Below are 55,505 nucleotides of genomic sequence, written 5' to 3'. Positions count from 1 at the left end.
ACGCGCCTCGCCAGCGGGCTTCCCGTTGGCGGCGATCTGGAATACGCCGACGAGGTCACGCTCGGGCGTGCCTTCGAGGGGAGACGACTTCTCGATGTCTGACGCAACGCTCCACTCCGCCACCCAGGATCCCGACGACTTCTCGGTCCAGATCGCCGACTCGATCGAGAGCTTCATCGTGGCCACCACGGAAGTGGCGAAGGGCGACGAGCCCGACAGTGCGGTGCCCTTCCTCCTGCTGGAGGTCTCGCAGCTGCTGCTCGCGGGCGGCCGGCTGGGCGCACACGAGGACATCGTCCCCGAGGAGCGGTTCGAGACGGACACCGGCCCGGATCTCGAAGTGGACGAGCTGCGTGAGCGGTTCGCGAGGCTGCTGGACCCGATCGACGTCTTCTCCGAGGTCTTCGACCCGTACGAGCCGCGCAGGGCGCCGGTCGCGTGCCGGATCTCCGACAACCTCGCGGACATCGTCGCCGACCTCGGCCACGGCCTGGCCCACTACCGCGCGGGCCGCACCACCGAGGCGCTGTGGTGGTGGCAGTTCTCGTACTTCTCCAACTGGGGCCCGACGGCGTCGGCGACACTGCGCGCCCTCCAGTCCCTCGTCGCGCATGTCCGCCTCGACCAGCCGCTGCAGGAGCTGGACGGGCTGGACACGGACGAGGACCTCGCCGAGGACGACCTCGCGGAGGAGGCCGGGCGCGTGATGGTGGAGGAGATCGCGGGGCCGCTGGGGCTGGGGAGGGTCCGCGCACCGCGCTGACCCGTACGGGGGCCCTGCCCAGGGCCCCCGAACGCCGGGCGATCATGTGTCCAGGTGCTGCCCGGGCGGGCCTGAGGCGGCGGGTGCCGCTGCCGCTGTGCGGACCTGCTCCCGCAGCCACTGATGGGCCGGATCCGCGTCGTTGCGCGGATGCCAGGCCATGCCGAGCACGACAGGCGGCAGGTCCAGGGGAATCTCGAAGGCGTGGAGGCCGAGGGCGGAGGGCCAGTCGTCGCCGGGGCCGGGCGGGGCGAGACAGACCAGATCGGTTCCGCGGCAGAGGAAGAGTGCGGCGGCGTACCCAGGTACGACGGTGACGACCCGTCGTTCCAGCCCCAGCTCCGAGAGCCGCTCGTCGACCGGTCCGCGCACCTTTCCCTGCCGGGAGACCCCGATGTGGCCGGCCGCGGCGAAGGCCCGTGCGGAGACGCGGCGTCGGGCGCCGCCCCGGTCACGGACCAGGGGGTGCCCGGGGCGTACGGCTCCGAGCAGCCGCACCTCGCCCAGCCGCTCCACCAGGGTCTCCGGGTCGGTGTGCTCGATGGCCCCGATCTCCAGGTCGAGCCGCCCGTCGCGCATCGCGGCCGTACCTTCCAGACTCTCCGGCAGAAAGCGCAGAGTGACGCCGGGCGCCTCCGCGGCGACGGCCGAGAGCAGCCGCGCCCCGAGGCCCGCGAGCACCACCTCGCTCGCCTGCACCGTGAACTGCCGTGTCAGCGCGGCCGGATCGGCGATCGGTCCGGGTACGAGGAGACCGCGGGCCTGCTCGACCACGGCCCGTACGCGTGGGCGCAGCTCCACGGCGCGGGGCGTGGGCACGAGCACCCGGCCCGCCCGCACGAGGACCGGATCGCCGAGCCGCGCGCGGATACGGCCGAGGGTGCGGCTCATCGCGGGAGCGGACAGATGCAGCCGTGCGGCGGCGCCGGTGACGCTCTCCTCCTCCAGCAGCGCGTCGAGTGCGACGAGCAGGTTCAGGTCGAGCGATTCGATGGTGTGACCCCCGCCACTGAGCGGTCCGCCCGCGGCCGGGGCGACCAGGTGGATTGCCTACGCCGCAAGTATTCATTGCCGATGTTGCACTGGAGTCAACCAGGAGGCCGGGCAAGGCTGTTGCCATGAACGACACACTTGCCGTGGTCAGCCAGAGCGGGCCGACCGTGACCTTCTTCGACGCCGGGACGTACGAGCGGCTCGGCATCCTCGAACTTCCCAGCGAGCCGCACGAGTTGTGCTTCGACGCGGCGCGCCGGCTGCTGTACTGCACGATCACGTACCGATCCGGCTACTACCACGCCAACTCCGGACGCGCCCATGAACTCGCGGTCATCGACCCGGACACCCGGCGCCTGATCGACGTCGTCGACCTCTCCCCGGACCACGCTCCGCACGGCCTGGCCCTCGACGCGGCGCACGACCTCCTCTACGTGAGCGTGGAGGAGCGGGCAGGGGAGGGCGCCGGAGCGGGCGCCGGGGGAAGGGGTCCGCACGTACCGGGCGGAGTCGTGGTTCTCGATCTCGTCACCCGTAAGCCGGTCCGCCGCATTCCGGTACTGGCCCCCGGTCCGCACTGGTTCGCCATCACCCCGGACGGACGGTACGGCTACTCCGCCAACAAGGAAGCGCCGTATGTCACCGTCGTCGACCTGGAATCGGGCGAGATGCTCGAACGGATCGAGGTACCGGGCAGCGAGGGAATCGCCGTCTCACCCGACGGCCGGCAGGTGTACGTGGCCGCCCCGAAGGGCGACTTCGGCGCGGGGCCGGTGAAGGACGCGGGCGTTCGGGTCATCGACACCGAGACCGGCCGGATCATCCGTACGCTGCGCACCGAGGGCGCGGTCTTCCCTGTGCACGCCACAGCCGACGGCTTGGTGCTGGCGGGGGAGCTCCGTATGAGCGCGCCGACCGGATCGGCCCTCGGGACGCAGCTGGGCGGCATGCTCCATGTGTACGTCCCCGGGGGCGACAAGGAGTTGGGCCGCGTGCCTACTGGCGCGTTCCCGCTGACGATCACCTCTTCACCGGACGGGGCCTTCGGATACGTCGCCAACGTCTCGTCGAGCACGGTCACGGTGGTGGACCTGGCGCGGCTGAGGGTGGTCACCACGCTGGAGGTGGCGCGGGCGGGGGAGCCGGGGGCGCACGGGCTGGCGTACATTCCGGCGCGAATCCCGGCGGAGTGATGGAGATCGTTGGTCCGTATCACCCCGAGACGCTGACGTCACAGAGCGTGCTCGCCATGGCCCGTCCGGCCCACCGCGAGCCGGAGCGGGCGCTCGCGCTCCATGAGGGGACCATGGCGGTCTGTGTGCGCGAACTGGGCGAGGACCATCCGAGGACGCGCACGCTCCGCCGGAGCCACGACTTCGTGCGGGCCGTGGTCGCTGCGGCTGTGGGGACCGGCGTGGTCGTGGGGACCGGCGTGGTGGTGGGGCATCAGCGTGAGGGATGACACATCGGGCTTGCGCGGCGCGTCAGGGGGCAGGTGTCCGGCCGAGCGGCCAGGAGCGCCCCGGGTCCGCGGACGCCGCGGGGTTCTGCGACGGCGTTCCGCGGTTGATCACGTCGTGAGCGGGACATCTCATGATGCGATACATAGGGGGCGTTCCCGGCTCGCTCGTTAAACTGACGCCGACCGCAGTAATGACTGCGGCAAAGACTGAGCGAGGAGCGCACGTGGGCCTTGTCGTGCAGAAGTACGGAGGTTCCTCCGTTGCCGATGCCGAAGGCATCAAGCGCGTCGCCAAGCGGATCGTCGATGCCAAGAAGAACGGCCACCAGGTGGTCGTCGTGGTCTCGGCGATGGGCGACACGACGGACGAGTTGATCGATCTCGCCGAACAGGTATCCCCGATCCCTGCCGGGCGAGAGTTCGACATGCTGCTGACCGCCGGAGAGCGGATCTCCATGGCCCTGCTGGCGATGGCGATCAAGAACCTGGGCCACGAGGCGCAGTCGTTCACCGGCAGCCAGGCCGGCGTCATCACCGACTCGGTCCACAACAAAGCGCGCATCATCGATGTCACGCCGGGCCGGATCCGCACGGCACTGGACGAGGGCAACATCGCCATCGTCGCCGGCTTCCAGGGTGTGTCCCAGGACAAGAAGGACATCACCACTCTGGGCCGCGGCGGGTCGGACACGACCGCAGTCGCGCTGGCCGCGGCGCTGGACGCCGAGGTCTGTGAGATCTACACCGATGTGGACGGTGTCTTCACCGCCGACCCGCGGGTCGTGAAGAAGGCCCGCAAGATCGACTGGATCTCGTTCGAGGACATGCTGGAGCTCGCCAGCTCCGGCTCCAAGGTGCTGCTGCACCGCTGCGTCGAGTACGCACGCCGTTACAACATCCCGATCCACGTCCGGTCGTCCTTCTCGGGGCTGCGGGGCACCTGGGTCAGCAACGAACCACACTCCGAACAGGGAGCCCGCAAGGTGGAGCAGGCCATCATCTCCGGTGTCGCCCACGACACCTCCGAGGCGAAGATCACCGTCGTCGGCGTGCCCGACAAGCCGGGTGAGGCCGCCGCGATCTTCCGGACCATCGCGGACAACGAGATCAACATCGACATGGTCGTGCAGAACGTCTCGGCCGCCGCGACCGGTCTCACGGACATCTCCTTCACCCTTCCGAAGACCGAGGGCCGCAAGGCGATCGACGCGCTGGAGAAGACCAAGAGCGCCATCGGCTTCGAGTCGCTGCGCTACGACGACCAGATCGGGAAGATCTCGCTGGTCGGCGCCGGCATGAAGACGAACCCGGGCGTCACCGCCTCGTTCTTCGAGGCGCTGTCCGACGCGGGCGTGAACATCGAGCTGATCTCGACCTCCGAGATCCGTATCTCGGTCGTCACGCGCGCGGACGACGTCAAGGAGGCCGTCCAGGCCGTCCACACCGCCTTCGGCCTGGACAGTGACTCCGACGAGGCTGTCGTCTACGGAGGCACCGGCCGGTGACCGCCGGGCGCCGCACCCCGGCGGTCGCGCGATGAACCGCAAGCCGACGCTCGCGGTCGTCGGCGCGACCGGGGCCGTCGGTGCGGTGATGCTCCAGATCCTGTCCCAGCACGCGGACATCTGGGGCGAGATACGCCTTGTCGCCTCGTCGCGTCCGGCCGGCCGCAAGCTGGCCGTACGCGGCGAGGAGACCGAGGTCGTCGCGCTCTCCGAGGAAGCGCTTACGGGTGTCGACGTCGCGCTGTTCCTGGTGCCCGCCGAGGTGGCCGCCCACTGGGCGCCGATCGCCGCCGCCAAGGGTGCGGTGGTCGTGGACAATTCAGCCGCTTTCCGGCTGGACCCGGACGTTCCCCTCGTCGTGCCCGAGATCAACCCCCATTCCGTACGGGTGCGCCCGCGCGGCATCGTCGCGAGCCCCTGCTGCACCACCCTGGCCATGATCGTCACGGTGGGCGCGCTGCATGCCGAGTTCTGCGTCGACGAGTTGGTGGTCTCCACGTACCAGGCGGCCAGCGGGGCCGGGCACGGCGGCGTCGAGGCGCTGCGGTCCCAGCTCTCCCTGGTCGCGGGCACGGAGCTGGGGACGAACCCCGGTGACGTACGCCGTGCCGTCGGCGACGACACCGGCCCCTTCGCCGCACCCATGGCGCTCAACGTGGTGCCCTGGGCCGGATCGCTCGCGGAGGACGGCTGGTCCTCCGAGGAGCTCGCCATCCGGGCCGAGACCCGCAAGATCCTGGACCTGCCCGAACTGCGGGTCTCCGCGACGTGCGTCCGTGTGCCGGTCGTCACAACGCACTCGGTCTCCGTGCACGCCCGCTTCGAGCACGAGGTCTCCGTCGGACGGGCCCACGAGATCCTGGCGACCTCGCCCGGAGTGGTGCTTTTCGACGACCCCGCGGAGGGCGAATTCCCCACGCCCGCCGACGTGGTGGGCACCGACCCGACGTGGGTGGGACGGGTCCGGCGGTCCATGGACGACAGCCGCGCACTCGAACTCTTCGTGTGCGGCGACAACCTCCGCAAGGGTGCCGCGCTGAACACCGCTCAGATCGCCGAGGCCATCGCCAGGGAATTCTGAGCCGAGTTGTCATAGATCTTTATAGGATCTGTGAACACCCTGTGAGCAAGTCCCTGGTATGGACCACTTGAACTGGGGTGATGGCATGTTCGACGATGATTTCCCGCCATCGTGCAACCGGTTACTGGGCGGGAAGCGTCTTTGCGGTCGCCCCTTCACGGTGCCGCGACAAATGGGGCATTGGGGAAGAGCTGGTGCGCATGAGGGCATACGGTGCATCGTCAAAAGCGGTGGTGTGCGCGTACAACCCTGACGGGGGGAAGCGTGTCCAACAGGCGTGGCAGAGGTACTCGACATCACAGCGGTGGTCCCGGTCCGCGGCACAGCCGTGGTCCCGGTCCGGGGTACGGGCATGCTCCCGACCCGGGGCGCCGGCGTGCTCCCGGTGCGGAGTGCGGGCGTCGTCCCGGTCCGCGGTGCTTCGGTGCGCCCGCTCCGGCCGACCCGCCCTTCCCGTGCCTCCCGGCGTCCCGTCGGCGGGATGCCGGTGATCGCTCCCATGCCCGCAGCGCGCCCAGGCCGCATTCCGTCGCAGCGTGAGGGCGCTGACGACACCATGGCGGCGGGGACCACTGTCGATCACCTCACCGAGACCTATCGCGCCCACTACCGGTCGCTGCTCGGACTCGCGGCGCTGCTGCTCGACGACACCGCCTCCTGCGAGGACGTCGTCCAGGAGGCCTTCATCCGCGTTCACTCGGCGCGCAACCGCGTCCGCGACCCGGAGAAGACCCTCGCCTACCTCCGGCAGACGGTCGTCAATCTGTCGCGGTCCGCGCTGCGCCGCCGGATCCTCGGGCTGAAGCTGCTCTCCAAGCCGATGCCGGACATGGCGAGCGCCGAGGAGGGCGCGTACGACCAGCTGGAGCGGGACGCGCTGATCAAGGCGATGCGCGGGCTCCAGCGGCGCCAGCGAGAGGTGCTCGTGCTCCGCTACTTCGCGGACATGACGGAGGCTCAGGTCGCCGAGACGCTGGGCATATCGCTGGGCTCGGTGAAGGCGTACGGCTCGCGGGGCATCGCGGCGCTGCGTGTCGCCATGGGGGCGACGGCATGAGCAGGCACGAACACGGGCAGGAGCACGGACCGGAGCGCGAGCCGCAGTACGGCCACGGACCGGAGCGCGGGCCGGACGGCCTCGCCTCCGGCGATGCGTACGACGAGAAGCACACCACTGAGCTGTACGGGCCGGACGGGCCGTTGGACGACCGGACTGGAAACGGAATTGTGAACGACGGGCCGCGGAACGGAATGGACGACCACGGGCTCGGAGGTGAGACGCCCCGCACCGCCGGTCCCGGCGGTCCGGACGCCCTCTTCGCGAAGGTGCTGGGGCGGGACTCCCTGGGCCCGGGAGGCCTCGATGGGGGAGACCTCGGTCAGGGGGAACTCGGTCAGGAGGAGCTCGGTCAGGAGGAGCTGGCCCTGCGGCGGATGCTCCACGGCGCCGTCGGGGACCTCGCGCCGACCGAAGGCGCCCTCGATCATCTGCGCCGGGCGGTGCCCGCGCGCCGTGCCCGCAAGCGCCAGGCCCTCGTCGGGCTGGCGGCCTCGGTGGTCCTTCTCGGCACAGCGGTCCCGGCGTTCGTCCACGTCGCGAACTCCGGAGGGCTCTCCGACGACCAGACCATCAACGCCGGCCACGGTGAGCAGGCCCAGGGCGGAACCGGCACCGAGGAGGGCGAGGACGGCGGGGAGCGTATGAACGGCAGCTCCCCGGGGCAGCAGCCCAGCACCCCCGGCGCACCCGACCCGTCGGAGAAGCCGCAGTCGCCGGGCACCGGCACCACGGGCGGCTCGACGGCCGGCACGGCCGACCCGACGGGCAGCGCCGACGCCTCGACGCCCACCTGCGCAGCGACTCAGCTCGCAGGCTCGGCACAGACCGGCGCACCTGATCCGGACGGCAAGGTGTACGGCACGTTCCGCATCGCCAACGTCTCCGGCACCGACTGTGCGGTCAACGGGGCCGGTGCGGTCGCCTTCCAGGCCGTGGGCGCGGCCGACCCGGCCAAGATCAGTGTGGTGACGCACACGACGGGCGACGCCGCGAGCGGACTGCCCGATCCGTCCCAGGAGGCGGCCACGGTGGTCCTCAAGCCGGAGACGGCGTACGAGGTGAAGTTCGCCTTCGTGCCCGCGGAGACCTGCCCCACGAGCGGCGCCTCACCCGACCCCTCGCCCTCGGACGGCGGCTCGTCGGGCACGACCGACGGCACGACAGCGGCCGGCACCGAACCCCAGCTCGTCGCCGACGACGGCGGTACCACGGCGGACGGCAGCATCACGGTGACCCACACCCCCGAGCCGGGCGGCCCGAACGCCGAGACAACGATCCCGAAGGCCTGCGCGGGCACGATCTACCGCACCGGCGCCCTGCCCGCGGCCTAGGCCCTGTCCGGGCGATCTTGTCGGGCCCGCGACGCTCCCCCAGAGCTTCGCCTGGGTGGGGGTGCCCCCGGCGGAGCCAGGGGGAGTACCCCCAGCTACGGCACCTCGCTGCGTTGTCGGAGTCGCCCAAGTACACCCAGTACGAGGGCGATCTCCCCTGGGAGGTGCCCCCACCGTCTTGCGATGCGTCCCCTCGGCCCCAGGGGGTCGCATGCATCCGACGCCGCGGCCTGGTCCTCGAAGATCACCCGGACAGGACCTAGCAGGGGATTGTCATGGGTGCCGGCGTCGGTCGGCCCCACCCGGACCCTGGACCTGGGATTCCGGACCCCGACCCCGGACCTGGGACCCCGGAGCTGGGACCCCGGAACGCCGTGCGTTACGCCGGGTCGAGGCCGAGCGCCGCGTCCTTCGCGGCTTCCGCCTCGCGCCGCACGAAGCGGAACCACATGAACAGCACGAAGCCCGCGAAGGCGAACCACTCCAGCGTGTAGCCGAGGTTCTGGAACGCCTTGAGGTCGAGCCCGCTGCCCTCCGGCGCTGCGGCCGGTACCGGCCGCAGCCCGTCCGACGCGGTGGTGAGCGTGATCCAGGCGTCGTACACGTCGTCCGGCACCAGGTTGACCAGCGACGCCGCGCTGATCATGCCGAGCTGGCCGCTCGGCAGCCCGCCCCCGGCGTGCACACCGTCGGTGCCCTGCGTCTCGGAAGCCTGCAGCGCACCGGTGACGGTGACCTCACCGGCGGGCGCCGCCGGGGCCTTCGCCCCGGCGGGCAGCCAGCCCCGTACGACCGGCAGAGCCTTGCCGCCGTCGGTGCGCAGAAGCGTCAGCACATACGACCCGCGCCTGCCGTCCAGCTCCCGGTCCTGTACGAGGAACTGCTCCCCGTACCGCCCGCTCGCCGTCGCGTGCCGGCCCGAGGTGTTCTTGTCGACGGGCAGCAGCTCGTCGAGCGGTGCGACGGCCTGCTCGCCCGCGGCCGGGCGCCGCTCGGCGGCCTGGTGCGTGTCGACGCGGTCCTCGAACCGGCCGAGCTGCCATGTCCCCATGAAGATGCAGAAGGGGATCGCCAGCACGACGAAGACATTGATCCCCCACCAGCGGGGCGTCAGCAGGAACCGGTACACCCCTCCACGGTACGGAACGCCCCCTTTCCCCCCTCTCCCGGGGCCCGGTCCTGGTCCTGGTTCTGGTACTGGTCCAGGTCCCGTCCCCGTCCCTGTCCAGGGCCTGGTCCCGGTTCCGCCGCTGCTGATGCCCGGCGTGTCGTGCCTACTTCAGATGCCTCTCGGCAAAGGCCAGCTCGAGCCGCACCTGCTTGATCCGCTCCTCCACCACCAGCGAGCCGTGGCCCGCGTCGTACCGGTACACCTCGTGGACGGCGCCACGGGCCTCGAGGCGGTCCACATAGTTCTCGACCTGGCGGATGGGGCAGCGCGGGTCGTTGACGCCGGCCGAGATGTAGACCGGCGCCCGCACCGCGTCCACATACGTCAGCGGCGACGACGCCGCGAACCGCTCCGGGACCTCCTCCGGCGTACCGCCCAGCAGGGTGCGGTCCATCGCCTTCAGGGCCTCCATCTCGTCGTGGTACGCCGTCACGTAGTCCGCGACCGGCACCGCGGCCAGGCCGAGCGCCCACGCCTCGGGCTGTGTACCGAGCCCGAGCAGCGTCAGATAGCCGCCCCACGAGCCGCCCGCCAGGATCAGCTTCGCCGGGTCGGCGAGGCCGGAGGACACGGACCACTCCCGGACCGCCTCGACGTCCTCCAGCTCGATCAGCCCGACGCGGTGCTTGAGCGCGTCCGTCCACTCCCGCCCGTATCCGGTCGATCCCCGGTAGTTGACCCGCACCACCGCATAGCCGTGGTCCACCCAGGCCGCCGGCCCGGCCGCGAACGCATCGCTGTCGTGCCAGGTCGGGCCGCCGTGGATCTCGAAGACCGTCGGGAACGGCCCCTCTCCCTCCGGCCGCTGCACCAGTGCGTGGATACGGCCCCCGGGCCCGTCCACCCACACGTCCTCGACCCCGACCGATCCGGGCGCCGTCAGCCCCGGCGGGTCCAGCACCTCGCGGCCCGCCGTGGAGCGGACCTTCGGCGGGTGCGCGGCGGACGACCACAGGTACTCCACCGTGCCGTCCGGCCGGGCTGTGGCGCCCGAGACCGTACCCGCGGGGGTCTCCACCCGGGACAGCTCGCGTGTCGCCGGGTCGAAGCGCCACAGCTCGCTGCGTGCCTCGAAGCTGTGCGCGATCAGCAGGGCCGAGCCGTCCGGATACCACTCGGCACTCACATCGCCCGGAAGCTCGATCGCCAGGTCGGTCTCCTCGCCGGACGCCACGTCCCACAGCATCGGCTCCCAGCGGCCCCGCCGCTGGTGGCCCACCAGCAGCCGGGTGTCCCCGTCCACCGGCGCGAAGCCGAGCACCTCCAGGCCCAGCTCCACCGAGCCGCCCTTGGTGTCGTCCAGCTCGGACACCTTCGCGCCGTCCAGCCGTACGACACGCAGCGCCGAGTGCATCGCGTCGCCGTGCTCGGTGTGCTCGATCGCGATCAGCGTCCCGTCGTGCGAGAGATCGCCGACGCCGGCCGACTCCCGGTGCCGGTAGATCTCGACCGGGTCCGCCCCGGGCCGTACGACATGGATCGTCGTACCTTCCTCGTCCGTGGAGCGGCCCACCACCGCCGTGCCGTCCCGCCCGAGGGCCAGCCCCGCCCCGTACGAGGCGTCGAGGCCGGGCGCCGCGGGCTCGTCCGCCCCGCCGCCGAAGGGCTGTCGCATCCAGACCCCGAACTCGTCCCCGTCCTTGTCCGAGAACCACCAGATCCACTCGCCGTCGGGCGTCAGTATCCCGTCCGTCGTCCCGTTCGGCCGGTCGGTCACCTGGCGCTGCTCGCCGGTCGCGCGGTCCCATGCGTACAGCTCGTAGGTCCCCGTCGCGTTCGACACGAAGAGCGAGCGGTGCGGGGCGTCCTCCGCCCAGTCGGGCAGCGAGACGCGGGGCGCGCGGAACCGCTGCTCCCAGGCCGGCATGCCCGTCGGCGCGACCGCCGGCATGTCCGTCGCCATGTCCGCAGGGTCCGGCGCCGTGGATTCGGTGATCTCAGTCATGCCCACCATTCTGCGCCGCTCCGCCCACAATCCGTTCGCGCCGTCCGCAGCCTGTGGATAACCGGCGACGAAGCAGGTCACGGCCGGAGTGTCAGTGGCGAGGTGGACACTCCCCCGTATGACTGCACTGCGCAAGACAGTTGAGACGTACTGGTCCTCGGCGGAGGCCCGCGACTGGCAGGCCTTCGCAGCGACTCTCGCCGAGGACGTGGTCTACGACCTGCCGCAGACCCGTGAGCGGATCCGCGGCAAAGAGACCTATCTCCGGTTCAACCAGGAGTATCCGGGCGACTGGCACGTCCGCGTCCAGCGCGTCGTCGCCGACGAGGAGGGGGCCGTGACCTGGATACACGTCACGGCCGGCCTCGAGGAGATGCACGCGATCAACTTCTTCACGGCCGACGCGGAGGGCCGGATCAGCACCGTGACCGACTTCTGGCCCGAGCCGTACGAGCCTCCGGCGGGACGCGAGCACCTGGTCGAGCGTTACTGAGGCGCGGCGGATGTCCGAGCCCGCCGCCGCGCGCCGGGCCGGCCCGGGGCGGGCACCGTCGGGACGGCGCCCGCCCCGGCACGGGCCTTCAGCGCCCGGCCGGGCACGGGCCTTCACCGCCCGCCCGGGCACGGGCCTTCAGCGCCCGGCCGGGCACGGGCCTTCAGCGCCCGGCCGGGCACGGGCCTTCAGTGCCCGGCCGGGGACGGCGGGAGGCCCTCGGTCGCCAGGACGCGGTTCTTGTAGGGCGTGGCACCGGTGATCTCCGGGCCGAACCAGGAGGGCGGGGTGAAGTCCTCGGCCGCCCCTTCCGAGGGGAATTCGACCTCGGCCGTGTGCAGGCCCGCCAGGGACTCCGCGTAGACGTCCACGTACGCCACCGTGTCGCCCAGCGGCACGGTGTAGCGGGTCTTCACCAGCCGGGCGCCGGCCGTCGCCGGCCACAGCTCCTCGAACTCCGCCTCCGTCAGCGGGCATTCCACCTCGGTACGCGACATCGACCCGGTGCGGTGCTTGACGCCGAGGATGCACTGGCCGGCGATACGGCGCAGGCGGACCTCGGTGCCGCTCGGGCTGACCGCGAGGTAGCCCTGCTCGATGGGCTCCACCACCGCGCCGGGCGGCGGGGTGAAGCCGTCCAGCAGGTACTTGCGCTCAATCTCCTGCGGCATGTCCCGCCCTCTCCGTCCGGTGCGCCGAGAGCAGAGCCGGCAGTTCCCGCATGTCGGTGAAGACCACCGTCCCGGGACCCGTCAGCCACTCGGCCGGGGTCAGACCGCCCGCGTACCCGAAGCCGCGCATTCCGGCGGCCGCGGCGGCCTGGATGCCGAAGCGGCTGTCCTCGACGACCGCGCAGCGCGCCGGGTCGACGCCCAGGGAGCGGGCGGCGTGCAGGAAGAGGTCCGGGGCGGGCTTGCCGCGCTCGACCTCGTGGGCGCTGAAGATCCGGCCCTCGAAGCGGTCGTACAGTCCGACCCGGCCCAGGGTGTGGCGCATCTTCTCGTGGCTGCCGCTGGAGGCGATGCACCGCCGCTGCGGCCCGAAACCGAGGACCTCCAGGCTGTCGAGGGCCTCCGCGATGCCGCTGACGGCCTTCAGGCCGGTGTCCACCGCCCGCGCGTGCATCTCCCGGAAGCGCTCGTCCCAGATGCGCGCGGTGTCGGAGCCGACCCGCTCGGCGATCTGCTCGCCGATGGAGGTGGTGGAGCGGCCCACGAAGCGCTCCATGACCTCGGCCTCGGTCAGCGGCCAGCCCAGCTCGGCGCCGAGCGCGACATGCGTCCGTACGGCGATGGGCTCGCTGTCGACGAGCACGCCGTCGCAGTCGAAGATGACCAGTTCGACCGGCTCGGTCGCGTTCCCGGCAGTGACCCCGTTCCCGTTCCCGGCAGTGTTCCCGTTCCCGGCCGCGATCCCGGTCAACGGATGCAGCCCTGGCTGATCAGCAGCTGCCGGATCTCCTCGACCCGCTCCGCGCCCAGCCGGCGCTTGGCCTGGTCATCCGGCTTCTCGGCCTTCTGGCCGTACTGCCACCACGCCTCGCCGGTGTCGCGGTTCATCACCACGAAGCGGTCCTTCTCCGACGGCCCGCGGACGATCAGCGACGTGGTCCCGGGCTCCGAGCTGACCGTGTGGACCATCGTGTGCCGGATGACGTAGCCGGACCCGGCGACCTCGTCGCGGACCAGGGCCGGGGCGCCGATGCGCGTGCTGGTGTCCAGATCCTCGTAGTCGCCGAAGAGGTGGTGCTGGTAGCTGCCGTGCAGGATGCGGCTGCCGAAGCTCCACCGGTGGTTGTGGGGGCGGTCGAAGTCGCTGCCGGTGAAGACGTGCAGCCGGATCCGTACGTCGCTGGCCTTGTCGTTGACGAGGACGACACGGTCGAGCTCCTGCAGCCGCTCGCACTGGTTGAGGAGCTCCGGCGTGCGCAGCACATGGTCGAAGGCGTCGTTCAGCCAGGTCGGGGAGGACACCAGCTCTTCGAGCAGCTCCTCCATGGGACGGTGCAGGGCCGGCATGTCGCTCCAGTCCAGGGCGGCCAGCCGGGCCGGGTCGATCAGCGGCTGCGTGTCGGTCGTCATCGCGTCACACTCTCCGTCTCTTGTTGCGTGGCCAGCCACCGGCGGGCCTTTTCATGGTGCTTGGGGAGCATCTCGGGGGCGTCGAGGAAGCGCGGCAGCAGATGCCGCTCCGTGGTCAGGGCCCGCAGCATCAGCCCGATGGTGACGCCGTGGCCGGGGCGCCTGATGATCTCGACCGGGTCGCCCGCGCCGACGGTGCCCTCCTTCAGCACGCGGAGGTACGCGCCGGGCGCCCCGTGTGCGATGAAGTGCTTGACCAGGTCCGGTACGTCCCAGAAGCCGGCGAAGACGCGGCACGGCTTACGGGCCCTGATCACCTCGAACACGGCGTCCCCGATGGCCCATTGCTCGCCGACCTCGGCCCCGGTGATGTCGAGGCCGAGGGTGGAGAAGTTCTCGCCGAAGTTGCCGGGCCCGACCTCGCGCCCCAGTTCCCGCTCCCAGAACACGGCGTCCTCGCGGGCGAAGGCGTAGACGGCCTTGTCCGGGCCGCCGTGCACCTTCGGGTTGGCGATCAGATCGCCCTCCAGGCCCCAGGTCCGGGCCATCACGCGGTGGCCGACCGGGCGCTTGTCGATCCCGCTGCGGCCGACGTCCGTCCAGGGGCCGGTGCGCTCGACGCCGAGGTTGACGGTGGACAGTACGGCGGTCACGAGGCGGCCCCGTCCCCGTGGCCCGGCCGCCAGGCCTCCGTGACGTTCGGCACGGTGGGCGCCACCCCGGGCACGTTCATCTCCGTCAGCAGATGCGTCACCACGGTCAGCAGGTCCCAGCGGTACGGGCTGTCCACCGGCGTGGCGCGGGTGAGCGCCAGCATCTCGTCCAGCGACGGCTGCGCGCCGTGCGCACCACGGCCGGCCGGCTCGCCGAGGAGGCCGGGGGCGGCCGCGAGCCGCCGCCGGCTGGCCTCCAGGTCGAAGTCGTGCTCGGGGTGCAGGCGTTCGAGGTCCTGGAAGATGCCGAGGACCTCGGGACGGGCGTCGTGTTCGTCCAGGATGCGCTGCCGCATCAGCTCGCGCCGGGGCTCGTCGCAGATCACCGCGATCTCGCGGAGCACGTCGGCCGGCTCGTCCGAGATGTGCGTGAAGTTGAAGAGGCCGTTGACGACGCCGAGCCGGTGGCGCAGGTGCTGCGGGCCGCGCAGCAGCGGGTCGGCCGGTCCCTTGAGCGCGTTGAGCCGTACCGCCGCGGGCACGGCGCCCGGTGTCCACCGCTCGTCCTTGAGCACCAGCGCCACGGTGTCGGTGCTGGGCAGGATGACGTCCATCGCCTCGATCCGCTCGCGGGAGGCGATGTTGAACTGATAGCGCCAGATCTCGCGGATCGTCATCCGGTCGTGCCGGAAACGCACCGCGTCGACGGGGCGGAAGCCCGCCTCCCGCAGGATGCGCAGCGCGGGCAGCAGCCTGCGCCCGGCCGTTGCCTCGGGCTTGAGCATGCACAGCGCGACGCCGAGCATCCGGGGAACGATGTCGCCGAAGGTCCAGCACGCCTCGCGGAAGTACTGGTCGACCGCGTACAGATCGGCCTTCTCGTCCGACCAGGTGACCGCCTCGCGGATCCCGGCGCCGACCTCGGTCAGCCGGTCGACCGGCGGGCTGTCGGAGCGCAGCAGTCTCATGTGTCGTGTCCTTCCTGCCAGAAGGCGGGCGTACGGGCCGTGGCCGGCGGCCGGGCGAAGATGTCTGCGAGGAACTCCGCCTCGGCCAGCCGCAACGGCGTGTTGGGGGCGGCGTGTTCGGCCAGCGGCCAGGTCAGGAGCCGCTTCTCGGCCGGGTAGCGGGCATGCGCGGCGTATCCGGTCTCCGGTGCGCACCGGCCGTCCCGGCCCGCCACGGAGAACAGCGCCGGGCAGCGCCCGTACGCGGCCAGTTCGGCGACGTCGAAGAGCCCCAGCGTCCGCAGGGCGCGCGGGGCGAGGTCCGGGTAGGACTCGGCGAAGCGCAGCAGTTCCCGGTACGGCTGCCGGTCGGGCAGCCGTGCCAGGTCGGTGACGGCGGACAGGAACGGCGACTCCACCAGCGCGGCGGCGACCAGTGGGCTCAGGACGGCCGCCGCCAGGGCGAGCTGGCCGCCCTGGCTGCACCCGGCGGTCGCGATGCGTGCGGGGTCGACGGCGGGATGGGCGGCGGCGGCCGCCACGGCCCGTACGGCGTCGACGTACGCGTCCCGGTAGTAGTACGACCGGGGGTCCAGGACGCCGCGGGTCGTGAAGCCGGGGGTCTGCGGATGGGTGAGGCCGACCGGGTCCGGGGTGGCGCCCCGCCTGCCGCCGGCGCCGCTCTGGCCGCGGGTGTCGACGACCAGCGTGGCGTAGCCCAGGGCGGGCCACAGCAGCCGGTCCAGGGCGTGACCGCGGCCCTCGCCGTACCCCAGGTACTGCACGACGCACGGGAGCGGGCCGGCGCTGTCGCGCGGCAGGATGAGCCAGCCGCTGATCCGGTGGCCGTGGGCGCCGGCGAAGGAGAGGTCGTACACCGAGGTGCGGGGCAGCGGGGTGGGCTCCTCCACCGCCACCGTGTCGAGGGGGACGGCCGCAGCCTCTTCCAGGGTGGCGCGCCAGAACGGCGCGGGCCGCTCGTCAGTGCCGGGCACCGGGCACCGCCTGCACCGGATCGCTGCCGGCCTCGTCGGCGAAGTCCTCGATGAGCTCGTCGAGCATCTCGCGGCAGTCGCCGCAGCCCTGCCCGGCACCGCAGCGCTCGCCGAGGCCGTCCGCCGTGGTGACGCCGCGCCGGATCCAGTCGACGATCACGTCCTCGGCGACGTGGTAGCAGACGCAGACGTTGGGGGCGCTCACCGCTCCTCCTGCCAGGCGCTGAGCAGGACGTTGGGGAAGATGCGCTCGACGCCCGGGGTGTTGAACCGCACGGTCGCGGTGAGGACGGACAGCAGGTCCCACAGATCGCCGGGATCCGCGTCGGGGTGGTGCGCGGCGCGGAGCAGTTCGGCGGCGGTGACGGTCCGCCCCGCCGCCCTCGCGCGGGCCGCCTCGCCGACGGGTGCGCCGGACTTCGTGAGCCGCAGCCAGCTCTGTTCCGGGTCGAGGTCGTGCGGTTCCGTCTCGCCCTCGATCGCGTCGAAGATCTGCTCCGCCTCCTCGCGCGCGTCGTGGCGTACGAGGATCCGCTCCCGCACCTGTTCGCGGCGCCCCTGCTCCAGCAGCAGTCCGAGGTCGCGCAGGACGTCGATGGGCTCATCGGCGGTGTGCACGAAGTTGAACAGGCCGTTGAGCGCCCCGAGCCGCTCGCGCAGGTGCTCCGGGCGGCGCAGCTCGGCGATGGCCGGGCCCTTGAGGGAGGCGAGCCGGACGGACGCCGGGATGTCGCCGGGCCGGTGGCGTTCGTCCCGCAGCACGAGCAGGACGCTGTCCAGGGACCGCAGGTACAGGTCCATGGTGGCGATCCGCTCGCGGTCGGCGAAGTTCAGCTGGAAGCGCCAGGTTTCACGGATCGTCAGCCGGTTGTGCCGCAGGCGCAGCACGTCGACCGGGTGGAAACCGTGGTCCCGCAGCGCCTCCAGGGCCGTCCGGTAGCGGCGCCCGACGGCGGTGTCCGGCTTGAGGACGCACAGGGTGACGCCCAGCATGTCGTCCACGTGGTCGCCGAAGGTCCAGGCCGCCTCCCGCAGGTAGGTGTCCGCGCCGAACAGCCGTGCCTTGACCGGCGAGCGGGTGACGGCCGCCAGAAGGTCCTGCGGTATGTCGTGCGCGCGCTCGCCGGGGTTCCCCGTCGTCCCCATCGCTGTGCTCCTCGAATTCGCTTCCACTGCTTTCCGATGGACCCCTCGGGGTCAGAGCAGCGCGAAGCGCTGCCGGCCGGCGTCGACGTGGCACCCCTGCCGGAACTGCTCCCCCTCGAGGTCGATCTCGGGGAAGAAGGTGCGGTACGCCGTGAAGGACACCAGGTTCCAGATGTCGGTCTCGGAGACGCCCAGAGCCCGTACGTTGGCGATCTGCTGGTCGATCGGCTGGGTGCCGGCCGCGACCACGCCCTGCTCCTGGTACCAGAGGTCGCTGCCGGGCTCCTGGTGGAGGTCCTGCCCGGCCAGCCGCGCGGTGTCGCTGCGGTCGGTCATCAGCATCATGTTCTGCGGCCCGACGATCTCGATGGCGCGCTTGGCGATGGCGAAGTCGACGTGCTCGCCGTCGAAGTTGAGGCAGGCGGCGATGCGGCCCTGGTGGGCGCCGCGCATGATGGCGGCCGGCACGGGGCCGACCTGCTCGTGCAGGTCCGCCAGGTTCCAGGACGGCAGGTCGTAGCTCGCCAGCAGGGCGTCGCGGTTGGCGCGCGCCTTGGAGGTGCGGAAGGCGTGCTTGATCAGCAGCGGCATCTCGTTGAAGAGGTGGTCGGTGACCACGCGGACGCCGGAGTGCGGGCAGTCGGCCGCCTCGGCCGCCGTGAGCACCTCCTCGATGCAGTCCGCCCCGAGCTGCGGGTTCTCCTTGGCGAAGTGGCCGAGCGCCGGGCGTACGCCGTTCTCGACGAGGCGGGTGACGATCCACTCCAGCGGCGGGTGGTCCGGGGTGAACTGGGCCGCGAGGTAGGAGCTGGACTGCAGCGCGTCCGGCGAGATCATGATGTAGACGAGGCCGAGCGGGCCGCAGCTTGCGAGCTTCTCCCACTCCTCCTTGGAGGGAGCCCACACGGAGGAGGCCGGCGTGCCGCCGAAGCTGGCGACGAGCGGTCCCTCCAGCGCGATGGCGGGGACGAACGGCAGCTGGCCGTCGGCCTTCAGCGCGGCGAAGCCCCGCATGAACTCGACGAAGCCGTCGAGCCGGTCCTGCCGGAGGTACAGGGTGGGGATGCACAGCAGGCCCTCGGAGGCGGCGTGCTTGTCGACCGCGAAGAGGTCGATCTCCGCGAAGTTGGAGAAATCGACGTCCCCCAGCCCGTGGCAGTGCACCTCGACCGGCAGCGAGGGCACCAGGTAGGGCTCGTCGGCCGTCAGTGGCCGGGCGTCGAGGTTGTCACGGGTGATCAGGCCGTCACGTCGGCCTGCCGTGGCCGCGAAAGAGCCTCGCGGGTCGATCCAGGCGTTCGCCGAGCGGCTGAAGGTAGACATGTGGCTTTTTTCCTTCTCTTGAGTGTTCTAGGCGTTGCCGAGTGCGGTACGGGCGGACGCACGGCGGACCGCCAGGTGCAGGAAGAGCGCGCCGGCCGCGAACCAGGCGGCTCCGACGAGGAGTTCGACGAGCAGGGCCGTCCCGAGCGAGCGCCCCGCGAGGCTTCGCTCGACCGCCTCCATGACGTGGCTGAGCGGCATGGCCTCGCTCACGGGCACCAGGAAGCCGGGCAGCCGGTCCTGCGGCACCAGGGTTCCCGACAGGACCATGAGGACCAGCTCCGCCATGTTCGGCCCCACGAACAGGTCCTCGATGACCAGCGCGAGGGCCGACAGCGACAGGCCGAAGCCGGCGGTGGTCAGCACACCGACGGCCAGCAGGCCGGCGAACTCCGGCAGCCCGATCGGCAGGGTGGTGTAGAGCAGGCAGCACACGAGGTAGGTGCACAGCCCGCCGACGAACCCGTCCACGATGTGCGGCAGGGCCCGCTGGCACGCCGCGGCCAGCTTGTTCTGGGGTGCGGCGAGCCAGATCCCCAGGGTGCCGAACGAGCGCTCGTTGCCGATGGACAGCGCCATGCCGTAGACGACGGCTCCGGCGCCCGCCAGCAGACTGGACGCCACGAGCATGCGCCCGGCCGCGGCCCCGTAGTGCGTGGACAGGGAGATGAAGGCGATCGCCATGCCGATCGGGCGGACGATGCGGGAGCTCAGGTAGCCGAGCGGGTTGAGCCAGGTGAACAGGGCGCGGTACGAGAGTGCCGCGCCGTGCAGGGCGGCGCCGACGGCACTGCCCGGGCGGTCCTCGATGCGGGTTTCCATGAGGTCACGCCTCCAGGGGCAGGGCCTGGCGGCGGGCGATGCTCTCCAGCCGCCGGACCGAGAGCACGACAAGTCCGCAGTAGGCGCCGGTCAGCGCGAGAGCCGCCAGCAGTTCGCCCGTACCGCTGCCGCGCACCCATGCCATGACGTGGGACTGCGGGATCACGAGTGCGAGCTTCTGGACCGGGCCCGGCAGGGCGGACTGCGGAACGATGAGCGCGCTGAGCGCCATGACCAGGCCGGTCAGCCCGTTCGTCATGCCGGCCGAGTACGGGAAGCGCAGAACGGCGAAGCCGAGCAGGCCCACCACGGACGCGGTCGCGAAGGCCAGCAGCACTCCGCCGGCCAGCCAGCGCACCCAGTCGAAGTCGTCGCCGACGCCGAACAGCAGGACCAGGATGACCAGCGTGCCGGGCAGCGCGGTGAGCGACTGGACGGCGGTGCCGGTCAGCCTGCCGAGCACCACCGGGACGAGTCCGCCGGGGCTGCCGAGCGCCGCGTACAGCGTCTTCCACTGCTTCTCGCCCAGCAGGCTGACGACGACGAGGACGATGATCGAGTCGAGCATGCCGATGCCCGCGGAGCCGACGGCCATGTCGCCGGTGGTGTCGCGCGCGGCGCCGCCGGTGGCGTTGGCGTGCACGACGAACGCGAAGACGCACGGCATGGCCAGGGTGGAGAAGACCGCCATGGGGCTGGAGGCGTGCATCCGCAGCTGGTCGGCCAGCGCCCGTACGAAGGTGGGCAGGAACCATCCCGCCGTACGGGTCGACGCGCCCGCGGGCCCGGATGTCACGGCCGTCACGACGCCGCCACCATGTCGAGGAAGACCTCTTCGAGGGTGGGCGGCGTGACCGCGACGCTGGTGGTCATGCCCGGGAAGGCTGAGAGCAGCCACTGGACGGCGGCAGCCCCGTCGGAGACCCGCAGGGTGAGCGTTCCGGCGTCGCGCTCCGAATGCATCAGCCCGGGGCAGGCGTTGATCCCGTCGGGGACCTCCGCGCCCGAGAAGACCGCGTTCACCACGTGGCCGAGCCGCTCGGCGGCGGTCAGCCGCAGCTCGGCGGCCGTGGACTCGGTGTGGACCCGGCCGCCCTTCATCAGCACGATCCGGTCGCTGAGCTCCTCGGCCTCGCGCATGTCGTGGGTGGTCAGCAGGATGCTGCGGCCCTCCCCCGCCAGCCGCGCCACCAGCGCGCGCATGGCGGCGGCGGACTGCGGGTCCAGGCCGGCGGACGGCTCGTCCAGGATCAGCACGGCAGGGTCGTGGAGCAGGGCGCGCGCCAGGTGCAGCCGCTGCTTCATGCCCCGGGAGAACGACCCGACGAGGTCGCCCTCGCGGTCGGCGAGGTCCACCTCCTCCAGCAGCAGCCGGGCGCGGGACTCCAGCCGGGCGCCACGCAGGCCGTACATGAGCCCGAAGAAGTCCAGGTTCTGCCGCGCGGTCAGCCGCGGGTACAGGCCGGTGTCGCCGCCCAGGCTGAATCCGCAGGCCAGCGAGGCGCGGCGGCGGGCGCGTACGACGTCGTGGCCGTCGATCAGCACGGTGCCGGAGGTGGGCAGCAGGAGGCCGGTGAGCATCTTGACGGTGGTGGTCTTGCCCGCACCGTTGGGGCCGAGTACGGAGACCAGCTCGCCGGGCCTGACGGTCAGGGCGACGTCGTCGACCGCCCGCCGCACGGTGCCGTCCTTGGCGCTGAACTCGCGGACGAGTCCGCGGGCTTCAAGGCCCTTGTCGGCTGCGCTCATCGCTCACTCGCTTTCGAGGTGACCCGGGTGAGGTCCATCTCCAGGTAGCCGCCACCGGCCGAGAACTGTCCGGGGAAGTACGACACGCTCTCGCCGACCGCCGTGACGGACGCGAGGAAGTCGATGGCCTCGCCCTCGACGGACATGGGGCGGAAGGGCTCCTGGGGTACGCCGTCCACCGCGCGGGCGGCCAGCAGCCGGAACGCCAGCTGGCCGCCGGAGCGGAACTCCTCGACGCCCAGGGTGCGGGCGTCGACGACCACGCACCGCTCGCCGGAGAGCAGGGCGTCGCCGGCGCCGGCCGGGGTCAGCCGGACGTTGCCGGCCGCCAGCTGCGGGAAGTTCTTCAGCGGGTTCCACCAGGCGTGTCCGGTCAGCCGTCCTGCGCTCCCGGCGGCCGCACCGTCCTCGCCGCCGACGTGCGCCTTGCGGGTGGCGACGGCGCGCTGCACGCCGTCGTGACCGATGAGCTCCGTACGGCCGGTGGGGGTGCCCTCGCAGTCGAAGGAGCGGGCGCCGCACGCGTCCGGTCGGGGCCCCTCGTCCACGAGCGAGGTGACGAGGGGTGCCGGGTGCGCCACGGGGTTGAGCAGGATCGTGTTGACGAGGGCGCGCAGCAGCTGGGCGGTCGCGCTGGGGGCGAAGACGACGCGGGGGCCCTCGAAGGGGCGCTCCCCGGCGGCCATGCCCGTCTCCATCAGGCTCAGTTCGAGGCCGAGGTCCGCCGGGTCGATCCCGTCGAGGCCGGTGGCGTAGCGGGAGGCGGAGACCGCGCGGGTGCCGTCGGCGCTCGTGGCGACGGCGGTCAGCTCGACGCCGTAGCAGCGGTCCCAGAGCCGGGTTCCGGAGCTGTCCGCGAAGACCGACTCGCGCAGTACATCGGAGATCTGCAGGCTGCCGAAGACCTGCCCGGGGCACAGCCGGGCGGCGACGGCGTCCGCCGGCGCGGCCGTGCCGGCGGCCGCGGCCGTCATGTCGAGCCGCTCGGCCGTCGTCTCCCAGCCACCGTCGGCGGCCTGTACGGGGTGGTGTGCCCCGCCGCGCTCGGCGGCGGGGGCGGGGCTGCCGAGGTGGAAGAGGTGGCGTCCGCTCGCGAGGAGCCCGGCCGCGCCCTCCGCGCTCAGCTCGTTGGCGTTGAGGTACAGCTCCCGGCCGTCCCGGTCGAGGCGTACGAAGCCGCCGAAGCCGGGGTCGTCGACGAAGAGCCGCTTGCGGCCGGCCGGGTCGACCGTGAGCCGGCGCCGGGCGGTCCTTTCGAGGAAGGTGGCCGCGTGCTCCCCGTCGTGCAGGGAGTCCTCGACGGCGGCCGCGGTGGCCAGGCCCTGGGCTGTCTTTGTCTCCAGCACTCTCATGCCGCGCTCCAATCCAGTGCGGAGTAGCGCATCGAGGGCGAGAAGAGACCGATTCCGATCATCTGGCCCTGCTTTCCGCAGGTGATGCTGTCGCCGCCGAAGTCCGAACCGATGCCCTCGATGCGCGCCAGGATGTCCAGGGCGTCGCCGAAGAGGCTGACGTCGCGGACAGGGACGCGATGGCCGTCGGGGGTGATGTAGGCGCAGTTGAGCGCCGCGAAGGAGAACTCGCCGGAGGAGAGGTTGATCATTCCGGCACCCAGGGAGCCGACGTGCAGCAGACCCTCGCGGGAGGTCGCCAGCAGGGCGGCCGGATCCTCGTCGCCGCGCGGGACCACGGTGTTGCTGGCCCGGGGCAGCGGCAGCTCACGGTAGTCCCGGCGGCGGCCGTTGCCGGTGGGCGTGTAACCGTGGCGCTGCGCGGCGCGTACGGAGGTGAGCGGTGAGCCGATCTCCCCGTCCGCGACCAGGACGGTGGTGCGGCCCGCGATGCCCTCGTCGTCGATCTCGTACGAGCCGTAGCCCTCGGCAAGGGTGGCGTCGTCGTGCAGCGAGAGCACGGCGGGTATGGCGCCCGGCTTGCGCAGCGCGGCGATGTAGTCGCTGCGCATGGCGAAGTTGTCGCCTTCGAGGGCATGGCCGACGAGCTCGTGCAGGAAGCCGACGGCTGCGGACGGGCCGAAGACGACAGGGGTGCGGTGGCGTCCCCGCAGGGCCGCGCGCGCGGAGTCCTGCGCGTGGCCGAGGGCCACGCGCGCCACGTCCTGGGGATCCACGGCGCCGCGGCCGGCGGTGTGGCCGGCCTTCGGGCCGCGCTCCAGCCAGCGGTTGAGGCCGCGGTAGCGGCCGCCTTCAGCCGTGACGGTGGCTTCGACGCGCCGCCGCACCAGGCGGGAGGCGGAGCTGGCCCGCACGCCGTCGGTGTCGGCGACGGCGACGGTACGCGCGGTGAAGTCCTCCATCGTGCGCAGGGAGTGGGGCACCCCGGTGTCCTGGACGAGCCAGTCCCGCGCGACCACGGGCGTGAAGTCCACGGCCTCCGGTTCCGGCCACCGTACGCCCGTCCCGTCCGGGCCGGCCGCGGCCGCCGCCGCGTCCAGCCACTGCGGGAGCGCCGCCAGTTCCGTCACGGAGAAGGCGCGGTGACGCCAGCGGTCGCCCTGCCGGACCATGCAGGCGAGTCCCTCGCGGGGCTCGACGCAGGTGGCGAGCACGTCGCCGTCCAGGCACTCGACGCGTACCTCGAGGGTGCGCTCCGCGTAGGCCTGCACGTAGTCGGCCGATGCCTGCAGACGCTCCACGGCCCACTGCGCCAGCTCCAGGAGCCGCTCGGCCCCGCGGTCGTCCCCGGGTCCCTCACTCATCACGCTTCCCATCGCCCTGTGCCCCCGTGGCCCGGTCAGATCGCGCTGAGAACGGAGTACGGCTCGCCCTGCACCAGGTCGCGCTCGCGCAGCGACTGCAGCAGCTTTCCGACGCGCTCGGCGGTCATCGACTTCAGGGCGGGTACGTGCTCGGCGAGGCGCTCCACGGCCTCGATCACGTCCTGCTGTCCGCGGCCGTCGCACAGGGCCCAGACGAACGCGGCGGGGTCGCGCAGCATCAGCTGCCGGCGCAGCTCCCAGTGGAGAAGGATGCCGTCGCTCTGGCCGAGGACGTTGTACGAGGGGTTGCGCCACAGGCCGTCGGCGGCGGGCTCGGCCGGGGCGGTCCAGGCCGGCCAGACGTCGAGGGGGACGCCCTGGCGGCTGAGCAGCTGGCTCGCGGCGATGCAGGTCTGAACGAAGAAGACGAGCTGCTCGGCGGCCTCGGAGCCGCGACCGGTCCAGGTGCCGCGCTGGAAATCGGTGAACGTGTCCTTCGGGAAGCCCTCGACGGGGTTGCGCGCGAGCTGCTTGTAGACCCACTTCTTGCTGTAGTACAGGTCGCCTGAGGCCGCCGCGACGGCCTTGCCGGCGTACGCGGTGAGTTCCTGACCGACCAGCGCGGCCGTCTCGAGGTCACCGTCGACGGAGGCGCCGAGGAAGTCCTCGAGGTGTCCGTTGATCGCGATCGCCGAGTAGTTCAGCGCCACTTGGCGGATGTCCCCGATGGATGCGTCGATGCGCGCCTTGGCGGCCTCGAGCGCGGGCGACGAGACGACGGTCTCCGACGTGTACAGACGGCAGACGAAGTCCAGTTTGGACGGCAGCTTGTGCAGGTCCGTCAGGTTGTCGCGCTGCAGCCGGAACGACGTGATCTCACCGATGGCCTCCTCGACGAACGCGAGGGTGTAGCGCTCCACGTCGACCCGGTGGCCGTCGACGTTGTACTGCGACACGTCGTCGCCCATCGCCGCTTCGTCGGCGTACAGAACGAACAGATCGGCGTCACTCGTGGGATTTCCGAGTCCGGCCGTCAGGCTTCCCGCGATATAGATCGAGTCGATCGACCCGTCATTGTTGTCGGAAAGCACGCGGGCCAGCTTGCGGGCCGCATCCATCTTTTCTTCTATGACCGAGCGCGCCACGTCCGGCATACCCTTCCCTGTGATGTGGCGGGGGCCGGAAAGGCCCCCGCCAGCGAGCCTCATCAGATGTTTCCGATGTTGGCACTGTTGGCGATGTTGCCGACGTTGGCGATGTTGCCGACGTTGGCCACGTTCGCCGCGTTGTCCTCGGCGGACTCGAACTCGACGATGTCGTCCTCGACCTCGATGACGTCCAGGTTCTCCATGCTCTTCACCTCCCCCGTACACGTAGTCGCCCGGCTGGGCGCTCAGAGGAGGCCTGCGACGTGCCGGCCTCCCATCGGTCACGCTCCACGCACGCACGACGCGCAGAGCGATCCCGAAGCTCGATGAATGCAGCCACGACACGTGGAAAGGATGAAGAGAAAAGGCCGGTGGGCACGCCGGATCCGTCGCGCGACAAACGCGAATGGACGGATGTCCGGCCGTACCGAAGAACTGCGATATGGCGGAGGTCTGCCGCCTGCGCTGTACTTCCCTGCTCCCCGTTCTGGTGCGGCGCCTATTGGCCCGCATCCGCTTCCCCCGTGTAGATCATCAAGAACGTATCTGCGATCTACTGGAGCGTCAAGATCCTTATGCTTTTTTCTCGGTCAAATGGCTTCTGGGCAAGGCGAGTTGCTGAAAGCTGAATCAGTGCCGTCGCGGCGGACGGCCGTGAAACCCCTGGTGGGACAGGTCTGCCAAGGGTGCGTCCACGACAACCGGAAGCTTCACGTCGGTTGGTCGTGGCAGTAGGTGCCGTTGCGGATGCCGGGCCCGAACCGGTGCATGAACCGTCCGTGGCTGGTGGCTGGCAGGCCTGCCCCCGCGCTTCACAGCCCTCAAGGGTTCGTGTCGATGAAACCGATCCGCGTATGTGAACGCCGAGGGTGTGCGACAGCCTCGGCGGGCGGCTGGGGGGCCGGCCGGCCGCTCGGCTTCGGTGACCGACGGGGCGGTCAGTCCAGGGCTTCGGTGGCGCGGTCTGGGTGGTCAGTCCAGGGCTTCGGTGGCGCCGTCGGGGTGGATGAGGATGCGGATCGCGCCGCCGTAACGGCCGTCCGTGATGACGGCCGCGGTCGGGGCTCCGAGCTGCTGGGCGCGCTGCTGGAGGATCGCGATGACGACTTCCTGGATGTCGCCGTAGGGCGGCGCCGTGACGGGGACCCCGTCGATCAGGCCCGCGTTGGGGGAGAAGATGCGGACATCGGCGGCCGGGTGGCTGGGATGCAAGGCAGTGCCCTTCAGGAGTGCGCGGCGATGGCGTCGGTGGACTGGGCGGCCACGGTGTAGGTGCCGCGGGACACACGCCGCAGACGGCCCGACTTGACCATGGCTGAGAGGGCGTTGCTGACCGACTTCGCCGAATCCTGGTACGAACCCGGGGGCAGCGCGAGCAGGATGTCACGACCGGTGAAGGGGCCGGGCAAGGAAGCCACCGCCAGCTCCACCGCCCTGCGCAGACTCGGCGCGGTCCAGGAGGCGAGCGGGATCACGCTCCCGGCGGAGGTACCGGACGCGGCGGGCCGGGGATGCGCTTCGGGCCGGAAGCGCGCGTCGGTCCGGGGAAGCGGGTCGGTCCGGGGGTGCGCGTCGTGCTGAAGGGCGTCGTGGCCGCAGAAGTGGTCCTCGCGAAGCGGCGCGATGGCGTCGTACTGCTCCAGCTGCGATCCGAGATCGCGCAGTGCCGCGTGCACCGCCGCGAGTTCGGGGCCGTGCGGAACGGTGTGGCCCGGGGCCGCGACGAGCACCGCCGTGATCGCCTCGATACGGCCGAGTGACTCGGCGAGGCGCCGCACCAGGGGCTCGAAGATGTCCTGGCGCAGGGCGGCGAGGGGGTCACTGGTCGCGAGCTCGACGCTGACGGATCCGGTGAGTCCGTGGTCCGCCGGACGGCGCGGGGTGTCGTCGCCGGTCGTCGCACGCCACGACTCGAGGCAGCGGCGCGCCTCCCGGAAGGCTTCGAGCAACTGCGGGGACAGTCCGGCGGAGGGCGCGTGCGCCATCATCCCGGCGAGCTGCTCGGTGATCTCGAGGGTGGGAAGCGTGGAGTGCACCAGCGGGCCGAGGACGGCCTTCTGTATGGCGAGGGCCGGATCTTCGAGCGAGAAAGTGATCCGTTCGCCTGCCGGGGCCGCCATTGATACCTCGTGTGTGTTGTCGTGCTGCTGACCACGTTCCGCGACGCGGTGTGCTGTGGATTCCCGGGATTCCCGGGAGTGCTGCGGTTGCCGGCCAGACCGGTCCCTCCAGCGCTCCTGCTGGGCGTCGAACGCGTCGAGTACGGCGTCGAGTTCGACCGTGCGATGCCCGGAGTCCGATGGGAACCCCAGGTCTCCCTGGGCGTTGCCGATTCCGAGCCTCCGGCGCATCCGGCGACGGTCCTCCTGGGTGGTGGCGGCGGCATAGCCACCCGGATCGGACTGGGTGACGGAGTCCCGCAGGCACTCCGCCCAGAGCGGGCAGGAGGAGCAGAGCTGCCGGGCCGCGTGTACGAGAGCCTGGAGTCGTCGCGTCTGGATGGGGAGTCCCGTGGTGCCGGCCGGCGGGTTCACGAGGAGCGGGTGGCGGAAAATGTCGGGCCGTCGCCGACAGGGCAAAGGCGCAGACGCGGGCGTGGGCGTGGACCTGGGCACGGACGTGGGCACGTGCGTGGGCGTGGACCTGGTGGTTGGCCGTATGAGTGCAGGTAGAGCCCTATGGGCTGTTGTGACCATAAACGTGATCCCCCGACTTGATCTATGACCCGCGGGGACTCTAGAACAAGCCAATTGGCGACCGCAAAGTTGTCTTGAACGCATCGCCCTGCATGCGCCGACCGGATGCTGACCACACATCAGGGTGCTAGCCGTCCGAATCGGTGGCCGGAAGTGACCGTCGCCCAGGCCGGCTCACCTGGCGCATACGCCTCCGTACTGCGGCGATGCCGCCCCCGCGGGCCGCCAGCACCGCGACCACGCCCAGGAACCCGAGGGGAACGGACGCCGAGGGCACCACTGTTCCCACGCTGGAGATCGTGACGAGAACCACGTCGGCGATGACCACGGTGACGCCCCGGCGGCCCGGGTGCTCCTTGCCCATCCAGGCCCCGAGGAGGGCCATCCCGGAGAGCGCCCAGTAGCCGAACACGGCCTGTCCGCTGAGGAATCCGCTCGCGGCGGTGCCCCGGGCGATGTCACCCGCGGCCGCCAGGCCGCCGGTGACCGCGGCGGTGATGACCGTCGACACGAGCCCCAGCAGCAACTGCCCACGGCGACGGAGCAGCCAGCCGGTCACAGCGAGGGCCAGCATCGTGCAAACCGCGATGAACGAGGACATGCCGGCCGACGCGAGTACGAAGAGCGTGTAGGCGAGGGCCAGCCCGAAGACGATGCGGGGGAGCAGTCGGACGGCCCAGGTGTCGCTGCTGTCCTGGCGCAGGAGGCGTCGTAGGGAGGTGAGGGCGGAGCGGGAGCTCATGGGCCGTCCATTCCATTTCCGGCGGTACGGGAAGCGAGCCCGGTGTCGACACCGGGGGGCTCGGTCGTCGTCGAGGAAGGGCCGGAGGAGCCGGGGTTGATGCGGGTGGGCCGGGGGGTGAAACCCGCCTGCCAGAGGGGCGGCGGGACGGGTTTGGCCGTGGCGGCGGCGGGAGTGGGCGCTTCCTGGATGGCGGGGGCTTCGGCTTCGGCAGCAGCTGCGGTTGCGGTTTCGGTTTCGGTTTCGGTTTCGGTTTCGGTTTCGGTTGAGGCTTCGGTGGCAGCTTCAGCGGTCTTTGACTCGACGGCCGCTGCCTCCTTCTGCGGCGCTTCCTTCTGCGGCGCTTCCTTCTGCGGCGCTTCCTTCTGCGGTGCTTCCTGCTCAGGCGCTTCCTGCTGGGGCGTCGCGTTCTCCATCGCCTTGGCGAGCATTTCCTTGCGTACCTCGGGTGCGCAGGCCGCGTACGCCTCAGGGTCGAGGTACCCGGGGAGGCTCGGGTTGTCGAACTGGGCGACGGCGCGCACGGCGTTCGTACCCAGTTCGTTCCGGGATACTTCGGGCCACCACTGAGGTGCTTCGAAGGCGAAGTGGATGTTGTCCAGACCGACGGCTCGATTGGCCTGGAGCGCAGGGCTTTCCTTCTGGCGCAAGATGGACCGGGTGTGACCGGACTCGGCGAAGACCACGACCTGACCCTCGGCCGCCTTGGCGTATGTCTCGGAGAGGTCGGCCCAACACTGCCTGGCGAACTCCCAGGTGATGTCGCTGTCCCTGGCGGCGAGCTCCTCGAACACCTCGTCCTCCCAGAGGTGCATCTCGTTCAAACGGCGGCCGGCTTCGGTGGTTTCGAGGGTCTGAGCCGAACCTGGACGCTGCTCGTTCTGCAACTGGGCCCAGGCCTCGGCAATGTAGCGGTTGTCCAGGAAGGGCTTGCCCTCATGATTCGGCGGAGCTTCCGGATGATCGTGCCCGAACGACCAGAACGCACTCTGCGGTGCGGTCCCCTCCGGCGGCCGCACGCCTGCTTCGTCCTTGACGAACTCCTTGAGGTATTCGCTGATGCTCTTGTCGCCGGCGGCGGCTTCCAGCTCGTCGGCGATCTCCGCCGCCCTGGCCCTCGCCAGCGCAGCGGCAGCGGCTTCGCGTTGGGCGAGCTCGAGTGCCAGAGCCTCGATCTCGACCGGAATCAGGGATCCGCTCACAGTTGTCCGCCCTCGGCAGGCCTCGGATAGAACTTCAGGTTCAGCAGAGCACCCCGCGGCTTCGCCGTCTCCGTTGCTCCCGACCCGAGAGTGACGGCGAGCACGGTCAACGGACGGTCGGACGTGGCAGGCATCCAGTAGGCCAGCCGGTACGGAGACCGATGAGCAATGCGTTCGTCAGGGCCCGGGATCTGATAGCCGCCCAGGCTCTCAGGGAAGTCATCGCTCTCCCAGGTACCCTCCCACGCGGGTTCGCCGAGAACGGAGCACGCAGCTGTCAGATAGAGCGGCCAGACATGGGCCGCTCGATCGAGGACGAGCGGATTGTCGGCTCCCGTCTCGGCCCAGGCACCCCACTGCTCCTGGGTGACAGTGTGAACGGGAGCCCAGCGCCCGGAGGAGGGGAACGACAGCTCGCCTCCGGCGTCGGTCCTCACACTGAGGACCCTTTCGAACGCCGTCGGCACCCAGTTGAACTGCGCACACCACATGTCCAGCCCCTGGCCCGGGTATGGCGGACCGTTCCAGACCGTCTCCCAGTCCACGTCGGCCAGCCCGCGCAGCTCGGCGATCAGCTGCTGCGGGCTGCGGCTCTGTCGTTCCAGCTTCAGGCCCATCTCGTTCCCCAGTTCTCCGTCTCGTTCACAGCAGCCAGCCGGGACCCGCAGCCGCCTGCGGGTCGGCCGGGCCACGGCATGTCAGAGAGATCGTCGCACCAGCCGGTGCCTGCTCCTGTGCCGTGCCCGGCGCGAGATCCGCGCCGAGCTCGAAGACAGGGGCAGCCGGGGTGCGGAAGGTCCAGCGGGCGAACCGGTGCGGCGTTTGGTGCTCGCGGCGCCGGTCGGCGTCGCCCGCGTCAACAGGGAAGTCGGGCGCGTCCCAGGCGCCGTGCCAGTCGGGCGGGCCGAGGATCTCGCGGAGGGCCGCCAGGTGTGCTTCGAAACGATCGACGGCGGCCGTCATCAGCGACGGGTTCTCGTCGGCGCGGTCGGCACGTACCTGCCACGCCGTGTACGAGACGCCGGTCACCGGGCGGCCGGGGCGGACCGAGGCCAGGTGCAGACGGCCGCCCTGGCGCGTGCGGACCCAGAGGCCCGACTGGAACCACAGGGGCTGCCAGCCGAACCCCTCGCACCAGTAACCGCGCTTGGTCTCGTTCGCAGGCACCCCGGCCCACACGGTGGGCCAGTCCAGGTCGAGCAGCGCGTTCAGCTCGGCGGCGAGTTCCGCCGGGCCGTGGTCGGTGATGAGGCTTGCCATGACAGGTGCCTTCTATCGGGGCATGCGGTGGTCGGGGCGGGGCGGTTGTGCCTGCGGCGGCTGCGGCTGCGGCGGGACCTGGGCGGGCGGCTGCGGGGCGCGCGGGGCGCCCGACTGCGGCGCGGGAGCGGCAGGCGCGGCCGGGGCCTGGCCCGCGCCCTGGGACTTCTCGTAGGCCGCGGGGGCGCTGACCCGGCCGCTGCGGCGCGGACGCGGGGTCTCGGCCACGGGCGGCGCGGAAGCGGCTTCCTGCTTGCCCTGGTCCTGGTTCTGCTGATTCTGGTGCGCCTTCTGCTGCGCGGTCCGAGCCTGGTACGCGCCCTTGCGCTGCTGGCGCTTGGAGTTGTTCATGGGCAGCCATCCGCCCTTCTGCAGCCGGCCCCCGAGCACCGCGCCGTCCACACCCCGGCCGACGCGCGCGGCGGCGTTCCCGGCCACACGCCCGGTGGCGCGGGCGGTGCCGGGCGCCTTGTCGGCCACCTTGCCGCTGACCGTGTTCGCCATGTCCCGCACGCCCAGCGCGTCCTGCGCCCCCGCGATCTGCGGGCTGAAGTTTCCGGCGAGCAGCTTCTTCAGCATCATCACGACGGCGACGGTGACCAGCAGGAGCAGCAGGAGCTGCATACCCAGGGCGATCTTCGCGGGCAGGATCATCTGGTACAGCACGAGCAGCACGGTGAGGATGACGCCGAAGCCCGCCCGAAGCACGAAGCTGTGGATGAACGTCTCCAGCCAGCCCTTGAGCAGCTTCTGCTGGGACGGGTGGATGCCCAGTGTGGCGACCAGCGGCAGCAGGATGATCAGGATCAGCGTCACGGCGTGCCACAGCAGGGTGAGCGCGCTGAGGACGATGACCATCAGACCGACGATGAGCGCGGCGACCAGGGAGTAGAAGGCGAGACCGACGCGGTTCCCGGCGCTCTTGCCGGCCCAGTCGTTGTACGCGACGTCGTAGACGTGCCTGTCGGGGAGGTCTTCCCCGTCCTCCTCCTCGCCGCCGGTCATGTCGATCCGGATGTCGACCCAATCGTCGTCGTACTTGTTGAACTTCTTCTTCTCTTCCTTCTCGGCCTGGATGTCCTTGTTGGTCATGGACTGGGCCACCACCTGGCGGGCCCGCAGGTCCTCGCAACGGGCTCCCTTGCCCCAGCTGCACTCGGTGCCGGCGCTCTTCGGGCGGCATGCACCGTTCTCGATCCTGCCGCCTTCGTTCTTCTTGAAGATGCAGTTCGTGCCGCCCTCGCCGAACTGGCCGAGCGCCCACGGCCGGAACGCCAGCGTGTCGTACATGGCACAACTGGAAATGCGCAGACCCCGGTTGTACGCGTCCTTCGGCAGGTCGCAAGGAGACTGCATCTCCCCCGAGACACCGCTGAGGACCGCCTCGGACAGGGCGGAGTTGACCTGGGCTATACCGGAGTCCGCCTGGTCGATGACCTTGTCGTAGTTTCCGCCCGTCAGGAGGGCCACGACGGCGATGGTCGTCAGAGAGGCCCAGCCGACGCCGGACCAGACCTCACGCATCTCGCCCTTGCGCCACTTGGTGAAGACCCAGAGGCCGGTGAGCGCGATCATGACGGGCACGGCCGGAATGAAGACGTTCTGCTTCAGCGTCTTCACCACGCTGTCGCGACCGGCGTACAGCCCGCTGAGCGGGCTCGGGTTGGAGGCGGACTCCTTGATGGAGATGGCCGTACGGGTCAGGATCTTGGTGCCGTTGAAGACCATGTCGGCGACGCCGTTGTTGACGTAGTCCATGATCTCGCAGTCGTCGGCGCCGCTGCCGACCTCACCGTTCCGCTCGGAGCCGTCGTCCTTGTCCTTGAAGGTCATGGACCAGTTCATGCCGCGCATGCCGTTGAGTTCGTACAGCGTGTACTGATCGGCGCTCTTCGGCATCTTGACCGCACCGGTGACCATGCCCGTGGTGTCGTTCAGGTTCTTGGCACGGTCCGCCTTGCCCTCCCACTGATTCACCGCCGGCATGAGGGACTCGCCGTTGGAACCCGGCGTGTCCATCTGGTAGCTGTCGTCGCCGGTGAAGTCGCAGGCGAAGTCCGCGTGCGCCGCGCCGGGGGCGGCCAGTGTCAGCGCGAGCAGCGCGAGGATCAGGAACACACCGGCCCGGGCGGCCCGGCCGACGCGCTTCACCCGGTCGCGGAGCGACGGGGCATCGTTGAGAGCACCGCCTGACTTGGCGCTACGGCGCACGAACATCGGCCTTCCTTCTGTGGGTTCCGCGGCAGCGGGAGATGCTTGCGAGGCTGGGACGACAGCCCGGTTCAGCCCGGGATGTAGTTCGTCATGACGCACCCGTCGACCAGCGCGTCCTGCTTGCGGTAGCCGCTGGCCACCTTCAGATCGGGGTCGCAGTTCAAGATCAGCAGGCCGGTCTCGAGCAGGCCGCTGTCCCGGAGCTTGGAGGTCGGATCGACCACGAAGTCCGCGCCGAAGAGGTAGCGACCGGTGCGCAGACTGCCGTAGCTCCCGTCACTCTCCTTCGCGGTCTTCAAGGCGGCGTCCCGGTACTTCCGCTGGAACGTCTCCATGTCCTCGGGCAGGTAGATGACCCAGCTGTTGCCGTGGTGCTCGCCGCAGACGCCCGCCTCCTTGATCTTCCAGGACGCCGCTTCGCGCTTCTCCTCGGCGGTGGCAGTGGGTGAGGTGGTGCCGAGGAAGCCCTGGGCGGGGGCACCCTTGGCGTTCTCGTCCGTGCTGACGCTGGTGCAGGGCAGTCCGGCACCCAGAAGGAACTCCTGCGCACCCCGCATCGTCTTGGCGGCGGGAAGGCCGTCGCCGGCCGCCCCGTCCTTCTGCCCGGCCGTCCCGTCCTTCCCTCCGGCCTTATCGGTCTGCCCGGCCGAGCCGGTCACGCCCCCGGCTTTCGGGGAGTCGGAATCCGACCCGCAACCGCTCACCGTCGCGAGCGCGACAAGGGCGGTGCCGGTGGCAAGAGTTCTGGACAGGCGTCGCATGCGTGGCTCCTCGGTGTACTGGTGTGCGTCGTGACGGGTCAGGCCACAGCCGTCTGCGCCGACTCCCGCTCCGGCTCCGGCTCCGCCTCCTGCAGGAAGGTCCAGTCCCACACGCTGAGCGGCGGGTTGGTCCCCTGACGTGCGGGCCGGGTCGTGCCGTTGGTGTCCGTCGCGGCGAGGATCTCCTTGAAGACCAGGTCGACGGCGACGGTGCCGACCCGCTTGTCGGCGTCCCGCTGGAGGCAGACACCGGTACGGAGCTCCTGGAGGGCCGAGATGACCTTGGCGTCGTTCTCGGGGCGTCCGAGCAGCGGCGCCACCAGGGAGGCCTCCTGGGCGGACTTCTGCTTGAAGGCGAACACGGTGTGGATCTGGTTCGCGCCGCCGCTGCGGGCCTCGGAGTCCTCGATCTGGACGAGGTCGATGGCCTGCTGGGTGATCAGGACGGTGACCGCGAGGTAGGAGCGGCCCTGCTTGAGCGCGCGGCGCATCAGATCGCGGCCGCTCTCGGTCGCGGTGACGACATAGGCCTCGTCGACGAAGAGAGCCTTGGGCCGCAGGCCGATCTCGCCCGTCACCGGGTTCTTCTCGTAACCGACGTCGAGCATCTGGCTGCCCAGCTCCACGACCGCCATCAGCGCGGTGGCGGCGAGGCGCTCGGCGGGGTTCCAGTTGCGCGGGTCGGAGGCGGCCGGGGACTGGAAGCCGCGCAGGGTGATGACCGTGCGGCGCTTGCGCATCGCGGACAGCGGCTGCGGGCGCTCGGCGAAGGCGAGCCGTGCGTACGGCAGGGTCCGCAGCTCGGTCAGCAGCATCTGGGCGAGCTTGAGGTCCTTGGCGGCCTCGCGGTCACCCGAGGCCACGGCCTGGTCGTAGGCCCGTACGACCTCGTCGACGACCTGCCACAACGTCGGCCTCGGCACCCGCAGTTCGGCATCGCGCGCACTCAGGCCCTGCTCGGTGGCCTGCCGGATCGCCGAGTTGTACCAGCCCACGATGGTTGCCATGGCCTCGATGACGGGCAGCCGCACCCGCTGGTAGTCCTCGTCGCCGAGGAAACCGCGCAGCATGGACTCGGCGAGCAGCCGGCCCGCGGGCACGTCACGGGCGATCACCCACGGGTCGAGCACCCCGGCCTGGCCCTTGAGCAGGTCGACGACCTCGGTCTCGGCCCAGAACTCCGGGTTGACCGGCTGGAACCGGCTGTGCGCGGTGCCGAGGACGCCCGTCTCCGCGTCGTGCGCGAACTCCGGGTCGTTCACCTGGGAGCCGAAGGCCAGGTAGTAGCAGAGCTGGGCGAAGTCGGTCTTGGGGTCGATGACCAGGCAGCGCACGCCCGACTCCGACTCCTCGTAGAACTTCTGCAGGGCGAGCGAGGACTTGCCACCGCCGGAAGCGCCGACGATGGCGAGGCCACCGCCGTCGTTGCGGGCGGGTCCGACGTGCAGGGAGTAGTGGACGGGCATCTTGCCGGCCCAGCCGACCAGATTGCCCACCCAGCCGAGCCGCTTGCCGGACCGCTGCTCGGGATTGTCGCCCAGCTCGGTGCCCGCCGTGGGCAGCCCGGCGCCGAGCTGCTCGACCTCCTGCAGGCGCAGGTACGGCGCGATGGGCAGCTTGGGCGCGTTGCCCGGCAGCTGGGACTGGAGCAGCCGCCACTGCTGGCGGGTCGGACGCAGCAGGGTGACCTTCAGGTCCTGCTTGAACTGCATCTCGAGGATGCGGCGACGGCGCTCCAGCTCGGCGACGTCGGGGGCGGAGATGGTGAAGCGGATCTGCGCCTCCATGCCCGGCATCTTGTGCTCCTCGACGTCGTCGAGGAGGTGCTTGGCACGGGTTACCTGGCTGGCGAGCTTGGTGTCGGGCGAGCGGCCGGAGTTGGCCATGTCGTTCATCTCGTCGACGAGGTTGCCGCTGATCTTCCCCGCCCGGTCCTTGAACTTCAGATACGGGATCAGGGTGAACCGCATGTCGATCTCGACGGGGAACTCGACGTTCTGCGCGGCGTAGCGGGCCCAGGCGGAGGACTGGCGGAAGCGGGTCTCCGTGGGCCAGCTGGCGGCCACCAGCGTCGTCGTGTAGCTGGTGTGCTGCTCGCCGGTGACCTCGTCGTACTGGTGCAGCACGATGTGCGTCTTGCGGTTCTCGCCGGAGAAGTCGACCACCAGGTCGAACTGGTCGGGGCCCCAGGAGCGGGAGCCGAGCACCGGCTCGGGCGGCACCGGCAGATCGCCGTGCAGGGGCTTGCGGATCAGCCAGACCAGTTCCTCGCGGGTCAGCGGAGCACCGCCGAGAGCGTCGAGGCTTTCGTGGACCTCGCGGGCGACCTGGGTCCACTGGGCCAGCACGGCCGGCGACAGGTACTCGCCGTGGACACCGGTGGCGCTTGCGGCCGCCTTGTCCGCGACGCCGCTCATGCCGCGGGCCAGGCCCGGCTCGTCGAACGGGTCGTCACCGCCGGGCAGCACCCCGTCGTCGCCCGAGCCGCGCTTCAGCGAACCCAGCTTGACCAGCAGGATGTTGCGTTCGCGCATCGCTCCGATGCGCTCCTGGTACTCGGCCTTGCGGAGGTTGTAGGCCTTGTAGTTCTCGGTCGGGTCCCAGGCGACGGAGTTGAGCTGCTCGGCCCAGTCGGTGGCGGTGATCGGCCGGTACACCTTGCGGTAGTGGCATTCGACGTTGCGGTCGCCGCGGGCGAGGTTGAGCAGCGCGCGGGCCGGACCCTCGGCCATCGCCTGCAGTTCCGTGGCGTTGAGGTACTCGTCGATGGCGGTGGGCAGGGCGATACCGGTCCACACCGAGTCGCCGTGCACGAAGATCATGTCGTCGGCGTAGCGGTAGGGGAGCCGCATCTCTTCGCGGCGGGCGGACCGGTCCTGCTTCCCGGAGCCGCCCGAGCCCCGCGAACCACCGGAACCCTGGTTTCCCTTGGCGCCCTTGGAGTTGGCGGCCATGAGCATGGCGATCACGAAGAAGGCGACCGCCCCGCCCAGGAGGATCAGCAAGAACATGGAGGAGTCATCCTGCGGTCTCGGAGTGTGCGGTCGGGGAATGCGCGGCGTACGAGGAGCCGTGCCGGGCGGCTGCGGTGGCGGCGTCGTCGTAACGCTGCTGCCAGCGCGGCGAACCCGGCTGCCAGAGGATGACCTGCCAGTGCAGTTCCTCGGGTTCACGGTCGGCGGCCAGCCCCTGCAGACGCTTGGGCTGGAACCAGTAGTCGGCCCAGACCACCAGCTGCTGGCTGAGGGTGAGGGCGGAGGGCAGCGGCCGGCCCCAGACGAAGTAGACGGCGACGGGCGGCCCGATGTAGAGGACCGACGTCATCATCGACAGGCCCAGGAAGGGCACGAAGGCGGAGAGCGAGAGCATCGCCACCAGCCACAGCACACCGAAGCCGAAGGCGGCTCCCAGGGCGGGCAGCAGCAGGCCGGGGAGCGGGATGTTGCCCCAGTTCCAGATGCGCTTGGGCCGGTTGAGCAGATCCGTGTGGTCGTAGGCGACCATCGGCTCCGGTTCGTCCGGTGATTCCAGTGCCACCAGTCACTCCCCCTCTCCTGTGTGTTTACGGCTGCGCGTTGCGGGACGGGCGTTACGAGCTACGAGCTACGAGCTACGAGCTACGAGCTACGAGCTGCGGGCTGCGGGCTGCGGGCTGCGGGCTACGAGCTGCGAGATATGGGCTACGGGCCGCGGGCGCGGGCTACCGGTTACGGGTGACCGTGCCCGTAACCGGGCTCAGTTCTTGCCGCCGCCGCCTATCTGGCCGCCGAGGTCGATGAGCACGCCGGCCAGACCGGTCGCGCCACCGATGATCAGCGCGGCGAGCGCGATCATGCCGAAGCCCTGGAACGCCTCGCGCATGCCGTCACCGCGCTTCATCGACAGCAGCATCCGGATGCCGAGGATGAGCAGGGCGATCACCGCGACCATGGTCCCGGCGCTGCGGAGGATGTCCTGGATCTCGCCGAACATGCCTTCGAGGGAGGTTGCTGCAAGGTACACGTCGTGCGTCCTTTCGCTGTGTGGTGCCTGAGTGCGTTACGTCGGGGGTGTTGCGGTCAGGAGGTGCGGTTCGCGCTGCCCGCGCGGCCGGTCGCGGGCGGGGTGCTCGCGCCTGCGGGCGGGGTGCTTCCCCCAGTCGCGGGCGGGGTGCTTCCCCCGCTCGCGGGCGGGGTGCTCGCGTCCGGTGCGGGGGCGTCGGTCTCGCCCTCGTCCGCGCGCCCGCCGGCGGGGTCGAGGACGCCGCCGCGGATGTCCTTGATGAACCAGCCCTGGGCGGTGTTGACCACCGTGACCCGGTACGAGCGAAGGACCTTCGTGCCTGCTTCGGCACTGCCGGTCTCGCCGCCGCCGCTGCCCCACTCGACCGTCACCCGTGCCTGGACGGACTGGCCGTCCTTGTACGTGATCTCGTCGCCGTCGTCGGTGCCCGCCGGCGCCAGGGCCGCCACGTCGCGGACCTGCGGCGCCGACAGCGCGCCGGCCAGTCCCGTGGTCGCCGCGTGGGTCGCGTCGGTGGTGGTGAAGCGGGTCATCGACGTCGTGTCGGAAGCCGACCAGGCCACGAAGTAGCCGGGCAGCACCTTCGCCTTGAGCTGGTCGGAGAGATCCTGGTCGACGACGTCGTCGTCCTGGTCCACCTCGGGCGCGGTGCCGCGCACGGGCAACGGCATCTCACCCACGTCGCCGACGATGCGCAGCCCCGACGCGGTGGCCAGGTCCTTCACGTACACGGGTATGGAGAGGGTGGTGACGCGCCCGGTCGACAGCGTGACCTGAATTCCCAGGTACCGGCCGTTCTTTCCGTACTCGGGAAGCTCCTCGACGGTCCCGTCCCAGTTGGCGAGCGTGGCGCTCTGCGTACCCTGCCCGCCCCAGCCGCAGTCGCGGTCGACGCCCGTCGAGGCGTAGCGGGTCAGGGATTCGCGGCGCGCGTCGGCGTCCTTCGGCGCGTACGTCATGCAGAGCTTCGCGTACTCCTCGGCGAAGGTCGCCGCGGCCTGGGTCGGGAACTCGGTGAGCCGGTAACGCGTCACGTCCTTGTCGTCCAGGGCCGCGGTCTGCGCGCCGGACGACTTGCCGATCGCCAGGCCCATGACACCGCAGGAGCCGAGCGCGAAGACACAGGTCGTGATCAGCAGCGTGGCACGCAGCGCGACATGGGTACGCCGGCCACCGGCGGGCAGCCGTCCACCGGGGCGCGGCACATCGAACCCGGCGCCGGCGTGTGCCGAGGCCCTGGGCTGCGGCGCGGCGGACGCCGGTGCGGCGGTGGCGGTGGCGGTGGCGGGTGCGGCGGGGGCCGCGTGCGGGCGGCCGGCCGCCGGGGCCGTGCCGCCACCCTGCTTACGGCCCTCGCGCTCGGCCTTCTTTCGCTCGTACTCGGCCTTGCGCTCGGCCTTCGCCCGCTCCCGCTTGTCCTTCTTCGACTCACCCGCCGGCCGGCTGGCGCGCGGCGGCAGGGTCGGTACGGCGGCCTCGCTCGGCGGCACCGCGGCCTGCGGGGCGCGGCGCACCCATGCGGCGGCGACCTGTGCGCGCGCCGCTTCCGACGGGAGCTGCTGCTGGGGGGCCGGGGCCGCGGCTGTCGGATAGCCGTACGGACCGGGCGCCGGCTGGTGGTTGGCCTGGGGCTGGGGCTGCTGGGGCTGGTGCTGCGCGTGCGGATACTGGCCCTGGTGAGGCTGTCCCTGCTGCTGTCCGTGCCCTTGTGCCTGAGCCTGCGCTTGCGCCTGCTGCCAGGCGGCCTGCTCCGCAGGGCCGAACTGCGCGGGCTGCCCGGAAGGCTGGCCTCCGCCGACCCCGCCAGCAGAGCTGCTGTGGTCCGTCATCGACTCGGTCTCTCCCCGCGTGTGATCCCCGTCCGCCGGTCGGGCGTGCGGCGGGCCCTGGTGAGGCCAGGTGCGGACGGCAGTGTGGCAAACGGAGGGCGGATCGGCTCCCGCCTTTTCCCAGGCGAGGAAAGCGCGAGGAAGCGCAGGGAAAGTCGGGGAAAGTCGGGGAAGCGTGAGGAATCCTCATGCGGAATTCCGGGGAATGTATGGGAATCCGGGGCGGGCGGAGGTCTTCGGTGCTCGGCCAGAATGCGGGTTCGTGCCCGGGGGACGGGCGCTGAGCTGTCACCGACATCACGAAGGACGAGAGTTGAGCGACCAGTACGCCCACCCGCAGCAGGCCGCATCCCTTGCCGCCGCGGCCCCGCCGGCCCCCGAGCCTCAAGGCGCCGCACCCGCCGCCGCCCCGCCCGCGCAGGTCATCGGTGCCCAGGCCGCCTGGATCGACGGCTACGAGCCGGGCAACCCCTGGCAGGCGAGGCTCTGCCTGCAGACCCAGTACGGCCCCGTCGTCTATCCCCTCACCCCGCACACCATGCCCGAACTCCTTGAAGGCCTGGTCATGGTCGCGCAGGAGCAACAGGGAACGACCGACATCCTCGGCCCGGAGGATCCGGCAGCCGGGAGCGGCGCGGACGAAGTCGACGACTCCGAGCCGGGCCGCGGCACGGGTCTCCACGACGGCCGCGCCGCCCGCCTGACGGGCTGGGCCGTGGTCCACGACCTGTGGGAGCGCGACGACCCGAAGGCCCGATTCATCATGGGCGCCGTGGTCATCGGCCTGCTGGTCCTCGGGATCTTCCTCACCTGAGCGGAGTCCTGACCGGGATACGGTCGAACACGCGTATCGCGTGAGTGGATCGAGCTGAGGAGAGACGATGCCGACGGAGAAGACCGGTCGCACCGCCCAGGATCTGGCTGCCGAGCTGACGGGGCTGCAGGGGGTGGACTGGGCCTCGGTGTGGGCGGGCCCGCCGCAGGGCGGATCGCCGGAATTCCGTGACTGGTGCGGACGGTACGGCTGGGAGCCGCGGACCGTCGAGCGGAATCTTGAGGTGCGTACGCGCACTGGCGGAGAAATGACCTTCTGGTCGAACGGCGCGTGGACCCCGGTCGACGGTCTGACGCACTACGCCTCGCGCCTGAGGGCCTCCGCCGCGACGGAGAACAGCGATGTCGTCTCTCGCGCCGATGCGGCGTGGCCGGAGTATCTGCGGGCAGCCGAGGGTGCGATGGGCCCGGCGGTCTGGAGCGGTGTTTGGGACGCGCCGGACTTCCCCGAGCCGCCGGAGCCCAGGTTCTGGCGGGGGCGCGAGTCCCGGCTGCAGACGCGCAGCCCGTACCGGCTGGCCTTCTGGAAGCCCGTGGGCGACCCGCCCGGCCAGGCGTTCTTCGTGCTCGTGCAGTCCGTGTCGTTTCCGACGTGGACCACTGACATGCCGGGCAGTGCGACGATCGCGCTGGACGTGTTCGCGCCTGAGGGCTCGCGGAGGCGCCGATGATGTTCGACGCCCCTCCCACCCAGAAGGAGATCAAAACGGCGAAACGGCTCGCGGAGGAGTACCAAGCAGCCACTCCCTCGAACGAGGAGGAGGCAAGTGTGCTGGCTCGCCGAATCTACGAGGACTGGCAGGCTGTCGCGAGCACACCGGGCCGGACCGCTGCTCCCGATCTGCTGTCCTTCATCCGTGACATCGGCGAGCACGGGTCCGTCACCGCCGAGGACAGGGGCACCACCCGTGCTTTCTGGTCCTATGAGTCCCGGCCCGAGGGGGAAGACCGGAAGCCCATCCAGCACCGTTTCCTGGCACGAGCGTGCGGAGCGTCCCGCGGGCTGCAGGTTCTGCAGGAGACGGAGGGGGGCCGGCAGATGGACTCGTACCGCCTCGAGGGTGAGTTGGTGCCGAGAATCCTCGAGCGGGAATACGGTGTGGACGGTGTCGAGCTCAAGAGCGTTGTCGACCAGGCATGGGTAAGGCTCTCAGAGCGCTATGCCGAGGCCGCACAAGGGCCGGTCGTCGCCTTCGTGCCCGACATCGCCGAGAGGACCGTCCTCGGCCAGTACGAGCTGCCGATTCTTCTCGCGCATCCCAAGGTGGGCAAGGAGGGCGTGAAGTTTCCCATCCCCATGCCGGAGCACAAGCATCTGCCCCCCGAGATCGACGCGTTGATCGCCGATCAGCCCCTCCGCGCCCAGATACGGATGGAGGACTTCGACCTCAAGGCGTCACCCAAGGACTTCGCCGCCAAGCTCGCCGACCTCGACGTCCCCGAAAACCAGCGCGAAGCGCACGAAAGCGCGCTGTGGCGGCTCGCGGCCGCCAACAGCTACGACGAACTCGTCACGCGCGCCGTGGAGAACCAGACGCTGGAGCAGAAGGGCTCCGCCTTCACCCCCGGCGTGACCGAACGTCCCGTCTCCCGTCCCGCCGCTCCCCGGGGCCCGACCGGGCACGGTGTGTACAACCTGACCGTCGAACCCCCGGCCCCCGCCCTCGTCCCGGCACAGACCGGTGTCGAGCGCTGAGCAGCAAAAGAGGCACCACCTCGTGAGCAGCGACAACGACCACGCCCGTACGGCTCAGGCCATGGCGGAGAAGGCGGTCTTCTTCGCGGGGACCAAGGCCTGGGACGCCATGCACATGAAGCTGACGTTCTTCCTGGCCGGGGCCCGCTCGTCCCAGGAGGAAGAGCACCGCAGCCGTCAGTTGGACGACTGGAAGGCCCGCCTGCTCGCCGCTCGCGCGGCCGGCTACGCGACGGCCGACGCGACCGCCCAGGCCGAGCTCACTGCCATGGTGCTTGCCGAGCTCCGCGATCGGGGTGACGCTCTGGAGGCCCTGCACCAGGCGTTCCCGATGCTCGCCGAGTCTGCGGCGCAGTCGCAGCAGTCGGCCGACGACGACCTGGAGTTCTACTACGCCGACGTCTTCGTCTTCGTCACCGAGTACCTCTCGCAGATGGTGCGGCGCCGGGTGAACGGCTCCTCCGCCACCTGGTGTCCTCGCTGGTGGGAGCACCCCGAAGCGGGCGCCCGGCTCTCCGCGCTCTGGCTGGCCTGGGAGCATCTGCGCCAGGACCCGGCGCTCGGCATGTCCACCTGGTGGCTGCACCACGCCGATCCGCATCTTCGGGTGCTGATGGACCCGGATCTGGGCCCGTTCGCGGCTTGTTCGCCCAAGGACGGCCACACGGCGTACCCCTTCGAGCCGCTTCCCGTGGAACCGTACGACCCTGACGCACACGCCGCCGGGTAGGCGACGAGGGGGGCGGTGGGCCGGACCGGTGAGGATCTCCCGAGGGCCCTTCACCAATTCCCCTCACGGGTTTCCTCGTGCGCATCCCCTCCGCTTTTCCCGGATTCCCCATCTGCTTTCCGCGCTTTTCCTCATGAGGAAAATGAGCACTCCGGCAGCCGTCCCTCCACCTACCGTGTCCCGGCGACCTGACTGAGGGAGGCCCGGGACGGTGGAGTCACCCGCCGAGAACAAGAGAAGTGCCGTACTCGCCCTGGCGGTATTGGGCGTTCTGCTCGTCGGTGCCCTGGTGCTGTTCACCGTCTTCGACGGCGAGGACGACACGGACGCCGTATCCGGAGGCAAGCCCGCCGCGGGCGCCACGCAGGACTCGGGGGACTCCGGGGACTCCGGTGACGGCGGCGGAACGAAAGACTCCGGAAACGCTCCGGGCGCCGCGGCCACCCCCATCGTCCCGCTGGACGACGTGGAGGCCGCACACCGGGTGATGGCCGGCTACATGGCGGGCCTCAATACGTACGAGCACACCGACAAAGACGCCTCCTGGGCTTCCCCGCTGCTCGCGCTCACCACCCGCGACGAGGCGCTGAAGCAGGAGACCACCCTGCCTTCCGGCAAGGAATGGGACGCCTGTCTGGCCGCCCGGTGCGCCTCCGAGGGGAAAGCCGTCGTGGTCCGCGACGCGATGATCGCCGACGACCTCACGCGCGGCAGTGGCAAGACGATCTCCAGCGTGGTCAAGGTGACCGCGACCCGCTCCGAGGACGGCAGGGCGACCGGCACGGAGACCAACTCCTGGCTGGTGAGCGTCCAGAAGAGCGGCAGCGAGTGGAAGGTCTCCGCGTTCGACCTGTACGGCCTGGGCAACGTGGGCGCGTCCGACGAGACGGGGGAGTGAGACGCACCGATGGTGGCTCCTGCCGTACTGGCGGCCGCGGCCAAGGCCGCCAAAGCGGCCAAGTCCGCGAAGAACGCGGCCCAGTTGGCCGCAGGCCAGGGCGGGGGTGGCGGCGACGGCGGCAAGAAGAAGGGCAGCGGCAAGATGCTGCTGCTCATCGGCGGCGGCGGTCTGCTGCCGGTCGCCGGTATCGGGTTCCTCGCCATCGTCATGATCAGCGGCATGGTGGGCGGGCTGGGCGGCGGCACCGCCCAGGCCGCGTGCGGCGACTACGGCGACAACGCCCAGGCGGGCAACACCGGTGACAAGGCCGCCACCAGCCCGATCATGCCGGCGGGCAAGGCCTACATGCCGAGCAGGACGGCCCGTCACGAGATACCCCCGAAGATGATCCTCGCGTCGATGCGGGCCGCGGCGCGTTACGACGGTCTCGACTGGACGCTGATCGCCGGGCAGATGTACCAGGAGACCAAGTTCGGCCAGGACAAGTCCGCGGCGCCCGGCGGCAAGAACAGCGCCGGGTACATGGGGCTGCTGCAGTTCGGCGACGACGCCTGGACGGACTACGGTGCCGACGGCAACGGCGACGGCACGAAGGACAAGTACAACATCGACGACGCGGCCTTCGCCGCCGCCAACTTCCTGCACGCCAAGGGCGCCGAGACCGACGCCTGGGAAGCACTGCGGTCCTACTCCGGATCGAAGAAGAACAACACCATCTACATGCGCGTGGTCCTCACCCAGGCCGCCCGTTACCGCGGCACCCTCACCGGTGACAAGGACCTGATCAAGGACTGGTACGCGCATCTGAAGAAGACCGTGGAGAAGAACCCGGACTTCCCCACTCTCGGCCAGCAGTCGGACATCCCGGAGCCGGTCGGCAACAACGCCGTCCCGAGCAAGGCGCTGAGCATCTCGGCCTCCTCGCCCCGCTCCTGGTCCACCCCGCCCCTCGACGGCAACGGCGAACGCGGGGAGGGGGACGAGGTGGCGACCGCGATGGCGCCGGTCTCGTACTCCCGTCCGCTGTCCGCGCCGGCGGCCCGGCCCTTCGACGAGCCGCAGCCCGCCAACGGCAAGAGCTGGCAGTGGCCGATGAAGAAGGGCACGTACCAGATCGGTACGAAGTACCGTGCGCGCGGCGGCATGTGGAGTCTCGGGTACCACACCGGACTCGACCTGACCGCCTCCAGCGGCACCCCGATCTACGCCCCCGCCGACGGCAAGGTGGTGAAGACCGCCAAGGGCGGCTCGTACGGCAACGAGACCCACATCGAGCACGCGAACGGTGTGATCACCCTGTACGCCCACCAGACGACCGTCTCGGTCTCGGTCGGCGACACCGTCAAGCGCGGGGACCAGATAGGCACGGTCGGCGCGACCGGCAATGTCACCGGACCCCACCTCCACTGGGAGGTACGGGTCCCCGGCGTCGACAATCCCTTCGTCGGCGGCCAGGACCGCGGGCCCGGCATGGTCGACCCGGAGGGCTGGCTGGAGGGCAAGGTCTCCGCCAACCCCGACTACGGCAGCGTGCCCGGCGGAAACGGTGACGGCGGCAAGGACGCCGAGTACGCCGACTGCGCCAAGGAGGGCAACGGCACCCCGGTCGCCCCGGACGGCGCCGGTGTGACCGGCGTACTGCCGGACTCCGACGACCCGGTGGTGCGGGCCGCACTCGGCTGGGCGCAGCGCGGCATCGGTGTGCCGTACGTCCTGGGGGCTCCGCGACTGCAGGGCAGGAACCCGACCACGTTCGACTGCTCCAGCTACACGCAGTGGGCCTACTACCAGGCCAGCAAAGGCAAGATCAATATCGGGGCGACCACCTTCGAGCAGGAGGACAGGCTCCGGAAGTACAAGGTCGACCTGAGCGAGGCCCAGCCCGGCGACCTGATCTTCTTCCGGCCCAGCTCACGGGGTTCGGAGCACGTCGGCATGGTGTGGGACCCGGCCGGCAAGAAGATCGTCCACGCCCCGCGCCCCGGCAAGAACGTCGGATTCAGCACCTGGGACGTGCAGGACAAGATCACCGCTGTCTACCGGGTGCCGATCCCGCAGGGCACCAACGCGGTCGAGTCCGACGGCAAGGGCGGCGACTCACATGCGTAACGGTGCGGAAGCCGGCTCGCAGCGGGCCTCAGCGGAAGGAAAGCCCCGACCATGACCATCGAACAGCAGAAGAAGCCCCGCGCCGAGGACGACTGGACGATCGAGATCGTCCTCCTCGTGGGCACCGTCCTCGTCCTTCTGTGCGGCGCCTGGCTCGCCGCCCGGCTCGGTGCGCCCTTCGACGGCCAAGCGGCCCCGCCGGGCAATCCGTTCTCCTTCGCCGTGGCCATGGTCAAGGGGGACTACGCCTGGCCGGGCGGCGCGTCGAGCGCCATCGCGGCAGGTGAGGCGCTGCTGCTCGGCATCGCCGCGCTCGCCGGGTACCGGGTGCGCCAGCGCGTCCGCAACAAGCCGGACGTCGACGGCGCGGCCCGCCATCTCGCGAAGGGCGAGGAGCTCGGCAAGCTCACCATGAAGGGCGCCGCAGCGACCGCGGAGCGCCTCGGCGTGCAGGGCAATGTCCCGGGCGTCTTCATCGGCCGTTCCGTGCGCGGCAGGCAGCCGCTGTACGGCTCCTTCGAGGACATGCACATCGACATCTGGGGACCCCGTACCGGCAAGACGACCCGGCGCGCCATCCCCGCGATCCTCGACGCCCCCGGCGCGGTGCTCGTCACCTCCAACAAGCGGGACATCGTCGACGCGACCCGCGGCCCGCGCCAGTCCCGCGGGCAGGTCTGGGTCTTCGACCCGCAGCAGGTCGCGCAGGAGCCGCCCGCCTGGTGGTGGAACCCGCTCACGTACGTGACCGATGTCGCCAAGGCCCGCAAGCTGGCCGACCACTTCGCGTCGGGCTCGCGCGACGCCGACGCCTCCACCGACGCGTTCTTCGACCCCGCGGGACAGGACCTGCTCGCCAACCTGCTGCTCGCGGCGGCCACGGCCAAGTCCTCGATCACCCAGATCTACACCTGGCTGGCCAACCCGAAGGACGACACCCCGGAGCGCATCCTGCGCGGCGCCGGGCACCTCATGCCCGCCGACGCCCTGGCCGGTGTGATCACCGCCCCCGACAAGCAGCGCAGCGGCATCTACGGCGTCGCCCAGCAGATGGCGTCCTGCCTGATCAACCCGGAGGTCAACAAGTGGGTGACGCCGTACCCGGACGACGACCGCCCCGAGTTCGACCCGCACGAGTTCGTCCGTACCGGCTCCACCCTCTACTCGCTCTCCCGTGAGGGCAGCGATTCCGCCGGCCCGCTGGTGACCGCCCTGACCGTGGCCGTCGTCGAGGCCGCCGAGGAGTACGCCACCACCCAGCGGGGCGGCCGGCTGCCGCTCCCCCTGGTCGGCGTCCTGGACGAGGCGGCGAACGTCTGCCGCTGGCGCGCCCTGCCCGACCTCTACTCGCACTACGGCTCGCGCGGCATCATCCTGATGACGATCCTCCAGTCCTGGGCCCAGGGCATCGAGGTGTGGGGCGAGCGCGGCATGGAGAAGCTCTGGTCCGCTGCGAACGTCCGGGTCTACGGCGGCGGTGTCTCGGACACCCGCTTCCTCGGCGATCTCTCCGAGCTGGCGGGCGAGTTCGAGCTGCGCGACTTCTCCACGACCCGTGAGTCGGAGTTCGGCGGGTGGTCCGGCAACCGCACCGTCAACGAGTCCGTACGCCGTGAACGCGTGCTGCAGGTCTCCGACCTGGGCTCGATGCCGCCCGGCCGGGCCCTCGTGCTGGCGTCCGGCACGAAGCCGGTGCTGGTCGAGACGATCCCCTGGTGGGAAGGCCCGTACGCGCGCTCGGTCCAGGCGTCGCTGGCGCAGTACGACCCCGGGGCGCGCGGCTGACGGGGCGGGGCGGTGGTCGGGCGCGGGGGTCGGCGGGCCGGTGCGCCGGTCCGCCGATACGGACAGCTGCACTTGGAGCTGTCCGGCAGGTTCTGCACGGCGGGAGTGGCCTCCGTCGTCAGGTGACCTTGCGCAGGATCACGACCCAGTCCTCACCCTCCAGATCCTCCACGCGGTCGAGCTTCCAGATCTCGTCGCGCACGGGGAAGGCGTCCCCGACGCCCAGCGTGTGCTTGTGCTCCCCGTCGGCCGCGACTACGAGCCGGACGGTGAGGGGCTCATCGGTCGGGGCGTAGAGGTGGATCACGGCGAACCGGGCATTGTCCGACCCCCCGGTCACTCGGGGCCGCAGCCTGACTTCGTTGATCATGTTGCTATCCCATCGTGGTGAAGCGGCTCTTGAAGCCGGCCCTGAGTACGGGGCCCAGCTGCTCGCGGACAGCGGATACCGTCGTCCGCCATGTCGGCCATGTCGGCCAGACGGAAGAAGAAGTGCTCCAGCGCCTCGATCCCGGCCCAGTCGGGTAGGGCGGACTTGCAGTTCGCCGTGGGGCCCATCGGGTTGGAAGGGGCGTCAAGGCCGGGTGTGGCGCAGGTCACGGGAAGCCGGTGAGGGGTGCCGGACAGCTCAGTGAGGTGAGCACTCATATGCGTACCCGGGTACGGGCCGGGGAACCGAGCGCGTTCGCTGAACTCTTCGACAGCTACGCCCGCGCGGTCTACAACCATGCCTTCCGGCTGACCGCCGACTGGTCGACGGCCGAGGACGTGATGGCCGCGACCTTCATGGAGGCATGGCGGCTTCGCGACAAGGTCGACCCCGAGGGCGGCTCCCTGCGGCCCTGGCTGCTGGGCATCGCCACCAACACGGCGCGTAACCAGTACCGGAGCAACCGGCGGTACCGGGCGGCGGCCGGCGCCGCCGCGGCGGCCGAGCTGTCGGTGCCCGACCACGCCGACGAGGTGGCCGACCGGGTCGACGACCGGCGGCGACTCGCGACGGCCCTCACCGCGCTCGCCGCGCTGCGCAGACCGGAGCGCGAGGTGATCGCGCTGTGCCTGGGGGAGGGCCTTGACTACGAGGCCGCGGCGGAAGCGCTCGGGATTCCGGTCGGAACGGTCGCCTCCCGGCTGTCCCGGGCCCGCAAGAAGCTGCGTGCGCTGGCCGAAGCCGAATTGGCGCGCCCCCTCGCCGCAACAGTCCGCCCCGCGACCGAACTGTCGCGCCCCGCAACCGAAGTGGCGGGCAAGAAAGTGCGCAAGAAACGGGAAGGCGGCCACCGCGGCCGACAGACAAGAGGCGATCACACATACGCGATCCGGCCCGCGCAGGAAGGAAACCGATGAACGCGAACACGTCCCGGCAGAACCCGGCCGAGTGGGATGAGAGCGCACAGCTCCTCTCCCGGACGGCGCGTGAACTGCCGACGGGCCGTCACCAGTTTCACAGGGAGCGTCTGATGGCCCAGATTCACGACATGCAGCGGGAAGAGCGCACGGCGACGGCAGCCCCCGCGAAGGCACGGCGGTTCCGGCTGCCGCGTCCGGCGATCGTGCTGCCCGCCATGGCGGTGGCCGTGGCGGCAGCGATCGTTGCCGGGAGCACGATGTCCGACGGCGGCGGAGTCAGGGACGGCGGCGTCGCCACCGGACCGGCCCTGACCACGCCGCTCGGCGCCACGACCACCAAGGGCGTGCCCCAGCTGCTCGACCAGATCTCGCTGGCGGCGGCCGACGGGTCCCAGCCGGCCGTCAAGCCCGGCCAGTACATCTACATCGAGTCCAAGGCGGCCGGCACCCACCTGAGGACCGTCGGCGACAAGACCATCGTGGTCAGCGAAGAGTTGCATCGCCGCCAGGTGTGGAAGTCCCCGGACGGCACCAAGGGCTGGCTGATCGACCCCGCCGTCAACGACAGCCTCGAGGGCGAGACCCTGAGCCTCCCCGACGAGCTGGGCAACATCCCGGAGGCCAGCCTGAACGGCCCGTCGTACGACTACCTGGCCAAGCTCACCACCGACCCCGACGCACTGCTGGCCAAGATCTACAAGGAGACCAAGGGGCACGGCAACTCCCCCGACCAGCAGGCGTTCACCACCATCGGGGACCTGGTCCGCGAGAGCTACCCCCCGGCGCAGCTCCACTCGGCGCTGTTCAAGGCCGCGGCCAAGATCCCCGGAGTCGTCGTCGTGCAGGACGCGGTGGACGCGGTGGGCCGGCACGGAGTGGCGGTGGCCCGGCTCGACGAGACCAGCGGCCAGCGCGAGGAATGGATCTTCGACAGGAAGAGCCATGTCTTCCTCGGCGAACGCACCGTCCAGGTACGGCAGAACACCGGCGAGGACGCCCTGCTCAAGCCCGGCACGGTGATCAGCACCACAGCCGTCCTGAACCGGGCCGTCGTCGACGGCATCAAGCAGACCCCGTCGCAAGCCGGCTGATCCGTCCGCCCACCCTCCGCCGTACAGGCCCTGCTCCGCGCCCGGGCGGGGCGGGGCCTTCCCTGATCGGCGCTCTTCGCGTCGTCAGCCGGAGGATCGGTTGAGGGTGATCCGCGCCTTGCGCTCGACCAGTATGGGAACGTACTCGCGGACGGGCCGGCCATTGAAGGACGCGTGTGCTTCGGTTACGGCTGCCTCGACCTCGTCAGAGCTGTGTGTTGTGCTGAAGGCGTTCTTCAGGCGCTCGACAACGCCGCGGATGGCGTCTTCCTCGCGTGCCTTGTCAGCCACAGTGCCACCTGCCTGGAACGGTGCTTCTCAGCCTCTGCTGAGATTCTCGCGCGGAAGTACTACGGCCCGTTTGCGATCATTGCAACCGGGGCGGGATGCCTCGCCAGGAACCGGCCAGGCCTGGTGAACCTGGAGAGCGAGGCTGACCAAGGTGGTCAGCAGGTCGACGTCCGCCGGGACGTCCAGGCGCAGCGTCACCCATGGAGAGCCGGGCACCAGCCGGACGGGCGTGGCTTCCGCGAGGTGCTCTTCGAACCGCCGGATGGCCCGCGCCGTGAGGTGCAGGTCAACGTCGTGGCCGGAATGGAAGTGGGCGATCTCGCCGTCGGCCGAGGCGAGTGCCCGACCGATGCCACAGCTTGGGGCCGCCTCAGTGAGGTCGGGCCAGGTCGCCAGTTGCGCGAGGGCACGCGCGGCCAACGTCATGCTCCATCATGACCCGCTCACCGCACAGCCGCCCAGATGTGAGGGACCCGTAACCGGAACGCATCGCGTGAATGTCCGGATACGAACTCGGTGCAATCGAGGTTTTTGGATCACGCCGGCTCCTTACGGATGCACAAACCCTCCAGGAGCGCGGTCAGATAGCGGCGGCCGGTCTCGACACGGGCGGCAGGGACGCTGTGGACGTTCGCGGCGTAGGCGATCCCGCACATGAGCGGGACCAGGTCGTCGGAGGTCAGGTCGGCTCGCACCACTCCGGCGTCGCGGGCCCGCTCGAGCAGTTGTCCGCCGACCGATCGCAGGGTCCGTTTCAGTTCGGTGGTGCGCGGCAGGGCGTCCGTGGGCGCGGCGGTGACCGTGGACAGGGCGGCTTCGGTGACCTGCGCTTCGATGACGCGGGTCAGGAAGCCGGTGAAGGCACGCCACGGATTGTCGTCGGCGAGCGCCTGCTCGCCGTGTGCGGCGAGTGCCTCCAGGCAGGGGTTGGCGACGGTCTCCAGGAGCGCCTCGGCGGTGGGGAAGTGGCGATATACGGTGCCGACGCCCAGCTGGGCGCGGCGGGCAACGTCGTTGAGCTGGAGTGGTGTGCCTTCGTCCACGAGATGGCGGGCCACGGCGACGATCCGTTCCCAGTTGCGGGCGGCGTCCTTGCGCATGGGGGCGGTCGTCATGGAAGAAGTCTAACTGGATAGCTCATCCGAATTGCTGTGGCATGCGAACCGGATGAGCCACCCGTTTCCTCTTCGGGGCAACTCCGTGCCGAGCCTGCCGTCACCCGGCCGTGAGTGGCGCGAGGCGCTCACTGAGGTGGCGGACGGCTTCGGCTACGCGGGGATCCGTTGCCGGACGGAAGGGGGTGACCGGATGCGCCCGGGGTCCGATGACGACGCCGGTCCGGCCGGTCAGTGAGTGGTCGGTCGCGGCGAAGACCGAGGGCTTGGCCGCCACGGACGCCGGGCCCGAGGTCGAGCGTTCGAACTTCCGCCGGACCAGCGGCCAGAGCAGCCGCAGCCCCGGCGAGACGATCTTCGGGTCGCGCATGGTGCCGTTGGTCATGTCGGTCGCGGCGCCGCCGGGGTCCGCTGCGAAGACCGAGACGCCCGTGCCGTCGAGCCGGCCCGCCAGTTCCAGTGTGTAGGCGAGGTTGGCGAGCTTGGCGCGGCCGTACCAGTGGAAGCCGTAGTAGCCGCCGGGCGGCTCGACGTCGTCGAAGACGCGCTTGGCGACGCCGATCGCGCCCGAGCTGACGTTCACGATCCGGCTCGGCGCACCGGCTCGGAGTGCGGGCAGCAGCAATTCGGTCAGCAGGTACGGCGAGAGGTGGTTGACGGCAAACGACGCCTCGATCCCGTCGACCGTGTCCTGCCGGTCCGGGAACATCGCCCCGACGTTGTTGACCAGCACCGTCAGCGGACCGTCGGCGACGATCCGGTCGGCGAGGGCGCGGACCGCGTCGAGCGAGGCGAGGTCGGCGGCCAGGAACTGGGCGGGATGCGCCGGTGATGTGGTGTTGATCCGTTCGACCGCACGGGCGCCGCGCTCGGCGTTGCGTCCGACGACGGTGACCGCGAGGCCTGCCGCGGCCAGTCCCAAGGCGGTCTCCAACCCGATTCCCGCTGTTCCTGCGGTGACCACCGCTGTCTGCTTCATCGCGCGATCCGTTCCGTCTATGTGGATAGGCTATCCGGTTGACGTCAAAATAACAGATCCGGATGACCTATCCGATTGAGCATCAGCGCGGGCGCTTCTGAGTACGCGTGCTCAGGGTTGGGCGGCTGTCGGCGGCGAGAGTGGGAGCAGACCGAATGACCGGAGACAGGAGACAACCGTGCGCACGTCCCGCAGGATGAGCCGACCCGCCGCCTTGCGACCCGGCAGGGTCCGGGCCGTCGCCGCTGCTCTCGCCGGCGCGGCCGCCGTCGTGGCACTCACCGGCTGCTCCTTCGAGTACCAGGAGGACATCTGCAGCAGCGGCGAGTACCCCGTCCTTACAGTCGGCGGCACTGGTGGGGCCTGCGTCTCGGACGGCGAGAAGCCTCCGGCGGGATTCACGCGATACCCGGAGGGCAAGGTGCCGCAGCAGGTCGACGACGAGTGGGACGTGTACTGGCGCACCCACACGCTCGACAAGGACGGCAACGTCATCGACGTGCCGGACGGGGGCTGACCGGACGGCCCGCGCTCCGGGCCTCACGCTGCGGACGTACACGCCCCGGACGCCGGTGACGCGCCCAACGCCGCGGGTGCACGACCGTGCCGGTTCACGGCGTGCCGGACACCCGGCCGACCCGTTGGGCGAGGGTGACGGCCCGGACGCGGTCGTCGTCCGGGCCAGCAGAACCAACGCAAGGGTCTGATGGGCCGCTTGCTCGGCACACCAGCCGTTGGCGCCTTTGAGTTGGAGCGCACCCTTGGCGGCGCAGCCGGCGGAAGAGGGCGGCGGCACCGGTCCTCGGCGGCGAATGCGGCGTCCTATCCGCGTACCGCAGCAACCGCCTCATCGAAGACCTGTTCCATGTCGACCGTCCCGTTGCTGCGGACCCAGGTTTCCGTTGCGATGGCGGAGCAGGCCAGGGCGCAGGCGACGAGCGCGCGGGCCCGCATCTCGGTCATGGGGTCCGCCGGGGCACCCAGTCGTCTGGCGATGTCCGGCACGAGCAGGTCCACCCACTGCTGCTGTTTGTCCAGCTGACGCGCCCGGAGAGAGGGCGATGCGTGGAGCATGCTGGTGATTTTGAGGAAGTCCTCCGGAGAGTAGGGGAGGGACTCGACGAGTGCCTTGAGGGCTGCCCGGAGCGCTTCCCAGGGGGGCTCGTCCGCCGGGCGGGCTTCCAGTGCGGCCTGCAGGACCCTGCCGCTTTGGGCGTGGTCACCCAGCACGATGTCTTCCTTCGTGCCGAAGTAGCGGAACAGTGAGCGTCGCGAAATGCCGATCTCGCCCGCGATCTGATCCATGGTCGTGGCCTCGAAACCGCGCTCGAGGAACAGCCTCATCGCGGTGGCAACGATCTCGGCCTGCACTGCTCGCCGGGTGCGCTCTCGCAGTCCGGCCGGGCGGCCCTCGTGATCGTTCATGGGTACGCAGCCTACCACCTTCTGCACCCAGTGCCATATTGGCACCGAGTGACAGTTTAGGTCTACAGTGCCAACATGAGCACACCCGCCGTCCTCCGGGAGCAGCCATGAGCGCCGTCGACTACCGCGGTCAGACCACCCTCATCACCGGTGCCAGCGCCGGCATCGGTACAGAGTTCGCCCGCCGGCTCGCCCAGCGCGGATCGCACGTCATCCTCGTCGCCCGGCGCCAGGAACGGCTCGACGAACTGGCCGCCGAACTCACCGCGGCCCACGGCGTCCAAGCCACGGTCATACCGCTCGACCTGAGCCTGCCCGCCGCGGGGCAGGCGCTGGCCGAGGAGGTGGCGCGGCGCGGCCTGACCGTGACGAGCGTCGTGAACAACGCGGGGTTCGGCACCTTCGGCCCGTTCCACCAAGAGGACCCGCAGCGCCTGCGGGAGGAGATCAGCGTCGACGTCGCAGGCGTCATCGACATCAGCCGGGCGTTCATCGAGCCGCTGCGAACCGCCGGCACCGGGGTGCTGATCAATGTCGCGAGCATGGCCGCGTACCTCCCCGTCCCCAACATGGCCGTCTACGCGGCAGCCAAGGCGTTCGTGCTGAGCTTCACCGAGGCCCTGTGGCAGGAGTCCCGTGGCACCGGGTTGCGCGTGATCGCACTGTCTCCCGGCGCGACCAGCACCGAGTTCTTCGACGTCATCGGCACCAACGCCGCGGACGGCGGCTCCAGACGCCAGTCCCCCGGGGAGGTCGTGGCGACGGCGCTGGAGGCCCTTGACCGCCGCACACCACCACCGAGCGTCGTCTCAGGCCGGCTCAACCGCGTGATGGCGAGCCTGGGCCGGGGGTTGAGCAGGCGTCGTGCGGTCCTGCTCATGGGATCCATGACCGCCGCACACTAGGTCCGGCTCTTCGATCAGCAAGCTCGGCAGAGCGCTGGGCGGCGGCAGCAAGCAGAAGAAGGAAAAGAAGAAAAGGAAGGAAAGAAGGGGAAGCGCAAGCAGCAAGAGCGGGCGGAAGAGCAGCCGGATGAGCAGACGGGCAAGGACGGTCGGCGAAAGTCATGGCGGTTGCTGTGCTCCGCCGCTGTACACACGACAGAGGCC

At 70.6% G+C, this 55,505-nt stretch carries 58 protein-coding genes (1 of these 58 running past the window's edge); 22 read left to right on the top strand and 36 right to left on the bottom strand.

The window, feature by feature from the left end:
• A protein-coding gene (recR, locus tag ACWGI8_RS00675; RefSeq protein WP_351571506.1) for a recombination mediator RecR crosses the window boundary here: on the top strand, nt 1–102 show its 3' portion. The gene continues 498 nt to the left of window position 1, outside the view; the window shows 102 of its 600 coding nt (coding positions 499–600); its start codon lies off the left edge, out of view; the stop codon is at nt 100–102.
• The gene (locus ACWGI8_RS00670) at nt 95–763 is read left to right on the top strand and encodes a DUF5063 domain-containing protein (RefSeq protein WP_453657261.1); all 669 of its coding nucleotides are present in this window, start codon (nt 95–97) and stop codon (nt 761–763) included. Before recR ends, ACWGI8_RS00670 begins: the two co-directional genes overlap by 8 nt.
• Nucleotides 764–805: 42 nt before the next feature.
• Here the strand turns inward: ACWGI8_RS00670 and ACWGI8_RS00665 are convergent, their stop codons facing one another.
• Nucleotides 806–1,735 carry a LysR family transcriptional regulator gene (locus tag ACWGI8_RS00665; RefSeq protein WP_453657299.1) on the bottom strand — a complete coding sequence of 310 codons (930 nt, stop codon included), beginning with the start codon at nt 1,733–1,735 and terminating at the stop codon, nt 806–808.
• 146 nt (nt 1,736–1,881) lie between these two features.
• Between ACWGI8_RS00665 and ACWGI8_RS00660 the strand changes: the two genes are divergently transcribed.
• From ACWGI8_RS00660 to ACWGI8_RS00635, 6 genes are all read left to right on the top strand, one after another.
• Nucleotides 1,882–2,949: a YncE family protein gene (locus ACWGI8_RS00660; protein WP_453657259.1), complete on the top strand. Its 1,068-nt coding sequence runs from the start codon at nt 1,882–1,884 to the stop codon at nt 2,947–2,949.
• The gene (locus tag ACWGI8_RS00655) at nt 2,949–3,218 is read left to right on the top strand and encodes a hypothetical protein (RefSeq protein ID WP_453657257.1); all 270 of its coding nucleotides are present in this window, start codon (nt 2,949–2,951) and stop codon (nt 3,216–3,218) included. Before ACWGI8_RS00660 ends, ACWGI8_RS00655 begins: the two co-directional genes overlap by 1 nt.
• Nucleotides 3,219–3,442: 224 nt before the next feature.
• Nucleotides 3,443–4,723, top strand: coding sequence for an aspartate kinase (locus tag ACWGI8_RS00650; RefSeq protein WP_453657255.1), 1,281 nt, complete (start codon nt 3,443–3,445; stop codon nt 4,721–4,723).
• A gap of 31 nt (nt 4,724–4,754) precedes the next feature.
• Complete coding sequence (locus tag ACWGI8_RS00645; RefSeq protein ID WP_453657253.1) at nt 4,755–5,804, top strand: aspartate-semialdehyde dehydrogenase; 1,050 nt, start codon at nt 4,755–4,757, stop codon at nt 5,802–5,804.
• A gap of 277 nt (nt 5,805–6,081) precedes the next feature.
• Nucleotides 6,082–6,861, top strand: coding sequence for a SigE family RNA polymerase sigma factor (locus tag ACWGI8_RS00640; protein ID WP_453657251.1), 780 nt, complete (start codon nt 6,082–6,084; stop codon nt 6,859–6,861).
• A complete protein-coding gene (locus ACWGI8_RS00635; protein ID WP_453657249.1) occupies nt 6,858–8,195 on the top strand; it encodes a hypothetical protein in 1,338 nt (445 codons plus the stop codon). Before ACWGI8_RS00640 ends, ACWGI8_RS00635 begins: the two co-directional genes overlap by 4 nt.
• A 379-nt stretch (nt 8,196–8,574) precedes the next feature.
• On the opposite strand, the gene ACWGI8_RS00630 is transcribed toward ACWGI8_RS00635, so the two are convergent.
• Complete coding sequence (locus ACWGI8_RS00630; RefSeq protein WP_453657247.1) at nt 8,575–9,324, bottom strand: SURF1 family protein; 750 nt, start codon at nt 9,322–9,324, stop codon at nt 8,575–8,577.
• A 145-nt stretch (nt 9,325–9,469) separates the two neighbouring features.
• Nucleotides 9,470–11,269 (bottom strand): prolyl oligopeptidase family serine peptidase, encoded by a 1,800-nt coding sequence (locus ACWGI8_RS00625; protein ID WP_453657297.1) that lies wholly within the window; start codon nt 11,267–11,269, stop codon nt 9,470–9,472.
• Between the two features lie 160 nt (nt 11,270–11,429).
• Here ACWGI8_RS00625 and ACWGI8_RS00620 point away from each other — a divergent pair, with 160 nt between their 5' ends.
• Nucleotides 11,430–11,804 (top strand): nuclear transport factor 2 family protein, encoded by a 375-nt coding sequence (locus ACWGI8_RS00620; protein WP_453657245.1) that lies wholly within the window; start codon nt 11,430–11,432, stop codon nt 11,802–11,804.
• Between the two features lie 188 nt (nt 11,805–11,992).
• Here the strand turns inward: ACWGI8_RS00620 and ACWGI8_RS00615 are convergent, their stop codons facing one another.
• The 19 genes from ACWGI8_RS00615 to ACWGI8_RS00525 form a co-directional block, all read right to left on the bottom strand.
• Entirely contained in the window at nt 11,993–12,475 is a 483-nt protein-coding gene (locus tag ACWGI8_RS00615; RefSeq protein ID WP_453657243.1) for a CYTH domain-containing protein, read from the bottom strand.
• Complete coding sequence (locus tag ACWGI8_RS00610; protein ID WP_453657295.1) at nt 12,459–13,142, bottom strand: HAD family hydrolase; 684 nt, start codon at nt 13,140–13,142, stop codon at nt 12,459–12,461. The genes ACWGI8_RS00615 and ACWGI8_RS00610 overlap by 17 nt, the downstream gene beginning before the upstream one ends.
• 80 nt (nt 13,143–13,222) lie before the next feature.
• The gene (locus ACWGI8_RS00605) at nt 13,223–13,885 is read right to left on the bottom strand and encodes a hypothetical protein (RefSeq protein ID WP_453657241.1); all 663 of its coding nucleotides are present in this window, start codon (nt 13,883–13,885) and stop codon (nt 13,223–13,225) included.
• The gene (locus ACWGI8_RS00600; RefSeq protein ID WP_453657239.1) at nt 13,882–14,538 is read right to left on the bottom strand and encodes an MOSC domain-containing protein; all 657 of its coding nucleotides are present in this window, start codon (nt 14,536–14,538) and stop codon (nt 13,882–13,884) included. The genes ACWGI8_RS00605 and ACWGI8_RS00600 overlap by 4 nt, the downstream gene beginning before the upstream one ends.
• Nucleotides 14,535–15,506, bottom strand: coding sequence for a hypothetical protein (locus ACWGI8_RS00595; RefSeq protein WP_453657237.1), 972 nt, complete (start codon nt 15,504–15,506; stop codon nt 14,535–14,537). The genes ACWGI8_RS00600 and ACWGI8_RS00595 overlap by 4 nt, the downstream gene beginning before the upstream one ends.
• Nucleotides 15,503–16,480, bottom strand: coding sequence for an acetylxylan esterase (locus ACWGI8_RS00590; protein WP_453657235.1), 978 nt, complete (start codon nt 16,478–16,480; stop codon nt 15,503–15,505). Before ACWGI8_RS00590 ends, ACWGI8_RS00595 begins: the two co-directional genes overlap by 4 nt.
• The gene (locus ACWGI8_RS00585; RefSeq protein ID WP_453657233.1) at nt 16,467–16,685 is read right to left on the bottom strand and encodes a (2Fe-2S)-binding protein; all 219 of its coding nucleotides are present in this window, start codon (nt 16,683–16,685) and stop codon (nt 16,467–16,469) included. The genes ACWGI8_RS00590 and ACWGI8_RS00585 overlap by 14 nt, the downstream gene beginning before the upstream one ends.
• Nucleotides 16,682–17,626, bottom strand: a complete 945-nt coding sequence (locus ACWGI8_RS00580; RefSeq protein ID WP_453657231.1) for a hypothetical protein — start codon at nt 17,624–17,626, stop codon at nt 16,682–16,684. Before ACWGI8_RS00580 ends, ACWGI8_RS00585 begins: the two co-directional genes overlap by 4 nt.
• Before the next feature lie 51 nt (nt 17,627–17,677).
• The gene (locus ACWGI8_RS00575; RefSeq protein ID WP_453657229.1) at nt 17,678–18,949 is read right to left on the bottom strand and encodes a hypothetical protein; all 1,272 of its coding nucleotides are present in this window, start codon (nt 18,947–18,949) and stop codon (nt 17,678–17,680) included.
• A 27-nt stretch (nt 18,950–18,976) separates the two neighbouring features.
• A complete protein-coding gene (locus ACWGI8_RS00570) occupies nt 18,977–19,771 on the bottom strand; it encodes an ABC transporter permease (RefSeq protein ID WP_453657227.1) in 795 nt (264 codons plus the stop codon).
• 4 nt (nt 19,772–19,775) lie between these two features.
• Nucleotides 19,776–20,576 carry a hypothetical protein gene (locus tag ACWGI8_RS00565; RefSeq protein ID WP_453657225.1) on the bottom strand — a complete coding sequence of 267 codons (801 nt, stop codon included), beginning with the start codon at nt 20,574–20,576 and terminating at the stop codon, nt 19,776–19,778.
• Entirely contained in the window at nt 20,573–21,520 is a 948-nt protein-coding gene (locus ACWGI8_RS00560) for an ATP-binding cassette domain-containing protein (RefSeq protein ID WP_453657223.1), read from the bottom strand. The genes ACWGI8_RS00565 and ACWGI8_RS00560 overlap by 4 nt, the downstream gene beginning before the upstream one ends.
• Nucleotides 21,517–22,872 carry a metallopeptidase TldD-related protein gene (locus ACWGI8_RS00555; RefSeq protein ID WP_453657221.1) on the bottom strand — a complete coding sequence of 452 codons (1,356 nt, stop codon included), beginning with the start codon at nt 22,870–22,872 and terminating at the stop codon, nt 21,517–21,519. Before ACWGI8_RS00555 ends, ACWGI8_RS00560 begins: the two co-directional genes overlap by 4 nt.
• Entirely contained in the window at nt 22,869–24,236 is a 1,368-nt protein-coding gene (locus ACWGI8_RS00550) for a TldD/PmbA family protein (RefSeq protein ID WP_453657219.1), read from the bottom strand. Before ACWGI8_RS00550 ends, ACWGI8_RS00555 begins: the two co-directional genes overlap by 4 nt.
• A gap of 35 nt (nt 24,237–24,271) precedes the next feature.
• Complete coding sequence (locus ACWGI8_RS00545) at nt 24,272–25,390, bottom strand: PqqD family peptide modification chaperone (RefSeq protein ID WP_453657217.1); 1,119 nt, start codon at nt 25,388–25,390, stop codon at nt 24,272–24,274.
• Between the two features lie 53 nt (nt 25,391–25,443).
• The gene (locus tag ACWGI8_RS00540) at nt 25,444–25,587 is read right to left on the bottom strand and encodes a hypothetical protein (RefSeq protein ID WP_453657215.1); all 144 of its coding nucleotides are present in this window, start codon (nt 25,585–25,587) and stop codon (nt 25,444–25,446) included.
• A gap of 769 nt (nt 25,588–26,356) precedes the next feature.
• Nucleotides 26,357–26,596: a hypothetical protein gene (locus tag ACWGI8_RS00535; RefSeq protein WP_453657213.1), complete on the bottom strand. Its 240-nt coding sequence runs from the start codon at nt 26,594–26,596 to the stop codon at nt 26,357–26,359.
• 11 nt (nt 26,597–26,607) lie between these two features.
• Nucleotides 26,608–27,918, bottom strand: a complete 1,311-nt coding sequence (locus ACWGI8_RS00530) for a WhiB family transcriptional regulator (protein ID WP_453657211.1) — start codon at nt 27,916–27,918, stop codon at nt 26,608–26,610.
• Between the two features lie 289 nt (nt 27,919–28,207).
• Nucleotides 28,208–28,822, bottom strand: coding sequence for a hypothetical protein (locus tag ACWGI8_RS00525; protein WP_453657209.1), 615 nt, complete (start codon nt 28,820–28,822; stop codon nt 28,208–28,210).
• A 99-nt stretch (nt 28,823–28,921) separates the two neighbouring features.
• On the opposite strand from ACWGI8_RS00525, the gene ACWGI8_RS00520 reads away from it, so the two are divergent.
• Nucleotides 28,922–29,392, top strand: a complete 471-nt coding sequence (locus ACWGI8_RS00520; RefSeq protein WP_453657293.1) for a pentapeptide repeat-containing protein — start codon at nt 28,922–28,924, stop codon at nt 29,390–29,392.
• A 17-nt stretch (nt 29,393–29,409) separates the two neighbouring features.
• The gene (locus tag ACWGI8_RS00515) at nt 29,410–30,054 is read left to right on the top strand and encodes a hypothetical protein (protein WP_453657207.1); all 645 of its coding nucleotides are present in this window, start codon (nt 29,410–29,412) and stop codon (nt 30,052–30,054) included.
• On the opposite strand, the gene ACWGI8_RS00510 is transcribed toward ACWGI8_RS00515, so the two are convergent.
• The 8 genes from ACWGI8_RS00510 to ACWGI8_RS00475 form a co-directional block, all read right to left on the bottom strand.
• Complete coding sequence (locus ACWGI8_RS00510) at nt 30,021–30,641, bottom strand: hypothetical protein (RefSeq protein ID WP_453657205.1); 621 nt, start codon at nt 30,639–30,641, stop codon at nt 30,021–30,023. The two genes, ACWGI8_RS00515 and ACWGI8_RS00510, sit on opposite strands and share 34 nt — an antisense overlap.
• A 25-nt stretch (nt 30,642–30,666) precedes the next feature.
• A complete protein-coding gene (locus tag ACWGI8_RS00505) occupies nt 30,667–31,284 on the bottom strand; it encodes a hypothetical protein (protein WP_453657203.1) in 618 nt (205 codons plus the stop codon).
• A 12-nt stretch (nt 31,285–31,296) separates the two neighbouring features.
• Entirely contained in the window at nt 31,297–33,501 is a 2,205-nt protein-coding gene (locus ACWGI8_RS00500) for a hypothetical protein (RefSeq protein ID WP_453657201.1), read from the bottom strand.
• Between the two features lie 65 nt (nt 33,502–33,566).
• A complete protein-coding gene (locus ACWGI8_RS00495) occupies nt 33,567–34,259 on the bottom strand; it encodes a hypothetical protein (protein ID WP_453657199.1) in 693 nt (230 codons plus the stop codon).
• Between the two features lie 38 nt (nt 34,260–34,297).
• Entirely contained in the window at nt 34,298–37,270 is a 2,973-nt protein-coding gene (locus tag ACWGI8_RS00490) for an ATP-binding protein (RefSeq protein ID WP_453657197.1), read from the bottom strand.
• A 7-nt stretch (nt 37,271–37,277) separates the two neighbouring features.
• Nucleotides 37,278–37,796 carry a hypothetical protein gene (locus ACWGI8_RS00485; protein WP_453657195.1) on the bottom strand — a complete coding sequence of 173 codons (519 nt, stop codon included), beginning with the start codon at nt 37,794–37,796 and terminating at the stop codon, nt 37,278–37,280.
• 198 nt (nt 37,797–37,994) lie between these two features.
• A complete protein-coding gene (locus tag ACWGI8_RS00480; RefSeq protein WP_453657193.1) occupies nt 37,995–38,261 on the bottom strand; it encodes a hypothetical protein in 267 nt (88 codons plus the stop codon).
• A 56-nt stretch (nt 38,262–38,317) separates the two neighbouring features.
• Nucleotides 38,318–40,090 (bottom strand): conjugal transfer protein, encoded by a 1,773-nt coding sequence (locus ACWGI8_RS00475; protein WP_453657191.1) that lies wholly within the window; start codon nt 40,088–40,090, stop codon nt 38,318–38,320.
• Between the two features lie 313 nt (nt 40,091–40,403).
• Between ACWGI8_RS00475 and ACWGI8_RS00470 the strand changes: the two genes are divergently transcribed.
• The 7 genes from ACWGI8_RS00470 (at nt 40,404) to ACWGI8_RS00440 (ending at nt 48,145) form a co-directional block, all read left to right on the top strand.
• Nucleotides 40,404–40,904, top strand: a complete 501-nt coding sequence (locus tag ACWGI8_RS00470) for a hypothetical protein (protein WP_453657189.1) — start codon at nt 40,404–40,406, stop codon at nt 40,902–40,904.
• Nucleotides 40,905–40,971: 67 nt separating this feature from the next.
• On the top strand, nt 40,972–41,595 hold the full coding sequence (locus tag ACWGI8_RS00465; protein WP_453657187.1) for a hypothetical protein: 624 nt from the start codon (nt 40,972–40,974) through the stop codon (nt 41,593–41,595).
• Entirely contained in the window at nt 41,592–42,620 is a 1,029-nt protein-coding gene (locus ACWGI8_RS00460) for a hypothetical protein (protein ID WP_453657185.1), read from the top strand. The genes ACWGI8_RS00465 and ACWGI8_RS00460 overlap by 4 nt, the downstream gene beginning before the upstream one ends.
• A gap of 22 nt (nt 42,621–42,642) precedes the next feature.
• Nucleotides 42,643–43,350 (top strand): DUF4913 domain-containing protein, encoded by a 708-nt coding sequence (locus tag ACWGI8_RS00455; RefSeq protein WP_453657183.1) that lies wholly within the window; start codon nt 42,643–42,645, stop codon nt 43,348–43,350.
• Nucleotides 43,351–43,561: 211 nt separating this feature from the next.
• Nucleotides 43,562–44,248: a hypothetical protein gene (locus ACWGI8_RS00450; protein WP_453657181.1), complete on the top strand. Its 687-nt coding sequence runs from the start codon at nt 43,562–43,564 to the stop codon at nt 44,246–44,248.
• Between the two features lie 9 nt (nt 44,249–44,257).
• Nucleotides 44,258–46,360 (top strand): peptidoglycan DD-metalloendopeptidase family protein, encoded by a 2,103-nt coding sequence (locus ACWGI8_RS00445; RefSeq protein WP_453657179.1) that lies wholly within the window; start codon nt 44,258–44,260, stop codon nt 46,358–46,360.
• Between the two features lie 51 nt (nt 46,361–46,411).
• Nucleotides 46,412–48,145 (top strand): type IV secretory system conjugative DNA transfer family protein, encoded by a 1,734-nt coding sequence (locus tag ACWGI8_RS00440; RefSeq protein WP_453657177.1) that lies wholly within the window; start codon nt 46,412–46,414, stop codon nt 48,143–48,145.
• 118 nt (nt 48,146–48,263) lie between these two features.
• On the opposite strand, the gene ACWGI8_RS00435 is transcribed toward ACWGI8_RS00440, so the two are convergent.
• Entirely contained in the window at nt 48,264–48,515 is a 252-nt protein-coding gene (locus ACWGI8_RS00435) for a DUF6406 domain-containing protein (RefSeq protein WP_453657175.1), read from the bottom strand.
• A 278-nt stretch (nt 48,516–48,793) separates the two neighbouring features.
• Here ACWGI8_RS00435 and ACWGI8_RS00430 point away from each other — a divergent pair, with 278 nt between their 5' ends.
• Together ACWGI8_RS00430 and ACWGI8_RS00425 are read left to right on the top strand one after the other, a co-directional pair.
• Complete coding sequence (locus ACWGI8_RS00430; RefSeq protein WP_453657174.1) at nt 48,794–49,492, top strand: RNA polymerase sigma factor; 699 nt, start codon at nt 48,794–48,796, stop codon at nt 49,490–49,492.
• Entirely contained in the window at nt 49,489–50,586 is a 1,098-nt protein-coding gene (locus tag ACWGI8_RS00425) for a CU044_5270 family protein (protein ID WP_453657172.1), read from the top strand. The genes ACWGI8_RS00430 and ACWGI8_RS00425 overlap by 4 nt, the downstream gene beginning before the upstream one ends.
• An 84-nt stretch (nt 50,587–50,670) precedes the next feature.
• Here ACWGI8_RS00425 and ACWGI8_RS00420 read toward each other — a convergent pair whose 3' ends face one another.
• From ACWGI8_RS00420 to ACWGI8_RS00405, 4 genes are all read right to left on the bottom strand, one after another.
• Nucleotides 50,671–50,877 (bottom strand): three-helix bundle dimerization domain-containing protein, encoded by a 207-nt coding sequence (locus tag ACWGI8_RS00420; protein ID WP_453657170.1) that lies wholly within the window; start codon nt 50,875–50,877, stop codon nt 50,671–50,673.
• A gap of 27 nt (nt 50,878–50,904) precedes the next feature.
• On the bottom strand, nt 50,905–51,303 hold the full coding sequence (locus ACWGI8_RS00415) for a luciferase domain-containing protein (protein WP_453657168.1): 399 nt from the start codon (nt 51,301–51,303) through the stop codon (nt 50,905–50,907).
• A gap of 110 nt (nt 51,304–51,413) precedes the next feature.
• A complete protein-coding gene (locus tag ACWGI8_RS00410) occupies nt 51,414–51,992 on the bottom strand; it encodes a TetR/AcrR family transcriptional regulator (protein WP_453657166.1) in 579 nt (192 codons plus the stop codon).
• Between the two features lie 100 nt (nt 51,993–52,092).
• Nucleotides 52,093–52,971 (bottom strand): SDR family NAD(P)-dependent oxidoreductase, encoded by an 879-nt coding sequence (locus tag ACWGI8_RS00405; protein WP_453657164.1) that lies wholly within the window; start codon nt 52,969–52,971, stop codon nt 52,093–52,095.
• 196 nt (nt 52,972–53,167) lie between these two features.
• Here ACWGI8_RS00405 and ACWGI8_RS00400 point away from each other — a divergent pair, with 196 nt between their 5' ends.
• Nucleotides 53,168–53,488, top strand: coding sequence for an SCO0607 family lipoprotein (locus ACWGI8_RS00400; protein WP_453657291.1), 321 nt, complete (start codon nt 53,168–53,170; stop codon nt 53,486–53,488).
• 305 nt (nt 53,489–53,793) lie between these two features.
• On the opposite strand, the gene ACWGI8_RS00395 is transcribed toward ACWGI8_RS00400, so the two are convergent.
• Nucleotides 53,794–54,396, bottom strand: a complete 603-nt coding sequence (locus tag ACWGI8_RS00395) for a TetR family transcriptional regulator (RefSeq protein WP_453657162.1) — start codon at nt 54,394–54,396, stop codon at nt 53,794–53,796.
• A 107-nt stretch (nt 54,397–54,503) separates the two neighbouring features.
• On the opposite strand from ACWGI8_RS00395, the gene ACWGI8_RS00390 reads away from it, so the two are divergent.
• Entirely contained in the window at nt 54,504–55,301 is a 798-nt protein-coding gene (locus ACWGI8_RS00390) for an SDR family NAD(P)-dependent oxidoreductase (protein WP_453657160.1), read from the top strand.
• The last annotated feature ends 204 nt before the right edge of the window (nt 55,302–55,505 follow it).

This window comes from Streptomyces sp. NPDC054841, assembly GCF_053611045.1.
This window is presented reverse-complemented; position numbering and strand designations above follow the sequence as displayed.

Excerpts from the sequence above, each read along its gene's own strand:
- ACWGI8_RS00445 (WP_453657179.1), top strand. The coding sequence starts at position 44,258 with ATGGTGGCTCCTGCCGTACTGGCGGCCGCGGCCAAGGCCGCCAAAGCG.
- ACWGI8_RS00510 (WP_453657205.1), bottom strand. The coding sequence starts at position 30,641 with ATGGGCCTGAAGCTGGAACGACAGAGCCGCAGCCCGCAGCAGCTGATC.
- ACWGI8_RS00520 (WP_453657293.1), top strand. The coding sequence starts at position 28,922 with ATGCGGGTGGGCCGGGGGGTGAAACCCGCCTGCCAGAGGGGCGGCGGG.
- ACWGI8_RS00615 (WP_453657243.1), bottom strand. The coding sequence starts at position 12,475 with ATGCCGCAGGAGATTGAGCGCAAGTACCTGCTGGACGGCTTCACCCCG.
- ACWGI8_RS00525 (WP_453657209.1), bottom strand. The coding sequence starts at position 28,822 with ATGAGCTCCCGCTCCGCCCTCACCTCCCTACGACGCCTCCTGCGCCAG.
- ACWGI8_RS00540 (WP_453657215.1), bottom strand. The coding sequence starts at position 25,587 with ATGGAGAACCTGGACGTCATCGAGGTCGAGGACGACATCGTCGAGTTC.
- ACWGI8_RS00570 (WP_453657227.1), bottom strand. The coding sequence starts at position 19,771 with ATGGAAACCCGCATCGAGGACCGCCCGGGCAGTGCCGTCGGCGCCGCC.
- ACWGI8_RS00410 (WP_453657166.1), bottom strand. The coding sequence starts at position 51,992 with ATGACGACCGCCCCCATGCGCAAGGACGCCGCCCGCAACTGGGAACGG.
- ACWGI8_RS00425 (WP_453657172.1), top strand. The coding sequence starts at position 49,489 with ATGAACGCGAACACGTCCCGGCAGAACCCGGCCGAGTGGGATGAGAGC.
- ACWGI8_RS00440 (WP_453657177.1), top strand. The coding sequence starts at position 46,412 with ATGACCATCGAACAGCAGAAGAAGCCCCGCGCCGAGGACGACTGGACG.
- ACWGI8_RS00465 (WP_453657187.1), top strand. The coding sequence starts at position 40,972 with ATGCCGACGGAGAAGACCGGTCGCACCGCCCAGGATCTGGCTGCCGAG.
- ACWGI8_RS00660 (WP_453657259.1), top strand. The coding sequence starts at position 1,882 with ATGAACGACACACTTGCCGTGGTCAGCCAGAGCGGGCCGACCGTGACC.
- ACWGI8_RS00430 (WP_453657174.1), top strand. The coding sequence starts at position 48,794 with ATGCGTACCCGGGTACGGGCCGGGGAACCGAGCGCGTTCGCTGAACTC.
- ACWGI8_RS00595 (WP_453657237.1), bottom strand. The coding sequence starts at position 15,506 with ATGAGACTGCTGCGCTCCGACAGCCCGCCGGTCGACCGGCTGACCGAG.
- ACWGI8_RS00625 (WP_453657297.1), bottom strand. The coding sequence starts at position 11,269 with ATGGCGACGGACATGCCGGCGGTCGCGCCGACGGGCATGCCGGCCTGG.
- ACWGI8_RS00390 (WP_453657160.1), top strand. The coding sequence starts at position 54,504 with ATGAGCGCCGTCGACTACCGCGGTCAGACCACCCTCATCACCGGTGCC.
- ACWGI8_RS00575 (WP_453657229.1), bottom strand. The coding sequence starts at position 18,949 with ATGTCTACCTTCAGCCGCTCGGCGAACGCCTGGATCGACCCGCGAGGC.
- ACWGI8_RS00655 (WP_453657257.1), top strand. The coding sequence starts at position 2,949 with ATGGAGATCGTTGGTCCGTATCACCCCGAGACGCTGACGTCACAGAGC.
- ACWGI8_RS00670 (WP_453657261.1), top strand. The coding sequence starts at position 95 with ATGTCTGACGCAACGCTCCACTCCGCCACCCAGGATCCCGACGACTTC.
- ACWGI8_RS00560 (WP_453657223.1), bottom strand. The coding sequence starts at position 21,520 with ATGAGCGCAGCCGACAAGGGCCTTGAAGCCCGCGGACTCGTCCGCGAG.
- ACWGI8_RS00395 (WP_453657162.1), bottom strand. The coding sequence starts at position 54,396 with ATGAACGATCACGAGGGCCGCCCGGCCGGACTGCGAGAGCGCACCCGG.
- ACWGI8_RS00460 (WP_453657185.1), top strand. The coding sequence starts at position 41,592 with ATGATGTTCGACGCCCCTCCCACCCAGAAGGAGATCAAAACGGCGAAA.
- ACWGI8_RS00605 (WP_453657241.1), bottom strand. The coding sequence starts at position 13,885 with ATGACGACCGACACGCAGCCGCTGATCGACCCGGCCCGGCTGGCCGCC.
- ACWGI8_RS00400 (WP_453657291.1), top strand. The coding sequence starts at position 53,168 with ATGAGCCGACCCGCCGCCTTGCGACCCGGCAGGGTCCGGGCCGTCGCC.
- ACWGI8_RS00415 (WP_453657168.1), bottom strand. The coding sequence starts at position 51,303 with ATGACGTTGGCCGCGCGTGCCCTCGCGCAACTGGCGACCTGGCCCGAC.
- ACWGI8_RS00405 (WP_453657164.1), bottom strand. The coding sequence starts at position 52,971 with ATGAAGCAGACAGCGGTGGTCACCGCAGGAACAGCGGGAATCGGGTTG.
- ACWGI8_RS00495 (WP_453657199.1), bottom strand. The coding sequence starts at position 34,259 with ATGCGACGCCTGTCCAGAACTCTTGCCACCGGCACCGCCCTTGTCGCG.
- ACWGI8_RS00435 (WP_453657175.1), bottom strand. The coding sequence starts at position 48,515 with ATGATCAACGAAGTCAGGCTGCGGCCCCGAGTGACCGGGGGGTCGGAC.
- ACWGI8_RS00545 (WP_453657217.1), bottom strand. The coding sequence starts at position 25,390 with ATGCCGGACGTGGCGCGCTCGGTCATAGAAGAAAAGATGGATGCGGCC.
- ACWGI8_RS00505 (WP_453657203.1), bottom strand. The coding sequence starts at position 31,284 with ATGGCAAGCCTCATCACCGACCACGGCCCGGCGGAACTCGCCGCCGAG.
- ACWGI8_RS00550 (WP_453657219.1), bottom strand. The coding sequence starts at position 24,236 with ATGAGTGAGGGACCCGGGGACGACCGCGGGGCCGAGCGGCTCCTGGAG.
- ACWGI8_RS00620 (WP_453657245.1), top strand. The coding sequence starts at position 11,430 with ATGACTGCACTGCGCAAGACAGTTGAGACGTACTGGTCCTCGGCGGAG.
- ACWGI8_RS00555 (WP_453657221.1), bottom strand. The coding sequence starts at position 22,872 with ATGAGAGTGCTGGAGACAAAGACAGCCCAGGGCCTGGCCACCGCGGCC.
- ACWGI8_RS00645 (WP_453657253.1), top strand. The coding sequence starts at position 4,755 with ATGAACCGCAAGCCGACGCTCGCGGTCGTCGGCGCGACCGGGGCCGTC.
- ACWGI8_RS00500 (WP_453657201.1), bottom strand. The coding sequence starts at position 33,501 with ATGTTCGTGCGCCGTAGCGCCAAGTCAGGCGGTGCTCTCAACGATGCC.
- ACWGI8_RS00635 (WP_453657249.1), top strand. The coding sequence starts at position 6,858 with ATGAGCAGGCACGAACACGGGCAGGAGCACGGACCGGAGCGCGAGCCG.
- ACWGI8_RS00490 (WP_453657197.1), bottom strand. The coding sequence starts at position 37,270 with ATGTTCTTGCTGATCCTCCTGGGCGGGGCGGTCGCCTTCTTCGTGATC.
- ACWGI8_RS00475 (WP_453657191.1), bottom strand. The coding sequence starts at position 40,090 with ATGACGGACCACAGCAGCTCTGCTGGCGGGGTCGGCGGAGGCCAGCCT.
- ACWGI8_RS00580 (WP_453657231.1), bottom strand. The coding sequence starts at position 17,626 with ATGGGGACGACGGGGAACCCCGGCGAGCGCGCGCACGACATACCGCAG.